At 69.2% G+C, this 51,893-nt stretch carries 74 protein-coding genes and 1 tRNA gene (2 of these 75 running past the window's edge); 4 read left to right on the forward strand and 71 right to left on the reverse strand.

Going from position 1 to position 51,893, the window contains the following annotated elements; genetic code table 11:
• The 20 genes from ACFVR6_RS03635 to ACFVR6_RS03730 all read right to left on the reverse strand — a co-directional run.
• Positions 1–186: the beginning of a hypothetical protein gene (locus ACFVR6_RS03635; RefSeq protein ID WP_386958939.1), read on the reverse strand. Its footprint begins 729 nt before the window's first position; the window shows 186 of its 915 coding nt (coding positions 1–186); the start codon lies at positions 184–186; the stop codon falls past the left edge of the window.
• A gap of 2 nt (positions 187–188) precedes the next feature.
• A complete protein-coding gene (locus ACFVR6_RS03640) occupies positions 189–2,300 on the reverse strand; it encodes a hypothetical protein (RefSeq protein WP_386958941.1) in 2,112 nt (703 codons plus the stop codon).
• Positions 2,301–2,303: 3 nt separating this feature from the next.
• Entirely contained in the window at positions 2,304–2,723 is a 420-nt protein-coding gene (locus tag ACFVR6_RS03645; RefSeq protein ID WP_386958943.1) for a hypothetical protein, read from the reverse strand.
• Positions 2,675–2,935, reverse strand: a complete 261-nt coding sequence (locus ACFVR6_RS03650) for a hypothetical protein (RefSeq protein ID WP_386958945.1) — start codon at positions 2,933–2,935, stop codon at positions 2,675–2,677. The genes ACFVR6_RS03645 and ACFVR6_RS03650 overlap by 49 nt, the downstream gene beginning before the upstream one ends.
• 88 nt (positions 2,936–3,023) lie before the next feature.
• Positions 3,024–3,605, reverse strand: a complete 582-nt coding sequence (locus ACFVR6_RS03655; protein WP_386958947.1) for a phage tail tube protein — start codon at positions 3,603–3,605, stop codon at positions 3,024–3,026.
• A gap of 65 nt (positions 3,606–3,670) precedes the next feature.
• Entirely contained in the window at positions 3,671–4,084 is a 414-nt protein-coding gene (locus ACFVR6_RS03660) for a hypothetical protein (protein ID WP_386958949.1), read from the reverse strand.
• A 2-nt stretch (positions 4,085–4,086) separates the two neighbouring features.
• Positions 4,087–4,344, reverse strand: a complete 258-nt coding sequence (locus ACFVR6_RS03665; protein ID WP_386958951.1) for a hypothetical protein — start codon at positions 4,342–4,344, stop codon at positions 4,087–4,089.
• Positions 4,344–4,688 (reverse strand): hypothetical protein, encoded by a 345-nt coding sequence (locus ACFVR6_RS03670; RefSeq protein ID WP_386958953.1) that lies wholly within the window; start codon positions 4,686–4,688, stop codon positions 4,344–4,346. The genes ACFVR6_RS03665 and ACFVR6_RS03670 overlap by 1 nt, the downstream gene beginning before the upstream one ends.
• Positions 4,685–5,209, reverse strand: a complete 525-nt coding sequence (locus ACFVR6_RS03675) for a hypothetical protein (RefSeq protein WP_386958955.1) — start codon at positions 5,207–5,209, stop codon at positions 4,685–4,687. The genes ACFVR6_RS03670 and ACFVR6_RS03675 overlap by 4 nt, the downstream gene beginning before the upstream one ends.
• 19 nt (positions 5,210–5,228) lie before the next feature.
• Complete coding sequence (locus ACFVR6_RS03680) at positions 5,229–5,498, reverse strand: hypothetical protein (protein ID WP_386958957.1); 270 nt, start codon at positions 5,496–5,498, stop codon at positions 5,229–5,231.
• Between the two features lie 115 nt (positions 5,499–5,613).
• Positions 5,614–6,918, reverse strand: a complete 1,305-nt coding sequence (locus ACFVR6_RS03685) for a phage major capsid protein (RefSeq protein ID WP_386958959.1) — start codon at positions 6,916–6,918, stop codon at positions 5,614–5,616.
• Between the two features lie 16 nt (positions 6,919–6,934).
• On the reverse strand, positions 6,935–7,753 hold the full coding sequence (locus ACFVR6_RS03690) for an HK97 family phage prohead protease (protein ID WP_386958961.1): 819 nt from the start codon (positions 7,751–7,753) through the stop codon (positions 6,935–6,937).
• Positions 7,754–7,761: 8 nt separating this feature from the next.
• On the reverse strand, positions 7,762–9,912 hold the full coding sequence (locus ACFVR6_RS03695) for a phage portal protein (RefSeq protein WP_386958963.1): 2,151 nt from the start codon (positions 9,910–9,912) through the stop codon (positions 7,762–7,764).
• Positions 9,913–9,924: 12 nt separating this feature from the next.
• Positions 9,925–10,134, reverse strand: a complete 210-nt coding sequence (locus tag ACFVR6_RS03700; RefSeq protein ID WP_386958965.1) for a hypothetical protein — start codon at positions 10,132–10,134, stop codon at positions 9,925–9,927.
• Between the two features lie 16 nt (positions 10,135–10,150).
• On the reverse strand, positions 10,151–11,893 hold the full coding sequence (locus tag ACFVR6_RS03705) for a terminase large subunit domain-containing protein (RefSeq protein WP_386958967.1): 1,743 nt from the start codon (positions 11,891–11,893) through the stop codon (positions 10,151–10,153).
• Positions 11,811–12,257 (reverse strand): terminase small subunit, encoded by a 447-nt coding sequence (locus tag ACFVR6_RS03710; protein ID WP_386958970.1) that lies wholly within the window; start codon positions 12,255–12,257, stop codon positions 11,811–11,813. The genes ACFVR6_RS03705 and ACFVR6_RS03710 overlap by 83 nt, the downstream gene beginning before the upstream one ends.
• 297 nt (positions 12,258–12,554) lie before the next feature.
• Positions 12,555–12,902: a YegP family protein gene (locus ACFVR6_RS03715; protein ID WP_386958972.1), complete on the reverse strand. Its 348-nt coding sequence runs from the start codon at positions 12,900–12,902 to the stop codon at positions 12,555–12,557.
• A 3-nt stretch (positions 12,903–12,905) separates the two neighbouring features.
• Positions 12,906–13,202 carry a hypothetical protein gene (locus ACFVR6_RS03720; protein ID WP_386958974.1) on the reverse strand — a complete coding sequence of 99 codons (297 nt, stop codon included), beginning with the start codon at positions 13,200–13,202 and terminating at the stop codon, positions 12,906–12,908.
• 2 nt (positions 13,203–13,204) lie between these two features.
• Complete coding sequence (locus tag ACFVR6_RS03725) at positions 13,205–13,414, reverse strand: hypothetical protein (protein ID WP_386958976.1); 210 nt, start codon at positions 13,412–13,414, stop codon at positions 13,205–13,207.
• Between the two features lie 2 nt (positions 13,415–13,416).
• Positions 13,417–13,710, reverse strand: coding sequence for an HNH endonuclease (locus ACFVR6_RS03730; RefSeq protein WP_386958978.1), 294 nt, complete (start codon positions 13,708–13,710; stop codon positions 13,417–13,419).
• Between the two features lie 26 nt (positions 13,711–13,736).
• Between ACFVR6_RS03730 and ACFVR6_RS03735 the strand changes: the two genes are divergently transcribed.
• The gene (locus tag ACFVR6_RS03735) at positions 13,737–14,045 is read left to right on the forward strand and encodes a DUF4429 domain-containing protein (RefSeq protein WP_386958979.1); all 309 of its coding nucleotides are present in this window, start codon (positions 13,737–13,739) and stop codon (positions 14,043–14,045) included.
• 86 nt (positions 14,046–14,131) lie between these two features.
• On the opposite strand, the gene ACFVR6_RS03740 is transcribed toward ACFVR6_RS03735, so the two are convergent.
• The 34 genes from ACFVR6_RS03740 to dusB form a co-directional block, all read right to left on the reverse strand.
• On the reverse strand, positions 14,132–14,257 hold the full coding sequence (locus tag ACFVR6_RS03740; protein ID WP_386958981.1) for a hypothetical protein: 126 nt from the start codon (positions 14,255–14,257) through the stop codon (positions 14,132–14,134).
• Positions 14,254–14,424, reverse strand: coding sequence for a hypothetical protein (locus tag ACFVR6_RS03745; RefSeq protein WP_386958983.1), 171 nt, complete (start codon positions 14,422–14,424; stop codon positions 14,254–14,256). The genes ACFVR6_RS03740 and ACFVR6_RS03745 overlap by 4 nt, the downstream gene beginning before the upstream one ends.
• Positions 14,425–15,011: 587 nt before the next feature.
• Complete coding sequence (locus ACFVR6_RS03750) at positions 15,012–15,416, reverse strand: hypothetical protein (RefSeq protein WP_386958985.1); 405 nt, start codon at positions 15,414–15,416, stop codon at positions 15,012–15,014.
• 133 nt (positions 15,417–15,549) lie between these two features.
• Entirely contained in the window at positions 15,550–15,954 is a 405-nt protein-coding gene (locus ACFVR6_RS03755) for a hypothetical protein (RefSeq protein WP_386958987.1), read from the reverse strand.
• Positions 15,951–16,292 carry a hypothetical protein gene (locus tag ACFVR6_RS03760; RefSeq protein ID WP_386958988.1) on the reverse strand — a complete coding sequence of 114 codons (342 nt, stop codon included), beginning with the start codon at positions 16,290–16,292 and terminating at the stop codon, positions 15,951–15,953. Before ACFVR6_RS03760 ends, ACFVR6_RS03755 begins: the two co-directional genes overlap by 4 nt.
• A 3-nt stretch (positions 16,293–16,295) precedes the next feature.
• A complete protein-coding gene (locus ACFVR6_RS03765; protein WP_386958990.1) occupies positions 16,296–16,598 on the reverse strand; it encodes a hypothetical protein in 303 nt (100 codons plus the stop codon).
• Positions 16,595–17,215, reverse strand: a complete 621-nt coding sequence (locus ACFVR6_RS03770) for a hypothetical protein (RefSeq protein ID WP_386958992.1) — start codon at positions 17,213–17,215, stop codon at positions 16,595–16,597. Before ACFVR6_RS03770 ends, ACFVR6_RS03765 begins: the two co-directional genes overlap by 4 nt.
• A gap of 4 nt (positions 17,216–17,219) precedes the next feature.
• Positions 17,220–17,690, reverse strand: coding sequence for a DUF4326 domain-containing protein (locus tag ACFVR6_RS03775; protein ID WP_386958994.1), 471 nt, complete (start codon positions 17,688–17,690; stop codon positions 17,220–17,222).
• On the reverse strand, positions 17,687–18,199 hold the full coding sequence (locus ACFVR6_RS03780) for a hypothetical protein (RefSeq protein ID WP_386958996.1): 513 nt from the start codon (positions 18,197–18,199) through the stop codon (positions 17,687–17,689). The genes ACFVR6_RS03775 and ACFVR6_RS03780 overlap by 4 nt, the downstream gene beginning before the upstream one ends.
• Positions 18,196–18,555: a hypothetical protein gene (locus ACFVR6_RS03785; RefSeq protein WP_386958998.1), complete on the reverse strand. Its 360-nt coding sequence runs from the start codon at positions 18,553–18,555 to the stop codon at positions 18,196–18,198. The genes ACFVR6_RS03780 and ACFVR6_RS03785 overlap by 4 nt, the downstream gene beginning before the upstream one ends.
• On the reverse strand, positions 18,552–19,751 hold the full coding sequence (locus ACFVR6_RS03790; protein WP_386959000.1) for an Lsr2 family DNA-binding protein: 1,200 nt from the start codon (positions 19,749–19,751) through the stop codon (positions 18,552–18,554). The genes ACFVR6_RS03785 and ACFVR6_RS03790 overlap by 4 nt, the downstream gene beginning before the upstream one ends.
• 136 nt (positions 19,752–19,887) lie before the next feature.
• On the reverse strand, positions 19,888–20,304 hold the full coding sequence (locus tag ACFVR6_RS03795) for a hypothetical protein (RefSeq protein WP_386959001.1): 417 nt from the start codon (positions 20,302–20,304) through the stop codon (positions 19,888–19,890).
• The gene (locus ACFVR6_RS03800) at positions 20,301–20,537 is read right to left on the reverse strand and encodes a hypothetical protein (protein ID WP_386959003.1); all 237 of its coding nucleotides are present in this window, start codon (positions 20,535–20,537) and stop codon (positions 20,301–20,303) included. Before ACFVR6_RS03800 ends, ACFVR6_RS03795 begins: the two co-directional genes overlap by 4 nt.
• Positions 20,534–20,797, reverse strand: a complete 264-nt coding sequence (locus ACFVR6_RS03805) for a hypothetical protein (RefSeq protein WP_386959005.1) — start codon at positions 20,795–20,797, stop codon at positions 20,534–20,536. The genes ACFVR6_RS03800 and ACFVR6_RS03805 overlap by 4 nt, the downstream gene beginning before the upstream one ends.
• Complete coding sequence (locus ACFVR6_RS03810; protein WP_386959006.1) at positions 20,794–21,018, reverse strand: hypothetical protein; 225 nt, start codon at positions 21,016–21,018, stop codon at positions 20,794–20,796. The genes ACFVR6_RS03805 and ACFVR6_RS03810 overlap by 4 nt, the downstream gene beginning before the upstream one ends.
• A gap of 16 nt (positions 21,019–21,034) precedes the next feature.
• Positions 21,035–22,243: an AAA family ATPase gene (locus ACFVR6_RS03815; RefSeq protein WP_386959008.1), complete on the reverse strand. Its 1,209-nt coding sequence runs from the start codon at positions 22,241–22,243 to the stop codon at positions 21,035–21,037.
• Positions 22,240–23,004 (reverse strand): helix-turn-helix domain-containing protein, encoded by a 765-nt coding sequence (locus ACFVR6_RS03820; RefSeq protein ID WP_386959010.1) that lies wholly within the window; start codon positions 23,002–23,004, stop codon positions 22,240–22,242. Before ACFVR6_RS03820 ends, ACFVR6_RS03815 begins: the two co-directional genes overlap by 4 nt.
• Positions 23,004–23,405 (reverse strand): HNH endonuclease, encoded by a 402-nt coding sequence (locus tag ACFVR6_RS03825; RefSeq protein WP_386959012.1) that lies wholly within the window; start codon positions 23,403–23,405, stop codon positions 23,004–23,006. The genes ACFVR6_RS03820 and ACFVR6_RS03825 overlap by 1 nt, the downstream gene beginning before the upstream one ends.
• Positions 23,405–23,884 (reverse strand): hypothetical protein, encoded by a 480-nt coding sequence (locus ACFVR6_RS03830; protein WP_386959014.1) that lies wholly within the window; start codon positions 23,882–23,884, stop codon positions 23,405–23,407. The genes ACFVR6_RS03825 and ACFVR6_RS03830 overlap by 1 nt, the downstream gene beginning before the upstream one ends.
• Positions 23,881–24,168, reverse strand: a complete 288-nt coding sequence (locus ACFVR6_RS03835) for a hypothetical protein (RefSeq protein ID WP_386959016.1) — start codon at positions 24,166–24,168, stop codon at positions 23,881–23,883. Before ACFVR6_RS03835 ends, ACFVR6_RS03830 begins: the two co-directional genes overlap by 4 nt.
• Positions 24,165–25,112: a phage recombination protein Bet gene (gene bet / locus ACFVR6_RS03840; protein WP_386959018.1), complete on the reverse strand. Its 948-nt coding sequence runs from the start codon at positions 25,110–25,112 to the stop codon at positions 24,165–24,167. The genes ACFVR6_RS03835 and bet overlap by 4 nt, the downstream gene beginning before the upstream one ends.
• Positions 25,109–25,939, reverse strand: a complete 831-nt coding sequence (locus ACFVR6_RS03845) for a hypothetical protein (protein WP_386959020.1) — start codon at positions 25,937–25,939, stop codon at positions 25,109–25,111. The genes bet and ACFVR6_RS03845 overlap by 4 nt, the downstream gene beginning before the upstream one ends.
• Positions 25,936–26,268 carry a hypothetical protein gene (locus ACFVR6_RS03850; protein WP_386959022.1) on the reverse strand — a complete coding sequence of 111 codons (333 nt, stop codon included), beginning with the start codon at positions 26,266–26,268 and terminating at the stop codon, positions 25,936–25,938. Before ACFVR6_RS03850 ends, ACFVR6_RS03845 begins: the two co-directional genes overlap by 4 nt.
• On the reverse strand, positions 26,265–26,570 hold the full coding sequence (locus ACFVR6_RS03855) for a hypothetical protein (RefSeq protein ID WP_386959024.1): 306 nt from the start codon (positions 26,568–26,570) through the stop codon (positions 26,265–26,267). The genes ACFVR6_RS03850 and ACFVR6_RS03855 overlap by 4 nt, the downstream gene beginning before the upstream one ends.
• A 5-nt stretch (positions 26,571–26,575) precedes the next feature.
• Positions 26,576–27,193, reverse strand: a complete 618-nt coding sequence (locus ACFVR6_RS03860; RefSeq protein WP_386959025.1) for a hypothetical protein — start codon at positions 27,191–27,193, stop codon at positions 26,576–26,578.
• On the reverse strand, positions 27,190–27,390 hold the full coding sequence (locus tag ACFVR6_RS03865; RefSeq protein ID WP_386959027.1) for a hypothetical protein: 201 nt from the start codon (positions 27,388–27,390) through the stop codon (positions 27,190–27,192). Before ACFVR6_RS03865 ends, ACFVR6_RS03860 begins: the two co-directional genes overlap by 4 nt.
• On the reverse strand, positions 27,387–27,683 hold the full coding sequence (locus tag ACFVR6_RS03870; protein ID WP_386959029.1) for a hypothetical protein: 297 nt from the start codon (positions 27,681–27,683) through the stop codon (positions 27,387–27,389). The genes ACFVR6_RS03865 and ACFVR6_RS03870 overlap by 4 nt, the downstream gene beginning before the upstream one ends.
• Before the next feature lie 27 nt (positions 27,684–27,710).
• Positions 27,711–27,956: a hypothetical protein gene (locus ACFVR6_RS03875; protein WP_386959031.1), complete on the reverse strand. Its 246-nt coding sequence runs from the start codon at positions 27,954–27,956 to the stop codon at positions 27,711–27,713.
• A complete protein-coding gene (locus ACFVR6_RS03880; protein ID WP_386959033.1) occupies positions 27,953–28,132 on the reverse strand; it encodes a hypothetical protein in 180 nt (59 codons plus the stop codon). The genes ACFVR6_RS03875 and ACFVR6_RS03880 overlap by 4 nt, the downstream gene beginning before the upstream one ends.
• Before the next feature lie 526 nt (positions 28,133–28,658).
• Positions 28,659–28,731: transfer RNA gene (locus ACFVR6_RS03885), tRNA-Asn, on the reverse strand.
• A gap of 62 nt (positions 28,732–28,793) precedes the next feature.
• Positions 28,794–29,573, reverse strand: a complete 780-nt coding sequence (locus ACFVR6_RS03890; protein ID WP_386959035.1) for an ATP-binding cassette domain-containing protein — start codon at positions 29,571–29,573, stop codon at positions 28,794–28,796.
• A gap of 32 nt (positions 29,574–29,605) precedes the next feature.
• Complete coding sequence (gene dnaG, locus ACFVR6_RS03895; RefSeq protein WP_386959036.1) at positions 29,606–31,486, reverse strand: DNA primase; 1,881 nt, start codon at positions 31,484–31,486, stop codon at positions 29,606–29,608.
• Entirely contained in the window at positions 31,486–32,856 is a 1,371-nt protein-coding gene (locus ACFVR6_RS03900) for a deoxyguanosinetriphosphate triphosphohydrolase (RefSeq protein ID WP_386959038.1), read from the reverse strand. The genes dnaG and ACFVR6_RS03900 overlap by 1 nt, the downstream gene beginning before the upstream one ends.
• A complete protein-coding gene (gene dusB, locus ACFVR6_RS03905; RefSeq protein WP_386959040.1) occupies positions 32,849–34,012 on the reverse strand; it encodes a tRNA dihydrouridine synthase DusB in 1,164 nt (387 codons plus the stop codon). The genes ACFVR6_RS03900 and dusB overlap by 8 nt, the downstream gene beginning before the upstream one ends.
• A 63-nt stretch (positions 34,013–34,075) precedes the next feature.
• Between dusB and ACFVR6_RS03910 the strand changes: the two genes are divergently transcribed.
• Positions 34,076–34,579 (forward strand): glutathione peroxidase, encoded by a 504-nt coding sequence (locus ACFVR6_RS03910; RefSeq protein WP_386959042.1) that lies wholly within the window; start codon positions 34,076–34,078, stop codon positions 34,577–34,579.
• Between the two features lie 6 nt (positions 34,580–34,585).
• On the opposite strand, the gene ACFVR6_RS03915 is transcribed toward ACFVR6_RS03910, so the two are convergent.
• The 3 genes from ACFVR6_RS03915 to recO are packed head-to-tail and all read right to left on the reverse strand — an operon-like array spanning position 34,586 to position 36,862.
• On the reverse strand, positions 34,586–35,266 hold the full coding sequence (locus tag ACFVR6_RS03915; protein WP_386959044.1) for a DsbA family oxidoreductase: 681 nt from the start codon (positions 35,264–35,266) through the stop codon (positions 34,586–34,588).
• A gap of 43 nt (positions 35,267–35,309) precedes the next feature.
• Positions 35,310–36,113, reverse strand: a complete 804-nt coding sequence (locus ACFVR6_RS03920; RefSeq protein WP_386959046.1) for an isoprenyl transferase — start codon at positions 36,111–36,113, stop codon at positions 35,310–35,312.
• Positions 36,110–36,862, reverse strand: coding sequence for a DNA repair protein RecO (gene recO, locus ACFVR6_RS03925; RefSeq protein WP_386959048.1), 753 nt, complete (start codon positions 36,860–36,862; stop codon positions 36,110–36,112). Before recO ends, ACFVR6_RS03920 begins: the two co-directional genes overlap by 4 nt.
• 82 nt (positions 36,863–36,944) lie before the next feature.
• On the opposite strand from recO, the gene ACFVR6_RS03930 reads away from it, so the two are divergent.
• Complete coding sequence (locus tag ACFVR6_RS03930) at positions 36,945–37,673, forward strand: trimeric intracellular cation channel family protein (protein WP_386960230.1); 729 nt, start codon at positions 36,945–36,947, stop codon at positions 37,671–37,673.
• Positions 37,674–37,760: 87 nt separating this feature from the next.
• On the opposite strand, the gene leuA is transcribed toward ACFVR6_RS03930, so the two are convergent.
• Positions 37,761–39,527, reverse strand: a complete 1,767-nt coding sequence (gene leuA / locus ACFVR6_RS03935) for a 2-isopropylmalate synthase (protein WP_386959050.1) — start codon at positions 39,525–39,527, stop codon at positions 37,761–37,763.
• A 385-nt stretch (positions 39,528–39,912) separates the two neighbouring features.
• Between leuA and ACFVR6_RS03940 the strand changes: the two genes are divergently transcribed.
• Positions 39,913–40,404: a hypothetical protein gene (locus ACFVR6_RS03940; protein ID WP_386959052.1), complete on the forward strand. Its 492-nt coding sequence runs from the start codon at positions 39,913–39,915 to the stop codon at positions 40,402–40,404.
• Between the two features lie 39 nt (positions 40,405–40,443).
• Here the strand turns inward: ACFVR6_RS03940 and ACFVR6_RS03945 are convergent, their stop codons facing one another.
• From ACFVR6_RS03945 to lepA, 13 genes are all read right to left on the reverse strand, one after another.
• Positions 40,444–40,725: a zinc-binding dehydrogenase gene (locus ACFVR6_RS03945; protein ID WP_386959054.1), complete on the reverse strand. Its 282-nt coding sequence runs from the start codon at positions 40,723–40,725 to the stop codon at positions 40,444–40,446.
• Positions 40,725–41,624, reverse strand: a complete 900-nt coding sequence (gene era / locus ACFVR6_RS03950; protein ID WP_386960233.1) for a GTPase Era — start codon at positions 41,622–41,624, stop codon at positions 40,725–40,727. The genes ACFVR6_RS03945 and era overlap by 1 nt, the downstream gene beginning before the upstream one ends.
• 9 nt (positions 41,625–41,633) lie before the next feature.
• The gene (gene bsh / locus ACFVR6_RS03955) at positions 41,634–42,608 is read right to left on the reverse strand and encodes a choloylglycine hydrolase (RefSeq protein ID WP_386959055.1); all 975 of its coding nucleotides are present in this window, start codon (positions 42,606–42,608) and stop codon (positions 41,634–41,636) included.
• An 88-nt stretch (positions 42,609–42,696) separates the two neighbouring features.
• Positions 42,697–44,016, reverse strand: a complete 1,320-nt coding sequence (locus tag ACFVR6_RS03960) for a hemolysin family protein (RefSeq protein WP_386959057.1) — start codon at positions 44,014–44,016, stop codon at positions 42,697–42,699.
• Positions 44,013–44,483: an rRNA maturation RNase YbeY gene (ybeY, locus tag ACFVR6_RS03965; protein ID WP_386959059.1), complete on the reverse strand. Its 471-nt coding sequence runs from the start codon at positions 44,481–44,483 to the stop codon at positions 44,013–44,015. Before ybeY ends, ACFVR6_RS03960 begins: the two co-directional genes overlap by 4 nt.
• Entirely contained in the window at positions 44,480–45,505 is a 1,026-nt protein-coding gene (locus tag ACFVR6_RS03970) for a PhoH family protein (RefSeq protein ID WP_386960236.1), read from the reverse strand. Before ACFVR6_RS03970 ends, ybeY begins: the two co-directional genes overlap by 4 nt.
• 58 nt (positions 45,506–45,563) lie before the next feature.
• Entirely contained in the window at positions 45,564–45,911 is a 348-nt protein-coding gene (locus ACFVR6_RS03975) for a histidine triad nucleotide-binding protein (protein WP_386959061.1), read from the reverse strand.
• A gap of 53 nt (positions 45,912–45,964) precedes the next feature.
• Positions 45,965–46,699, reverse strand: coding sequence for a 16S rRNA (uracil(1498)-N(3))-methyltransferase (locus ACFVR6_RS03980; RefSeq protein WP_386959063.1), 735 nt, complete (start codon positions 46,697–46,699; stop codon positions 45,965–45,967).
• Between the two features lie 3 nt (positions 46,700–46,702).
• On the reverse strand, positions 46,703–47,818 hold the full coding sequence (gene dnaJ, locus ACFVR6_RS03985) for a molecular chaperone DnaJ (RefSeq protein WP_386959065.1): 1,116 nt from the start codon (positions 47,816–47,818) through the stop codon (positions 46,703–46,705).
• Positions 47,819–47,857: 39 nt separating this feature from the next.
• On the reverse strand, positions 47,858–48,895 hold the full coding sequence (gene hrcA / locus ACFVR6_RS03990) for a heat-inducible transcriptional repressor HrcA (protein ID WP_386959067.1): 1,038 nt from the start codon (positions 48,893–48,895) through the stop codon (positions 47,858–47,860).
• A 68-nt stretch (positions 48,896–48,963) separates the two neighbouring features.
• Entirely contained in the window at positions 48,964–50,181 is a 1,218-nt protein-coding gene (gene hemW, locus ACFVR6_RS03995) for a radical SAM family heme chaperone HemW (protein WP_386959069.1), read from the reverse strand.
• Entirely contained in the window at positions 50,181–50,831 is a 651-nt protein-coding gene (locus ACFVR6_RS04000) for a DUF1990 family protein (protein WP_386959071.1), read from the reverse strand. The genes hemW and ACFVR6_RS04000 overlap by 1 nt, the downstream gene beginning before the upstream one ends.
• Positions 50,832–50,873: 42 nt before the next feature.
• On the reverse strand, positions 50,874–51,893 hold the 3' portion of the coding sequence (lepA, locus tag ACFVR6_RS04005; RefSeq protein WP_386959073.1) for a translation elongation factor 4. 831 nt of this gene lie beyond the right edge of the window; the window shows 1,020 of its 1,851 coding nt (coding positions 832–1,851); the start codon falls outside the window, past its right edge; the stop codon is at positions 50,874–50,876.

Here is a 51,893-nt window from a genome sequence, read left to right on the forward strand (position 1 = left end):
CGTGATGATCGGGTTGTGGAGTCCTTCGACTCCGTCGCCGGTCATCACGATCCCGCCGGCCTGGTCGCGGAGATCCCAGCGCGTACCGTCCGGACCCTCCCACACCAGCGACAGCTGCTCCACCTCGAACGGGGTAACCGGCGCGTCACCGACCGGCGGCGACGCGAGCATCACGGGGAACGACACCGTTACCTCACTTCCGCGAGCCGAAGACCACCCGCACGGGCGACCTTCCTGCGCTTCGTCTTGTCGATCTCGTAGGCGAGCTGCGCCGCCGTCTCGCGCGTCGTCAGGCCATTCAGCACGTACGTCTCGCCGCTACCGGCGCCGTTCCGCGGCTCCAGGCCCTCCTCCAGTGCACGGTTCATCAGGCCGGTGTCGACGACCGTCTCCGGGCGGCCAGCCTCCGCGAGGATCGCAGCGGTGCCACCACGACGCGGCAGGACCGTCGCACCGTCAGCGAGACGAGGCAGCGACACCGTCGGGATGGTGGACAGCTCGATGCCGATCGCACCACCGATCGCGTTCACGCCGTTGATCATCCCGTTGATCAGACCGATCGCACCGTTGATGCCGCTCTGGATGAATCCGATGACGCTGTTCCACACGCCGCGGACGACGCCGGCGAGGCCGTTCCAGATCCCGCTCCAGGTCGCAGAGAGCCAGCTGCCGAACCCGCCGATCGCGCCGACGATCCAGCCCCAGAACCCGTTCCAGACGCCCTGCACACCAGCGACGAACCCGTTCCACACGCCGACGATGAACGCGCCGATCCCAGCCCAGAGCCCGTTCCACCAGCCCGCGATCTGCGCGCCGCCGTTGACGAGCGCGCCGATGAACCCCTGCCAGAGGCCCACGATCCAGCCGATGAACCCGTTCCATACGCCCGTGATCCAGCCTGCGAACCCAGCCCACATGCCGTTCCACCAGGCGACGAACCCGTTCGTCACCTCGGTGATCCACACGACGAACCCGGACCACACCTCGGTGATCCACGCGACGACGGCGTCCCAGTTCATGACCAGAGCGACCACCGCCGCACCGAGCGCGACGATGCCGAGGATGATCCACGTAACCGGGTTCGCGAGCAGCGCGACCGTCGACGCCCAGATCGACGCCGTCCACGCGATGAACGCGGCGACGAGAGTCCCACCGATCACCGCGGCCATGATCCCGATGACCTCGGTGTTCTCCCCCACCCAGGCGCCCAACTCCTGCAGGAACGGCATCGCCCCGGCGAGCCCATCACCCAGGGCCGTGAACACGGCGGATGCCAGCGGCTCGATCGCGACCATCGCCTGGTTCATCGTGAGCTGCCACCGCTCGGCGAAGTCCATCGTCTCCTCGCCGACGCCGAGGATAGTGTCCCCCGTGGCGCCCGTGGCCGCCATCAGGTCATCCATGTTCAGCACGCCCGACTCGAGAGCGCCGACGAACTGCGCAGCACCGCGGGTGCCGAACACCTGCGAAGCGAGGTCTAGCGCGGACGCCTTGTCGCCGGCGTCGACGAAGCTCTGCAGCTCCCCCACGACCCGCGCATACGCGTCGGCCGGCTGCTCGCCTTCCTTCGCGAGCGTGACCATGCCCTTCGACATCGACGCCATGATCGCCGTCGAGTTCAGGCCCGCCTTGTCGAACGAGCCGACCATCGCGACGGTGTCCTCGAACGAGAACCCGAGCGTCTGCATCGCCGGCGCCATGGCCTGCGCACCGGTCGCGAGCTCGTTCATCCCGACGCCCGTGGCCTGCGACACCTGGAACAGGGTGTCCATCGCGCCGACGACCGCGTCGCCCTCGATCTTGAACGCGCTGAACGCCGCCGACGTCGCGTTGATGTCGACCTCGTCGCCGAGGATGCGGCCCGCTTCCAGATACTGCGAGGCGACCGTCTCGAGGGTGGCGCCCGACAGGCCGAGGCGGGTGTTCAGGTCCGAGACGGTCGAGCCGATCGCCTCGAACTCCGCCGGCACCTGCAGGCCGACGTTCTTCGCGACGTCGACCAGGCCGCCCAGAGCGTCGCCCTGCGCGCCCGTCCCGACACGGATGGTGTCGGTGATGTCGTCGAACACCGACCCGATCTCGTACAGGCCCTTGAACGCGCCGACGGTGAGCGCGACGATGCCGGCGCCAGCAAGCCCGGCGGCCAGTCCCTTTCCGAACCGACCGCCGGACTTCTTGCCGGCCTCGTCCGCCTCGTCCTGCGCGGGCAGCAGCGCCTCGGCGATACTCCCCTGCACGCCCTCGATCGACGGGACCAGACGCACCCACGCTGTAGCGAGCTCCACACCTGCACCGGCCACGCGTCACCTCGCTTTCGACTCCCACCAGTCGTCGAACTGGGAGATGGGGATGGGCTCGCTGCCGAGCTGCCGCCCCTTCGACGCCTCCCACGGACGAGGGAGACGCTTGGGCTTGGGCGCGTGCGGCTTGCGCATGCGCTGCCAGTTCGCGAAAGCGAGCGTGTCGACGGCTACCGCGAGCAGCTGCTCCTCGATGGACCAGAGCGCGTGCCCATGAATCGCCTCGCCCACGGCGTTGTGCGGGGTCTTCTGCCACCGACGCAGCAGCACGTACAGGTCGCGCCAGTTCAGCTGCTTCGAGGGGACGTCGCGGAGCCGGTGCCCCGCGCGGAGCAGCTCGTACTCGACGGCCTCCTGATGCTCGTCGACGAGATCTAGGAGGCCGTAGATTCCCCCGGCGTGATCGACGACGTCTCCTGCCACTTCTTCGACAGGTCGTTGAACTCGGCACGGTCGAGCTTGTCGATGTGCTCGAGGTCGGACTCAGACAGGAGTTCCTCGAGGATCGTGAAGATCTGGTCGATGGCGGTCATGCGCCGCGTCTTCCGGACGATCCCCATCGGGACGTTCTCGAACCGCGGGAGCGTGATCTGGTGCCCGTCGGGCAGGGTGTGGTGGAAGCTTTCCATCGTCATGCGGGGAACCTCTTTCAGGATCGGGGAACGGCGGGAACAGCAGTGGCCGGAGGCGGTTCCCCGCACCTCCGGCCACTGGTCGAACCGATCAGGCGGAGAAGACCCCGTCGTCGGTGTAGATGTAGATGTTCTGCCCGGCGGCGTCCGGGTACGTCGCGAGCGTCACAGGGAGGGTGACGGCCGACGTCGCGTTCAGCGGGATCTCGCCGCGCGAAACGACCTGGCCGTGGGGGACGAACACCAGCGCACGGCGGCTACCGTCCTTGATCTTGAAGTACCAGGCCTTCCGGGGCATGACGTTCTTGCCGAGCGCCATGCGCATCTCAGTGCCCTTCGACGCCGATGCGGCGGCCGTGGTGACCTGCTCGTCGCCGAAGTAGTTGCGGGCCGACTGCGGGTTCAGCTCCAGATGGGTCCACCCGATCTCGCCGGTGAACTCGGTGAGGATGCGGCGGATCTCGGCACCCGACCAGTCCTTGATCGACTCGGTCGACTCAGACGGGGAGATGTTCACGCCATCCTCGGAGACGTAGCCCGAGTCCTGCATGCCGGTGAGCACGAAGTCCTTGATCTGCGCAGGGATGGTGTCCGTCTCCGGGCCGGTCAGGATCGCGCCGGTCGTCGCCTGGTCGGGCGCGCCGACGAAGACGTTCTTGCTGTTCACGCTCATGCGTGGTGCCCCTTTCAGGCGTTGTTGAACGCGCCCCGGGTGGGACGCGCTGAAGGTCGGGGAACCTAGACCGTCGTCTTGCGGAGGGCGACGGAGATCGTGGCGGTGTAGCGGTAGCGGTCGGGCACCGACGGCATCGGAAGGTTCGCCGGGAGGGCGACGACGCGCACCCCGTACGCGGTCGCGCCACCGATCCGGCCCTCGCGACCAGCGGCCTGCAGCACCGCGACACCGAACGCGCACAGTCGCTGCGCGCCGCCTTCCGTCGTCGCGAACCCCTCGACCACGTACAGCGGCTCGTCGGTGACGAGATCTCGCTCAGCACCGCCCGTCGCGACCACCCGCAGGAACTCCGCAGGACGGGGCGCCGGGACGCGCGTCCCGGCCTTCGCGTCCGGGAACCCGGCATCCGGCAGCCGGGTATTCAGCTCAGCGACCAGCTCCGGCTCACCGTCTTCGGGCACCAGCAGCTCAGCCACCGTTACCTCCCCGCGTCGATCGCGCTCGTGAGCGCGCGGTCTTCGGCTTCCGCCTGTCGGCCTTTCGGGGACGCCGTGCGCACGAACACGACGGTGCGGTCACGGTTCGTCGTCGCGGTCACCTCGTAGTCCTCAGGATCACCGGCTGCGGACGCGATGCGCCCGCCACGCTCGACGAGATCGGCGGCCAGCTCAGCGGACTGCAGCAACGCGACGATGCCGGCGCGGTTCAGCTCGATCCGCATGCTCTTCATCGCCATCAGCCCGTCCACTTCGTCAGGGTGAGGATCGTGTGCGACGTGCGCGGCGTCGGACCCGGCTGTCGCCGCACGTCCCCGCTCACCTCGTACAGATCCCCGAACAGTTCGATCCGGTCCGTCGAGCGCACGTCGGCGTCGAACGGTCCTCGGGCGGTGTACTCGACCATCGCGCCGTCGCGGTGTGTGGTGTCCTCCACCGTGTTCCCCACGTCCAGCGCCCACCCCTCCGACTCACGCGCAGGTTCCACCTGCGACCAGTCGGCGGCGAGGTTGCCGCGGCCGTCGTCGACGACCGGCGCACGATGCACCTTCAGCGTGTGCCGTGCGACGAGCCCACCGATCACGGCACCCGCCCCAGCCGGTACTGCACCAGGCGGCCCTCGTCGAGCGCGGTCATCGCGCCGCTGCTGCGCGAGTACGTCACCGCGACGCCGCCCGCCTGCTCCCGGCTGATGTTCAGCGCGGTGCCCAGCCCGCCAGCGGCGAGCTCCAGCGTCAGCATCTCGATGTCGGCGGGCACCTCGATGTAGCCGGCGACGTACTCGACCTCGACGCGGCGGCCGCGGAGGTTCGTCCAGCCGGTGCGCCCGTCGAACTCGACGGCGTCCAGATCGGTCCACTCGACACCGTCGAGCGTGACCTTCGTGATCGACGAGATCTCCATCGCCGGCAGCCACACGTCAGCCTCGAATCGACCGGAGCGCTGATACGTGAGCGTCTCGGCCTTCGCGACGTGCCACCGGCAGAAGTTCCGGATCGCGCGGGACGCGGCCTCCAGCTCCTGCACGAGGTACGGGTGGGTGGTGGAAGTGATCTCACCCTGTGTGCGCTGCTGCATGAGCGTCGCGGACGCGAACGGATCCATCGCTACCACCACCTTCCCGCTACTCGGATGCGTCCGGGTCGGACGCCCCGTCGACCACCGGATCCGCGGGTGCCGCGGCCGGCTTCTTCGCCGCCGCGGATCGCGCGGTCGGCTTCTTCGCCGCGGGCTTCGCGGCCTTGTTGCGGGGCGTGCGCGCCTTGTTGGCCGCCGGCTTCCCGCCCTTCTCCTTGAACACACCCATGCGCTTCGCGTCCTCGTCGGACAGCAGCAGGGTGGTGGTGTGCGGGTGCCGTCCTTCGACGGTCACCTCGTATCGGTTCAGACCCACTGTCGTGCTCCTCTGTGTGATGTTGGAGTCAACGGGGGTCACCGTGGTCGTCGGTCCGCACGCCTTGTGAGGCGCCCCGCAGATCCTGCATTTCGCCACGATGACCCCCTCCGACTTACGCGGTCAGGTCGACCGAGACGAACGCCTTCGGACGGGTGACGCCGAACGCAACGCGCTCCTCACCGAGGATCGCCACCAGGTTGCGGATGAAGAAGTCCGCGTGCGAGTCGGTCGCCGTGATCGACGCCTGCTCGCGGTCCCAGAGGACGGCCTTCGTGTAGTCGCCCACGAGGCCGACGCCAGCGGCGATCGCCTCGGACTCGACGTAGGGCATGCCCCACACCGTCTGGATGCCGCTCGACGCGAACGGGCCCGGCCCGTAGAAGTGGTCGTTCGACGTGCCCTTCAGCAGGTCGAGACGCTCCGCATCCTCCGGGTTCAGCAGGATCGCGTTCGGACGGACGCGGCCCACGGTGCGGGCCTTCGTCTTCGCCTTGCGGATCGTGGTGAGCAGGTCCGTGTTCCACGCCTGCGTCTGGATGCCGGAGGTGTTCAGGATGCCGGTCAGGTTCTCACCCGTGCCGGAACCGTTGAGGATCTGGTCCTCCTCCTCCTCCGCCAGGTCGGCGCGGAGCTCGTCGTCGATCAGGCCGCGCAGCTGCGCCGCGTCGGCGAGGCCGCGCTTCGTGGCCGGCACCCACTCCGCGATCGTCTTCACGGTCGCGGTGACCTTCAGGAAGGCGATCGAGCCCTCCGGCTTGTAGCCGCCGCCCGCGTTGTTCACGAGCGCGCCGGCGGTGCCGGGTGCGGTCGGCGCCGCCGACGACGTCGCCTCGGGGACGGGCGCGGCCGACGTCGCCTGCGTGGTCTGCTGCACGAACTCGACCGTGTCCGACTCGGTCTGGCGAACCGAGATCAGGTCGCGCAGCGTCAGCTCACGACGGCCGAGCAGCTCGAGGATGCCCTGCACGTCGTTCTGCACGAACGCGCCACCCGAGGTGTCGGACGCGCCGGTGACGAGCGCCTTCACGCCCATCGGTGCCGACTGCACGCGAGCCTTCTCGTTGATGCGCCCGTCCGCGAACTGGCTCATCATCGACTTGTACTCGGTGGACTCGGCGAACATCTGGCCGATGCTCTTGAGCTTCTTCGGCTGGTGGAACGCGGTCGGTGCCGCCTTCTCGCCCGCCGGCTCCAGACCGAGGTCCATGCCGATCTCCGAGAGCGCCGACTTCAGCTGCTCCGTCGACTGCGTCCGCTCGAAGTCCTTCTTCGCGGCCTTGTAATCGAGGAGAGCCGCCGTGGCCTTCTCGTTCTCTTCGGCGGTGAGATCCCGGCCCTCGCGCTCGGCGAGCTCCGAGATGTCGCGGGCGGTCTTCAGCGCCGCGCCCATCCGCTCCTTGATTGCTGCTGCACTCATGTGCGTTCGTCCCCTTTCAGGACTCGATGGATTCGAGCTCACCCAGCGCGAGCTCGAGCTGCAGACGCGTCAGAGCGGACGATGCACGCGTGGGCTCATCGGCCTTGGCCCCGGAGGGCTCATCGACCTTGGCCGGTTCGTCACCGTTGGCCTTGCTGTCGTCGTCAGATTCGAGGGCGGCGAGCACCTTGCCGATCGAGTCGTACGCGGTGCGCAGCTCGCCCTCGTTCTTGGCCGAGAGAACCCGGCCGGCTTTCACCTCGGATGCCAGTTGGCGGGCGTGATGCCCCGCCGCCTTGACCCCGAGAAGTTCGGTTTCCTGGTTCGCGCCGATCGGCGTCGGGCCGACCTCGTAGAGCTTCACCTTCCGGAGCTCCCAGACCTCGTGGTCGTCCTGCTCGCCCTTGACGATCGCGTAGTCGACGATGTCGTAGGCGAACGAGAACTGCGTGAGCCGGCGCCCCTTCAGCAGCCGGTACACCTGGCGGGCCTTCAGCGCCTCCTGGTGAAGGTCGACCTGCACCTTGACGTAGAGGCCGCCGAGGTCCTTGATCTTCGCGGGCAGCATCGGGTCGCCGGGCGCGAGCTCCTTCGCATCGATGACTTCCCCGATGTTGTAGTCGGGGTCGTCCATCCGGTGCGAGTAGTAGCTCGGGATCGGGTTTCCCGACGCCGCCCACTCGTCGAGCGTGTCCTTGAACGCGCCCTCGATCATCCGGTCGCCGTAGCTGTCGACGTTGCCGAACACCGAGACGATCGCCTCGAACACACCCTCCTCGAGGCCGTCAGCCTCACCGACCGCCTTCACGAAGACGGGCATGGACTTGGTGAACATCGCTTCTCCTACTCGAAGTTGATCTCGATGTCGCACGAGCAACCGGCGACCTCGTCGACGTCCAGCGCCGAGCTGTCGCCCGGCCACTTCGCGCCATTGCTGAACACGGAATCGAGGGGAACCGTCTCCCCCGCCATCGAGGCGTGAGAGGGGCGAGGGTTGCCAGAGGTGACGACCCACGTCTTCGTCGCGGTGCGGGTGCCCTGCACCTGCTTGACCGCTTCCACCGACGCGAAACCGGCGGCCGCCGTCGCGACCGTCAGACCCGCCTGCGCAGCACGAGACGACGTCGCAACATCGAACACGTGCTTCACCGCTTCGACCGGGTCGTCGGGATCGGCGAGAGCTTCCTCCAGTCGGATCCGCGTCGCCGCGTTGATGCTCGACGCGTTCGCGCCGGCCACCGTCTTCAGATACGCGAGCGTCCGGTCGAGATCGAAGTCACCTTCGTCCACGCCGAGCGACGCGAGCTGAGCCCGTGCGACGGAGTCAGTGATCGACGCCGACAGCGCGTAGAGCGCGTTGCCCAGCTCCCGATCCCACCGGTCCCCGTCCCACCACTCAGCGTCGGCCTTCGCGCCCAGCACGGACTTGATGACCTGACCCTGACGGGCGAAGAACCCCGACAGCACCTCCGTCGCCTTCGCGACATAGGTCTTCGGCGGGCGCGCCTTGGAATGCACGTGCCCGATCGACTTCGTGATCTCCTCGACGAGCGTCTCGTCGACATCGCCCTCCGGCGCGACCGGCTTCTGGATCGTCACGGGCAGCAGGCCGAGGTGCTTGATCGGGTCGAGCCCGACCGCGGCGAGCGCCTCGCTCGGATCGAACCCGGCACGGATGAGCGCGGTCACCGCGTTCACCAGCTTCACGACCTCGTCCGGGGTGAACCCATCGACCTCCGGCACCGCTGCGTCGGGCAGCTGGCCGCCGCCCCCACCGGCTGTGACGCCGTCACGCGGCGACGCCTGGCCGCCCACGAGCACGTTGAGCGGCACGACCAGGTCGTCGCCACCCTCGATGCGGGGAAGGTTCGCGCGAGCGCGCGCCTCGTTGCGGGTCAGGAACGGGGCACCCACCGACGTCTGCAGCTGCGCGGCCTGCTCCTCGAACGAGCCCCGCAGCTTCTCCGCCATGTTGAACTCGGAGTACAGATCATCGGTACCGTCGAAGTCGCGGAGCAGCTGCAACGCGATCTCCTGCTGCACGTCCTGCAGGATCGGCCCGAGGGTGTCCTGGTACAGCATCTTGTGCTGCTCCTGGATGTTCCCGAACGTCGCGTGGTCGAGGATCCCGACCATCGGCGGCGGGATGTGGTAAGCCGACGCCGCCTCCTCACGGGACAGCTTCCGCGCCTCGATGTACTGCAGATCCTCAGCCGTGTGCGACGCAGGGACGAACGTCATGCCGTCCTCGAGCACGGGCGTGCCGCCGGCTTCCGTCGCCGACTGCCCCTGGTACTGCGACCGCCAGCCCTGCTGGAACCGGTCGTACGCGGTATCTGACCATGCGGCGCCGGCCGGACGGGTGATGTACCCGCTGACCCGGGCGCCGTTGCGCAGCACCTGCTCGCGCATCTGCCCCGCCGCGTACTCCTCAGAGAGGATGCGCCGCAGCGACTCGATCGGGGACAGCCCGAACCGCTCATCCTCCGGGTTGTACCCCCGGAAGTAGACGACCTGCTCGGCGTCCAGCGACACCTTGCCCTTGCTGCCGTTCAGCACGAACCGCGTCGGCGCGAGCCAGTTGTCGTCGTCGGCGACCGTCCACAGCCGCGGCGGAATCCGCACAAGCTGCATCTCGCCACCGGCGCCCGGCATCTTCACCCAGAGCGCACGGTCGTAGATCCCACGGTCCGCGACCAGCGAGAACATCAGCCGATAGCCGGTCGTGAACTGGTTCGGCTGCCGCATCATCCGCGCGAACGGGTGATCCGTGATGCGCTTCCGATCCGAGTCGCTGGTGCGCTCGAACGTGTGCAGCGCGAGCTGCGCGACGTTCCGCGCCAGGAAGTCGACCACCGTGCGCACCGACTGGTGCTGCCGGTAGATCGCCGCGTAGTCGAGCGTCCGGTCGTCGCTGATCCGCAGCGACGTCGGCGCCTGGTAGGTGGGCTTGTGTACGGCGAGGAGCTTCCCCGCCGAGATACCGATAACCATCCAGCGCCTCCCCTACGGTGCCTGCACGAACAGCACGCGGTCGCGTTCGATCACGGTTTCGCCGTCCAGCTCGATCGGCGCGGAGCCGGCCTCGTGATAGACCGCGTTCTTCAGGACGAGCAGACGCCCCGGGTCCCGGTACAGAACCCCCTCGATCGAGGACCCGTCGGTGAGATTGACGATCACGCGCCGCAGCAGCAGCACCCGCTTGAACACGCCCACGCGCGCCCCCTCTCAGTCAGACGACCATCAGGCCGCGGTCCTCGTAGGCCGAGCGCACAGGCGGCGCCGGGTTCGTCAGCAGCAGACCCACAGCGGCGATCGCAGCGACCACGGGCGCGGCATCCTCCGGCGACTTGTCCCGGTCGACCGCCCACCCGCCGTCACCCAGCGCACGGATCTGCGCCGTCGTCGCGGCGATGTCGAGCACCGGCTGCACACCGTGGCTGAACCGCACGCGCTCGCGCCGCTCCTCCTCCGACTCACCCTCGGGCGACTCATCGGGAGCAGCGACCCGCACGAGGTCGTAGAACAGTCCGTGCCAGCCGGCGAGCTCCGACCCCTCCCATGGGGTCACGTTGATGCCGGCGTCGGTGAACGCCCGGTGCATCGATGAGATCGTCGCGCCGCGGGTCTGGAACGCCAGGTGGTGCGGCTTCACCTTGCGCGCCGGGTCCTTCAGCCACGGGATCACCCAGTCGGGCCCCGCACGTCGAGCGACGATCTCCACCCGAATCCGGCCCTCGGTGTCCCAGAACGCCATCGCGACGTAGATCATCTTCCGGTCGTGCGACATGTCCACGCCGTAGCAGGCAGGCCGGTCGACGTCGCGAACGACGCCGCGCGCCGCCCGCGCTTCCTTCGAATCCAGCGTCCGATGCCACGCCCCGTTCGGGAACGGACCAGACCCGGCCATGTTCACGAACTGGCACATCACCTCGGTGCGGAACTCCCACTCCGGGTCGCTCGCGGCCGCCGCGGCGATCGCGCGCTCGTCGAGCTCGGTGTACCCCATCGACGGGTTCGCCTGCGCCCAACCCTCCCGATCCCAGATGCCCCGCGGCTGCCCGTCCTCGGAGCCGTCGACCGTGCCGGCGGACCACTCGAACAGCCCGATCGTGTCGAGGTCGAGATCCTTCGCCAACTCAGCGGGGATCCCGTCAGGCACCCTGCCCTGGATGTTCGCGATCGCGACCTTCCGCAGATGCCGCAGCACCACGCTCGTCAGATCGCCGGCGTTCGACACGCCCCACACCTGCGCACGCCGCCGCGCCATCGTCGTCTTCGACGTCGCCGACCACGCCCGCCAGTCCTGGTGCTCACGCAGCTCGTCGAAGATCACCAGATCCCCGCGGAACCCGCGACCACCACGACGGTTCGCCGTCGCGATCTTGAACTTCTCGCCCTTGTCCAGCAGCAGCAGCTCGGAGTTCTTACCCTCCTGCACCTTCGCGATGTCGTCGGCGAGGTCCGGGATCGCCTCCGCGATCGCGACGGCTTCCTCCCACGCCTGCCGCGCGTGCTCCGTCGTCGCGTGCGTCTCCAGCACCATGCGCGCGTGGTCCTGGAACATGCGCCACAGGATCAGCACGGTCAGCAGAACCGACTTGCCGTTCTGCCGGGCCACGAGCAGCAGCACCGTGCGGAACCGGAACACACACCCCGGACCCTCGAGCAGCTCCAGCGCGTGGATCAGAAGCCACCGCTGCCACTCGAGCGCGCGAGGCAGAAGGTCGAGATACTCGATGTCGTCGTCGGGCGACCGCTTCGCATCCAGCTCCTCGAGCCGGTCCCGCATCCAGTCCCAGAACTCGATGACCTCGAAGCCCAGCGACGTCTCCGGCGTCAGCTCACGCTTCGGCGGGGTGAAGATCCGCGGCGTCTGGCAGCCGAAGATCTTACGCGCGGGCGCGCGGCGTCGGCCGCCGGAGCTGGGTGACGTTGCCCGGCTCCTTCGCTCCTTCGCCCGACTCCCGCTCATCCTCGTCGCCCTCCTCCGGCGCAGCGCGACGCGACCGCAGCTCGTACTGCATGCGCTTCGTCGCCGTCGCGCCGAGATCGTTCAGCACCTGCGACAGCGCCCGGTGCGCCGACAGCGCACGATTCGTGTCGTCCTGGTGCTCCAGTACGTCGATGCGGTGAGCCAGCGTCCGAGCCTGCGCGATCGACGCGGCATCCGCTCCCGTGAGCCACCTCGCCGCCGTGATCGCAGCCTCCACCGCATCCCGCATCGTCGTCGGCGCAGCAGCGTCACGCGCGTCACGCGCAGCCGCGTCCTCGGCTTCCTGCTCCTGGCGCTTCCTGTCCCGGTAATCCCGGGCACGCTCCGCCGCAGTCTTCGCCATGACGGCTCCTCTCGCCCGTGACGCGTTCGCGCCGCTCCGAGCAACCACCGACCCCGGTGGGGGAAACGACTGCCGGAGAAGTCTTCCTGGCGCTCAGGCTGTAGAGATTGGGACGCCCCTACCCCTGGATGGTGCGCATGGTGCGGATACGGTGTGCGATGGCACCGTCTGCCTCGTTCCGTGCCCACTGTGTGCCGTTGAGCCACCATTGGCTGCCGTCTCCGAGTGTGGCGATGTCGCCTTGTCGGTGGATGATGCCGCCGTGTGCTCGTTCCTGTGCGCGGTCGCGGGAGAGGCTCATCGCTCACCCTGCCCGAACAGCGGGGTGTGCGTCTCGATGTAGAACGTGAAGGTGTTGCGGTGCAGGTACTGGTTGGGTGTCTGCTCCGCTTCCTGGTCTGCGGCTTGCTTCAGTCGCTGGTACTCGGGGTCGTCGGCGAGGCGGGCGTGTGTGGCCGCGTATGCGGCGTCGACGGTCGACATGGGTGCGTAGACCCCCGCGGCGATGGCGTGTGCGATGAGTTCGCAGTCGTGCTTGTTCTCGTACCCTTGCCCGCCGTCGGTGGCGATGATGTTTCCGTTCGGTGCGGTGAGGCGCCAGGCCCAGAGGCCGTCGGTGCGCTGGTAGATGTCGAGGGTGGACATTGGTCACTCCTCCTTGCCTGCGAGGCGGGAGACGGATGTCTCGTAGTTCGCGTCGAGCCCGCATGCGTTGCACCACGGTGCCTTGCCGTCTCGGTGTTGCACGGGCTTGTGGCGGTGCAAGGTCGGCGGGGGACGGAAGGGCGGCACGTCCTCGGCGGGGATCGCCGTGTCCGCACCCGACGTGCGCAGCGTGGAGACGTCGGCGTGGATCGGGATCTCGATTGTGCCGACCTCGACGGGGTCCATGCCCTCCACCTGGATGAGCACCTTCCCGGTGAGGGTCGTGAGGATCGCGGCCATGGTCAGTCGGTGACCACGGCCGCCGGGGTGGGTGTGGTGTCGTCGGCGACGGTGGCCGCACGCTTGGGTGTGGTGGCCTGCCACGTCGCGGTCTTCTCGTTCACCTTGTAGTACCCGTTCGGGTCCGCGTGGTGGGTGAACGCGGTCGCGTCGTCGGGCACCTGCTGGGTGGTGCCGTGCAGCGGTCCGTTCTTCACGTCGATGGTCTTCATCGTCACCATTCCTCGGTCGTCTCCCCGATGGCGGGGGTTGCTGTGCCGGCGCCCTTCGAGCGGTTGCACCGGCAGTGGGAGGGTTGCGCGTTCGACGGGTCGAGCGCGAGGTCGGGGCGTCGCTTGCGGCTGATCTTGTGGTCGAGCTCGAACGACTCGGGTGCGTTGCGGGGGCCGTCCCAGTCGATCGTCGCTTGCCCGCACAACGCGCACGCCGCGTTGATCGGCTGCCACTGCGCCTTCATCTCCGCGCGCATCCGCTGGTAGGCGGCTGACGTGATAACGCTGGTGGGCATGCTCTCTCCCCGCTACGATCTGCGCCATGAGCGAGAGCGTGAAGGCCGAGTCGATGAACGGGTCCGTCGAGTTCCTCGGGAACGGCGTCATCATCAAGACGAAGGGTGGGTCGAAGACGATCCCCCTCGACCGCATCCAGGGCGTCGAGTTCAAGAAGGCCGGGCTGATGGCCGGGCACCTGCGGTTGAACTTGGCCGGGTCGGCGGACGTGAAGGCGCGGAACAAGACTCAGCAGCTGCAGCGCGACACCGACGCTGTGCAGTTCTCGAAGTCAGCGAAGAACGCGGAGTTCGAGGCCGTCGCCGACGCGATCAACCGGGCTCTGCTCGGGTGACTCGTCGGGCAGGTCGTTGCTGACCGGGTCGCAGCAGAACGCGACCAGGGCGGCGAGGACGCGCCCGCCGCAGTACGGGCAGGTGGTCATGGTCGGTCGCCCCGGGACAGGATGGTCCAGATGATGCGGGCCGCGTACCGGTGCCAGAGCACCATGCTCGCGATCCCGATGGTGAGGCCGCCGGCGCCGCTGCCGAGCGCGACCCAGATCATCGCTGCAGCGCGAGGCGCGCGGTGGCGAGGTCGACGTCGACCTCCAGGTCGGGGCATCGGCGGACGAGGCGGGTGAGCGCGTCGAGCGCTGCCTGCCGTTCACGGTCGCGGCGGCTGATCTCGTCGAGTGCGGCGTCGATCGTGCGGGCGTAGGTGATCCCGAGCATGACAGCCTCCCGTCGTTGGGAAGTGTGAGGGGCGCCGAGCGCAACACGCGGCGCCCCTCTGGTGCGGGTGCAGGTGCCCCTAGGCCTCGGAGTCAGTCGGCCCTTGAGGGTCCTTCACCGTTTGGCGACGGTGTGCACACCCGGTCTGTGGTGCCTCGGCCGGGAGGAGCGTCGTCTCGCGCCGCGATCCAGAGGTCGTTGTGTGTGCGCGGCGGCTCGACCCCCGGCCGAGGGGTATGGCAAAGGCCCCGCACCTTTGGTGGTCGGGGCCCTTGCGATAACTGTCTGATTCAAATGTGTGGGATGCAAGTACTCGGGGTCAAGCATGTTCATCCCGGCGTGTCGGGTCCTGTGCGCCCGTCTGCGCGGCTTTCAGCCTTCGGAGGCGGTACTGGTGCGCTGGCCAGTTGTTGAGCCTGTCGCGCCACCATTTGAGGAGTACGCGTTCTTCGACGACGCGGACCTGTTTGCCGTCTCGTTCCTCCCAGGTCATGGGCATGCCGCGGGCTCGCCAGTACTGGATGGCGCGGCGTGACCGGTGTACGCGTTTCGCGGCTTCCCGGTAGGTGAGGGTGGGCATGGTCCGGTCAGGCCTCTCCGAGCGACAGCATTCCGTCTGCAGCTGCTGAGACTGCGCCGGAGCCGGGGAAGATGTCGTCGAGAGTGTCGGTGGCGGGGTCGTACCCGAGGGCGTCGAGCACCCATCGTGTCCATGCTGCTGGCTTCGATCCGACGAAGCTGCGGCGGCCATTGCGAGCGGACGGGGCGCTGGCGGTGAGTACGTTCGAGACGCGCGCGCGGTCGCGGTTCCGTCGATCCTCGGGGACGTACACGATGACGGCCTCCCACCGCTCGACGAGGCGACCGCCTCCCGGCATTGCGTTGGGACGGTGCCAGACCGCGAACACGGTGACCATCCCGGCGACGGCAATCGGGGACATGTCGCCAGCAGCGTCACGGAGATCCCGCACCCACGCCTTCAGCGCGCTCATCGCCCCCCCTCGCGGTGCGCGGTGCGCTCGTGCAGCCACACGTGGAGGCGGGGCAGCCACCAGCCCATCCACGTCGGGACCATCACCGAGTCCCACCAGGGGTGCTTCAGACACCCGAACCCCATGCGTCCGCTCACCGCTCCCCCTCTCCGACCGGCACCCATGGGCCAGCGGGAACGGCCTTCGTCCGCATCTGCACCCGGGGGTTGTCCACGACTGCCGCCCACTGCTCTGCGGCGTCGAGGGTCGGCAGGATCCCCGACGAGCAGCGGAGGCGATATCCGTCAATCGACGGCGCCTGCGGCGACGAGTAGGTCACCTCGTACTCGACCTCGGGTTCCGGGTGCTTCCGGTAGCCGGCAGCGACGAGCGCATCCGCGTCACCGAGGTACGTGGCCTTGTGGGGGCACTCCTCCCATGAATGCGGGGCGATCATCATCGTCGCGAGCTCTATGACGGCACTCGGACCGTCGTGGATGGTGCGAGCGATATCGTTCCGCAGCGCCTCGCGCTCGTCTCGTGCTTCCTGGTCGGTCACGTCAGCCCCTCCATGATTCGGTCCACGTCCCGGCGGCGCGATCGCACTGCCTCGTCGTCAATGGGCAGCGTGCCGCGGCCCGGTCCTACCCATCCGTCCAGCCCGGTCGCATTGCCCTGGTCCCACGCTGTCTCCAGCGCGGTCCGCACTCGCTCGGGTTCCGGGTGCTTCCGGTAGCCGTTCTCAGCCATCCACGCGAGGATCGGGTCTGCCTGCCGTCTGCGCAACTCGCGCAGATACTCGCCGGATTCGCCCGCGAGGCGAGTCCAATCCGTCCGCCCCGTCTCCAACTCAAAGAGGTGCGCCCCCAGCTCGTCTCGTGCTTCCTGGTCGGTCATCGGTCAGCCCTCCTCAGGGTGCTCGCGGAGAATTGGCGGAGCGGGCGGCGGTGTCTCTGTCCAGCCAGCTGAGCCAGGATGCGGCCACGCCTCGAGCGGGAGTTCGTCCCAACCCTCCTCATCCCGCCCCGCGCCCTTCTCGTCCATGCAGTCCACGCACACGACGAACTGGGTTGACGGGCAGGTGTCGACCGCGGTGTCCGTGGTACCCGCCTCGTCCGGGTCGACGTGCTCGCACTCACCCTCAATGCAGTCGCGCATCCATGCCTCTACGGTGACGTGCTCAGCGTGCTTGGTTTCGGTCATCGGTCCTGCTCCTTCTTCTCGGTTCCCATCTGCACGTCGCCGCACTCACGGCACGTCCTCGCGAGCGTCGCCCGCCCATCCCCACCCGTCACCCAGTCGACCGCCACACCCTGCACCCCGCAGACCATGCACAGCTCCGCAGGCTGCCGACGCACGACCGGGGTGCCATGTTGGGTGCGTGCCCGCCGGATCAGCCGGAACAGCTGATCCTCGAGCGGTGCGAGGTCCTGGTGGTCGAGGATCACGTGCACTCGGTCAGCGAGCCACTCGTTCGCCGCGAACGCCCACCAGCGGGCGGCGGCGACGTCATCAGGGAGCATTGGGGGCAGGTTGGGGGCTTCCACCCCGATCCGTGACGAAGCGGCGGTCAGGTAGGCGCGGAGCGTGTCCCACACGGCCCGGGCATTCCTCGACTCGGGGCCGTCGACCACGGGGATGTTGTCGATGTACCCGCCACCCGACACCCGCTCCTTCAGCTGGGCTGCCTTCAGCCCGTGGGTGGCGAGGGCGACGGTCCCGCTCGCTTCCACCACGTTCGGGAGCTGGTCGATGTGCCAGAGGTACTGCTCCACCCACGCCCGGTAGCCGGCTTCCGGGTCGATCGCGTCGAGGGGCATCAGGCTAGGCATTCGCAACCTCCAGCAGCACGTCGCAGTGGCACGGCTCGTCGAGGCCGCACCAGCATCCGAGGGTCCGGCCCCTCAGCTCGCGGCGCACCTCGGCGACGGTGAACTGCAGTCGTCCGTCGAACAGCGCCTCCCGGAACATCGACACCGACTGCTCGCGGGTGATGTTGCCGCCGTTCTCCGGCGTGCCGATGATGAACGGGTTCCCGTACCGATGGGGGCGGGCGCACGAGATTGCGCCGGCCGGGAGCCGCCAGCCGCGCTTGCGTGACAGCTGGATGCGCGTCGGCACGTCGACGAGCGTTGGCCGGACCGTCTCAGGCAGCAGCGGAGTGACCCGCACGCCCTCGTCGAACAGGTACCGAGCCATCGACGTCAGGGACAGGTTCGTGGGGGGCGTCGTCGCGGCGTGCAGCGCCCGGTAGAGCCGGTCGAACTCGGGGCCGCGTTCCTGATCGATCGTCATGCGATCGCCTCCCACACGGCGATGCACGTCGCCTCATCGAGCGTCCGCAGCCCGAGCGCGCCCTGGTACGGGATCGGATCGGCGATCGGCCGCGGTTTCGCCATCGTCAGGTGGTAGACGTTCGCATCCTCTGCCCAGGCCGAGCAGTAGGTGACCTCCTGCGAGACGAAGTTCCCGTCGAAGTCCTCGACCGCGCTGCCGACGTAGACGCACTCCGCCGCATGGTGCACGTCGACGAGGTCGACCACGCCGATGATCACGCCGCGTGCGAAGTAAGCATCAGCCGTCTCGCGCCGCCATTTGTTCGTCGCAGCCAAAGCGTCCGACAGCGTCCGAAACCGCAGGTCGCGGTGGATTGCCTCGTCAGCCGAGGTGTCGACGGCCTGAGCCGCGTGGATCGCGACCGGGCCCCGGTACGCCCCGGCGATGTTGCGGACCCGGTTCTCGACGTCCTTCCCGCCGTGGATGATCGCCCACGCCCACGGCTGCCGAACGGTCAGGACCCTCATGCTGCTACCGCCGCTCGTGCGAGGTACGCGGCGCGACGCTTCGCCTGCTTCGCGACGAGCGCGTCATGCTCATCCGCCCGGTGGGATTCACCCCAGTGGGATACGTGCCAGCCGGGGCCGCGGTCGTGCTGCCGAGTCAGGCACCGGTCGAGGCTGGCGCAGTCGTCGCAGACCATGAACGAGCCGGTCCGGTCCGCACCGCCCTGGTTGTAGCCCGCCTTCCGCCCGCAGTCCCGACAGATCACGTCCGCGTTGACGAGACGAACGAGCTGCGGCTGATCCCACCGGCAGTAAATCGGCTCCCACTCGGTTCGAGTCTCCTCGAAGTCCTCAAGCTCGAACAGCGCGGTGCTCATGACATCCGCCTCTGCCACCACGGGGTGCGCAGCTGCTCCACCTCGGCCGTCAGGTCCGCCACCATCCGGTCCATCGACGCGATGAGCTCGGCGTCAGCATCCGCCGCGACCTGGTAGGACGTCAGCATCCGCGCGAACGCGCCGAGCCGTTCCCGTTCGTCGTCGAGTGCCCGCTGCAGCGCGTCGGCGCGGTCCTTCTCGCCCGCCCACTTGCGGAGCACCAACTCGAGCGCCGCGTAGGCGGCGGCGTCCGCCTCGGGTGCCGGGGCGAGTTCCGCGCCCGCGATGGTGATGTCCTTCACCTGTCGTGCAAAGTCTTCGGCGGTCCGCATGTAGTTCCCGAGGATCGTCGGCAGCTCCGCACGCTTGAACCAGGAGCCCTCGACCAGGACCTCGTCGAACCTCAGCGCGTGTCGGATCCGGCACGGCCAGCAGTACCCGGTCGCACCATACGGCGAGACAGGCGACCGTCCCGACCCCTCGTCGGCGCAGCTACCCTGCGTGAGGTTTTCGCACGGCACGTCTGCGAACTCAGCCAGCGTCACGGGTGCCTGTTCGGGTGGGGACGTGAACTCCCGCCGCATCCCGAGATCCTCGACGGGCACCTCGTCGGCATCGACCGTGATCGCGGCGAGAACGGCGGTGCGCAACTTCCGCCACGTCGGAGAGGGTGCGTCCTTCCCCTTGGAGAGGATGGGGGCGTGCGCGGCCAGGTACGCCCGCACGACGTCCGCCCGCACCTGCCCGCGGGGATTCACGTCCAGGCCGTTCTCACGCGCCCACGCGCGCACCACGGACTGCGACGGGCCGGTCTGCGGCTTCCGGTTTCGCTTCACCTTCGCGGCGACGTCGGCGGGGGTCGGGGTGGGAGTAGGTTCGGGCATCGGTGCCTCCTGGGGTTTGTGGTCGACCTCGACGGGGAGGTCCGGTTTCTTCGCCGGCTTCTTCGGGCGGCGGTCCGGGTGAGTCCCGGTCGGCGCCGGGTGCAACCCGAGCGCCTCCGCGATCTCGGCCGGGGACGCACCCCGGCGGACGAGCTTCTGGTACTGGTAGTCACCAGCGGTGAGCTGCTTCGCCCGCTGGCACGACAGCCCGTGCTCGACGGCGGCCGGGCAGATCACGCCGCGGCATCCGGCGTCGTACCCATCGGCCGTGCCGTGCGGGAACGAGTCCTCGAGGCGGTCCGCGGCGCTCATGCTGCGGCCTCATCAGCTCGGCGCGCGGCGTGGCAGTCGACGCACGTGACCTTCCGCCAGTCGGCGGCGGTCGCCGTGGCCTTCCGGCCGCACGCGCCCCTCACGGCGTGCGGTGCCTTGAAACAGACCCGGTCGCTCATCGCCGCACCTTCCCGAGATCGCCCGCGAAAGCCCGCATCGCGAGGACCGTGAGATCGCCGCAGAACTCGGCGACGTCGTTCGCTTCCTGCACCGCGCCGAGCACGCCCTGCGCGGCCGCCCGGTCGTTGTTCGCGACCATGACGACCATCTGCATCGCGAGACGCTTACGGTGCGTCGAACCGACCGACCACTTCGGAGTGATCAGCGGCTTCGAGATCCCCGCCGCGGCCGCCTTGAGTTGGACGCTCGCCGCGGCCAGCGACGCCAGCGCGTCCGCGAAGTCCAGCCAGGCATCGTCGTCGGTGCCGACGTGCTCCACGATCCACGCGGTCAGCGCGGCGCGATTGTTGAACGCGAGGCTGGCTGAGAGGGCCAGCAGGCAGGTGGAGTCCCACCGCTCCCGGGCGCTCACGGCCGCACCTCGCCAACGATCGGGTCGGCAGCGTAGAACCCGAACCATGCCTCGTCCTCCGATGCCGCCTCGTCCGCGATCACGAAGTGGCCGACGACGTCGCCGCCGCCCGGGCGCAGCACCTCGATGCGGCCGATCAGCGGGTTGCGCACGATGGCCGGGAGAAGCTCGATCGGTTCGAGCGCTTTGCCGATCTCGATCAGATCGGATGCCGACAGCGGCGTCGCGCTCATCCGTTCATCTCCCCTGCAACGAGCCCGCCGAGATCCAGGTCGATATCGAACCCGTGCGTCGCGACGTCCCGGTCCTCCCGGATCATCCGTTCCGCCCCCAGCAGCGCCACCGCGATCTGCCGCGCCAGCTCCCGTGCTTCGCCGTGGTCGAGCGACACCGTCGCCGTCACGCCCTTCACCAGGTCCACGACCGTGACCTCGATGCTGTAGTCGTCGCCGACCTCAGCCCGCGCGACCTCGACCTCCCGCATGATGCTCATGACTCCCCCTCGAATCCGAGGCCAGCACGGATCTCCGCACGGACCTTGTTCAACCGCTCCTGCCGGCGGCGCGTGCTCGGCGTCTTCAGCACCGACACGTCCACCTCGTCCAGCGCCGACGTGCCCAACGCGAGCACCGCCAGCCGGTTCGCGAGGCGGAGCTCCGCGACCACCTCGTCGACCGCGTCCACCAGACGCCGGCCCTTCACTGCTGTTGCCATGTCCTCACTCCCTCTCTCAGACCTGCACTGGTTCCCACGGCCACAGGTGACCGCGTGCGAGCTTCGTCGGCCACGCACGCCGGTCACGGTCACCTCTCCACCGCACGAGGCTGAAGCGCACCTGCCCGCCCGCCCCGACCTGCTTGTCGCGCCGCAACCCCAGACCGAACTCCGGCCACCCGAGGAGCGCCGACGACCCACGCGGCCGCAGATCGCGATCGCCGCCGGCAGACACCGAGTGCCCCGCGTGCGCCTCGATGAGCATCGCGACGTCGCGCTCACGCAGACTGTCGAGCGCGGCGAGCACCGGTGCGGCGTCGTCGTCGTTGTTGATCGACCCCGGGAGCAGCCGGTACAGCGGACCGATCAGCAGCAGATCCGGCCGCGTCTCGTCGATCCGCCGGTGCAGCTGCCCGAGGTCACCCGCCCGCGTGATGTCCATCCGCGGCACGAACTCAAGCGCCAGATGGTCGTGCGGGGCCCGCTGCCCGCGCATCTCGACCTCCTCCGCCATCGCACGCACCGCGCGCCGCCACTGCCGTTCGCTGTTCTCCGCGTCGACGACCAATACCCGGATCGGGTCGATCGGTGAGAACCGGAACGGATGGATCCCGCCGGCCGCGAGCACCGCGATCTGCCGGAGGAACGTCGACTTCCCGCCACCCTCCGACCCCGTCAGCATCAGCCGGTCGCGACGTTCGAGGACGTCAGGCACGACCCACTGGTACGCGTCCTCCTCCTCCGGAACGTCGAGCACCTGCCGCAGCGTGCGCGCGCTCGTCGTCGACGCAGCGTCCCGGTCCCGCAGAGCCCGCAGATCCTCGAGAGCCGTCGACAGGGCGACGCCCGTGTCAGGGGCGGACTGCAGCCGCGACCCGATCACCGTGAGCTGCCTGCGGATCGCGGCATCCCGCACGAGGCTCGCGTAGTACGGCGCCGACGACGTCGACGGGACCGCCGTCGCCCACTCCGACAGCTGCGGGAGGTCCACACCGCGGACGTCCCACGCGGCGAGCTGATCCCACACGGTCAGGTAGTCGACCGGCATCCGCTCAGCGACCATCCGGATGATGCCCGCGTAGATCGCGCCGAGACGCTGATCCTCGAAGTCGCGCGGCACGACCTGCTCCTGCACTGACCGCAGCACCCGAGTGTCCGCCATGATCGCACCCAGCACGAACCGCTCGGCCAGCGCCGACGACGTCGTCTCCAGCGTCCCGTTCATCGGTTGAACGCCATCCACTCGTCGCCCTCAGCGAAGTCATCGGTCGACGGGCCAGCGGGCGTCGCACCCGTGCGTCGCGCCTCCGGCTCGTCATCCCACCGGCCAGCGTTCAACCACGACGCCGGATGCGGGATGAACTGCTTCTCCGGGAGGTTCGGGTCCGCCGCATACCGGCGAGCGCCATCGACGACCAGTGCCGGATCGACCGTCCGCGCGACCCTCTCGAACGCCCGACGAGCAGCCTCCTTGCCCACCTTCCGCGGGTACGCCATGTAGAACTCGGCGAACGTCGCCGCCATCGGCTGGTCCACATCGCCCGGAGCGAGCAAACCTTCTGACAGATGTTCTTCTGAAGAGATGTTCTTCTTTGTGGCGGATTCACCGGACACGGCAAAACCGGACACGGTAAACCCGGACGCGGTCTGACCAGGGCTTTGCTCACCGCGTCCGGAAAACCCGGACACGGTGGGCGGATCGCACAGCTCGTACTCGATCTCACCGAACTTCCCCGCCGAACGACTCTGCGACCGCACCACGTAGCCATGGGTCACCAGTTCGTTCAGCGCCGACTGGATCGCGTCGCGACCCTCTTTGCCGACGGCCGCGAGCGACCGGATCGTGACATGCCACCCCACACGGTGCGACATGACCTCGACCAGCAGGCCCCGTGCCCGGCGCGAGAGCCGAGCATCCCGGGCCCACTCGTTCGGGACCGCGGTGAAGTGCTCGTCGATCGCGAGCCTTGCGCGTGTGATTCCCATCAGCTGGGGATCCCTTCCTCAACCTCGACCGCGCGGCCGCTCTCCGTGAGCAGCCACCACGTCTTGTCCATCCGACGCACCCGCACAGCTGCGGGCGCAAAATCCTCTGTTGTCGCGTTCTTCGGGATCAGCAGTCCCACCGCGAGCGCGACGCCGCGGTTCCGTTCGATGCGGCCGTGGCACCCCGTCGTGCCCGACCCGCACACGATCAGGCAGTTCGCGATCGACCCGATCCGGGGATCCGACGTGCCACCCATCCCCCGCGGCTTCCGGTGATGCGCCGACCACCCGATCCCCCGCGCCTCCCACTGCAGCTGCTTCCGGCAGAGGAAGCACCGCCCCTGCTCACGCTCGTAGAACGCCTTCCGCACGACCGCGGGAGTGAAGTCACCGGCGCCCATCACAGCCCCCTGCCCGCGTCGCGGTACACCAGCTCGACCTGCTTCCCGATCGACTGCACCCGCCCCGTGTAGTCCGACAGCAGGTTCCCGATCCGGCGGGCGTACTCGAACGCGACCACCGCGTCGTCGTACGCCCGCTTCTCCTCGAGCACCGCGAGCACGATCCGTGCCGTCTGCTGCGCCGGCGGCATGCCAGCGTGCTCGACACGTGCCCGCGCACGGGCCCGCTCCAGCTCGGTCGCGGCGCGACGCTTGAACGCCTCCGCCTGGTGGATCACGAGGACCATCCGCGCGGCATGCCGGGACACGTTCGCCAGCTCACCCATCACCCAGTCGGGAGTCCGGATCACACCGTCCTCCAGCGGCGACGTCGCGACGATCCGCGCGTCCTCCGCATACCCCTCGATGGACTCGACGTCGACGAGTTCCCCGTTCGGCCAGGTCAGCAGATCCGAGTCCACGTTCACCACGTCGCTCATCGCTCAAACGCCCCCACACCAGACACGTGCACCAGCTCGCCAGCGGCACGCTCGAACACGATCTGCCCGCCCTTGTCGGTCCGCGTGAACAGCCGCACGACGTCGCCCTTCTGCACCTGGTGCACGACCGCCTCGACGCCGGCGATCGACACGCGGTCACCGGGGAACACCACCCGCGCCGGCACCTGACCAGGCACCCGCAACCCGATCGGCACCAGCCCCGTCCGCCGGAAGTCGATCCCGAGGATCGCGCCGTGCTCGTTCCGCACCACCGGCTCGTTCATGACTGCCCCCCAGCGATCTCCCGCTCGACCTCGATCTCGCACGCCTCGCAGATCGCGCCCGGCTCGTCGACATGCGCAATGCCACACCGCGCGCACATCACCCCGGGATCCATCGCCAGCGGCTCCACGCGCCCATCTGCCGCGTCCTCCACCAGTTCCGCCTCCACCGGGGCTTCCTCGGGTTCCTTACCCGGCAGAGGGTCACGCTGCGCCGACCGGGTTCCAGGCGCCAGCGTCGGCTCAGCAGCCCCCCGAGGCGCACGAGGCGCGGGATCGGCGCCCAGCGCCTGATCCATCTCCTCCTCCGTGTACAGACCCGACAACTCCTGCGGGAACGCCTTCCGGAGCGCCAGCGCCTCCGCGACCTTCGCGATCATGACCTCAGGCATCCGAGCCCACATATCGCCGGGGACCTTCCGGCCCGTCTTCCGCCGGTTCGGGTAGTCGCCCTCGTACTCGTCGTTCAGCACGACGTACGACGAGAACCGCGCCACCGCGACCAGCGGCTCAGCGAAGTCGCGACGCAGCACCGCGACCCGGGCAGCGGCCGGCGGCTCGTTCGCCACCCACACGTCCACCCACGTCTTCCCGTCGGCGGTCCACTGCACCGGCTTCTGCCCGGCGTACTGCCGCGACCGCTCAGCGACCAGCCGGAGCCCGTCGATCGACACCTGGATGCCCCACTTGCCGCCCCGCTCGATCGCGTAGATCTGCCGAGCGATCGGGTCCAGTCCTGTACGCCGGCAGTGCGCGAGGAACGCGACCACGGTCGGACGAGGAGCAGGGACCGGGTCCTTACCCTTCTTGTGGATCACGAGCCCGGCAGCGTCCAGCAGCGCCTTCTGATCCGGTGTCCACTGCGACGGGTCGCCCGTCGTGGGCAGCTCGATCGACTGCGGCCGCGGCTGGATGGTGACCGTGGCCGACGCCACCTCCGCGCTCACAGCCAACCCTCCCCGGGCCGGTACAGCTCGCCGACGATCATCGAGTCCAACTCGGTTTCACCACGCGGGCCGTCCATCGCCTTCGCGACGCCGATGATCGACTGGAACACCTCCCACACCTCGTCGCCGCGAGACATCTCCACGACGTTGTACTTGTCCTCCTCGAGGTGGATCACCACGTGATCCGTGATGCCCAGGTCCGCCATCGGAACCTCGCCCTCGCCGTCGTCGACGTAGAAGTCGCCGCGGGCGTACCCCTCGAGCTGCAGGGCGTTGTCGCCGTAGACCGCCTTCGCCGTCTTGATGTCCGCGAGGAACACCCGCCCCGGGAACAGCGGCGTCGTGAAGACCAGGTCGAACGTCCCGCCGTACGGGATGCCCAGGTTGCAGATCGCCCGCTCCACCGCGACCGGCACGACCTGCCACTCGTTCAGGAACCGCACGTACTGGTCGACCTTCTTCGCGACCTCGTCGGGGATACCCTCGACCCGCTCACCGGTGACGAGCTTCTGCCCGTACCCGTGCACCGCGGTGCCCTTCACAGCCGCCGTGTTCCGCTTCCGCTCGTGCGCCTTCGCAACCGTCAGGATGAAGTCGGAGTAGCCGGCCTTCGCCAGCTCGTCACGCTTCTCCCACGCGAGCTGCGCGGCCTCGTTCGCCGCCCAGTTGATCAGCGCCGGCTTCGGCATCCCGAGGCTCAGGATCTTCGTGACCGAGATGATCTTCTGCCCGTCGAGCAGGTAGCCGTGGTTGCGGCCATAGTTGCGGCGACGGAACCGGCCAGCGCTCACACCCGCGAGCGTCGTCGCGGACCGCGACGGGGTCACGACTCCACCGCCTTGCGTGCGGCCGACTCCGCCACGACCAGCACATCTGCGACCGCGTAGCCAGCATTGCTGAGCGCCGCTTCGTGATCCATGTCGCCCTGGAACGAGCCCGGAAGCTCGCCCCAACCGGCGATCCCACCGTTCACGCTCGACGGGAAGATGTACGTCTCAGGGCGCCCGGTATCGAATGCCGCCGCGACAGCCGAGACGACCACGAACTCCCACCCGGCGAGAGGCGGGGAGAGGCGGTAGAGGCGCATCTCACCTCGGGCCCCGTTCTGCTTCGTGACGTCGCGCACCAGCGTCGCCGTCATGGCCTGGTCGCTCATTCGTCCACCTCCGGCAGGTCGAGCGCGTTCTCACCCGTGCGCTTCTTGTACGCCGCGTCCCGCAGCTTCAACGCCGCGGCGACCGCCTTCTCGTCGTGCAGCACCTCGATGTGCGTCGCCTTCACGACCGGGTACTGCTCCCCCGCGATCGCCTTCGACACCACCTCGTCGACCGAGTACGTCACGACCGCGACGAGCTGCTGCCCACCAGCACCCGCGATCAGGTCGTCCTCGATCCCGTAGAACCCGTTCCGCTCCTCAGCGGGCACACCCCGCGCGAACGACGTCGGCTTCGTTTCCATGACCCCTACTCCTTCCCGGCGGTCGACTCCCGACCACCGACAACCGGCCACGCGACCTTCGCGTGAGCCGAAACCTGCTTCGCGCTCATGGGCACCGGCCACGGCATCCCGAGCGCATGCGCGCCAGCAGCAGCCAGCACCACCGCATCCGCGACGTTGTGGTCAGGCACGTGAGCGCCCGGGAACGTCGCCCGCACCGCGTCGGTCACCAGACGCTTCCGAGCCGTCGGCGTCGTGCCGCGCGGGATCTTCCCCGAGAACCCCAGCGACTGCCGTGTCATCGGCGACACCAGCACCACCGGGCCACGAGCGAGCAGCTGGTCGACGAGCATCCACCGCAGACCCGCACGCTCATCAGCGAGCGGCGTGTACTTCGCCCCCATCGCGGGACCCTCGACGACCGCCAGGTCGAACGACACCGGCACCAGCGCGAGGATCTCGCGAAGCATCACCCGGATGCGGCGCCGGGTGCTCGCGACCGTCTCCACCTCCGCAGCGGCCGCGCGTCCCCGCCACGTCTCCCACCAGACCGCTTTGAGCGTCCCGTCAGCCCCGATCCCGAGGTCCGCCCGAGCACACCCGGAGATCGTCAACGACGTGTCGAATCCGAGAACGGTGCTCACAGCGTCACCGCCAGCACGGCGGCCGCGACGGCGCCAGCACACACCAGCCCGGCGAGCACCGCCCGCACCATCGGCCACGGGCTACGCGCCGGGATCTCCACCAGACCCTCGAGCCCGACAGCCCGAGACGCCGGCACCGGCTCCGGAAGGATGACCTCGACCGACTCCGTCGTCACCCGGATGCTGCGCTCAGTCACGACCGTGCCGCCAGACGCTGCGCCGCGTCGACCGCGATCTGCATGCCCTCCGGGTGGTGCCGCAGCATCCGCACCCAGTAGCCCTGCGCAGGGAACGACGACGCCAGCAGCGCGAAGTTCCCCAGGTCGGCGTTCACGAACGCCGTGAGCAGCGCGACCGTGAAGTGCCCGGGCTCCAGACCCCAGACCGGATCGCCGTAGAACCAGAGCACGTGCTGGATGACCTGCAGATCCAGCACTTCAGCCGGCGGGTTCGACGAGTCGGTTGCGGCGACCTCGTTGTGAATGTCCATGTTCTGTCTCGACTCCGTTGTGCGTGATCAGTGGTCGTGGGAGCCCGCCGGGGGCGCGGCGGCACTGGGGGATGCCGCGGCTCGGGGATTGCCCCCGGCGGGAGTCATGTTCGGGTCGTCCTCGAACCAGAACTCGTGCGTGAAGACGCCGAAGAGGTAGGCGGCGGCGGCCAGGAAAACCGCACCGAGCACCGCGACGCCCGTGACCTCGAAGTCGGCGCAGTCGAACCCGAGGAGCAGCAGGCCCAGCACGGCCAGCACGCGGGCGGTCATGCCGCCACCTCCGCGGATGCCAGCTCGACCGACGCCGCCGAGGACTCCGAGAAGAACGCCCCGACCGGGACGTCCAGCACCTTGCTCAGCGTGATCAGTTCCTCGCCCGTGAGGGGCGTCTCCCCTGTGATCCGCCGCCACATCGCCATGCGGGACAGGTGGAGAGCGGAGCTCAACGCAATCTGCTGGACTCGCTTCTCGGCTGCGATGCCGCGAACCCGTCGCGCCACGTCAGCGTTAGTTTCTATCGCCATGCGTTAGAAGGTAGCGCGAGAGGTGAGATTGTCCAAGTACCCGTGCAACGTTAGGCGTGGATGAGTAACGTCTAACGTGATTTCTGTATCGCTCTATGGTGCGGACGTATCGGGATGCGTTACACTTTTGCGCATGTCCAACACCTCGAACCTCGCAGCGCTTCACCCCGCGCCCCGCTCGGACGGGAACCGCCTCGTCGCAGCGAACATCCGCGCCGAGCTCGGATACGCAGACGTGAATCAGGGCGCGCTAGCCGCGGCCCTCGGCCTCAGCGAGATGGCACTCAGCCGCCGACTCAGCGACAAGTACAGCGCCGAGTTCAGCGCGAGCGAGATCTCCGCGGCCGCCGACTTCTTCGGCGTCGACCCGGGCGCGCTGTTCAACCGCCGCCGGCCCCTGCCCCTGGACACGAAAAAGGCCCCCACCCGTGAGGGTGAGGGCCAGAAGCTCCCCGGCTTGGACTCGAACCAAGAACCTATCGGTTAACAGCCGATTGCTCTGCCAATTGAGCTACCGAGGATCATGACCACCTTGCGGCGGGCAACTCGTCAATCCTAGCAAACCTGAAAGGGTGCTCGTGACTCACGACACGACGAGTTTCTGGTTCCCGTCATCTCCCGGGGTCCACAGCAGATCGCTCGTGCCGTGGCCGGCCGCCACGACGTGCCCGCCCCGCAGGACGAGCACATCCGCCTCGAGCTCGTCGACCGCGGCGGCGTCGTTGGTCACGATGAGCGCGGCCATGCCGTACTCCTGACGGCGGCGCAGGATCGCGTCGCGGGCGGCATGGCGCACCTCGACGTCGAGGTTGGCGTACGGCTCGTCCGCGACGAGCAGACGCGGTCGCAGCACGAGAGCCTTCGCGAGGGCGACGCGCTGACGCATGCCGGCGCTGAGCTCGTACGGGTACTTCTGCGCCGCCCCGAGCGGAAGGTGGAGCTCGTCCAGGAGTGCGGCGACGCGCACCTCGAGGGCGCGCTGGTTGACGCGCCGGTCCCGGCTCGTGATGGGCTCCCCCACGACCTCCGAGACCGTCATGCGTGCCGGCAGGTCGGCACCGGCGCGCTGCGGCAGGTACCCGGTGACGTAGGTGTGCACGCGGTGGGCGCGCCCGCGCTTTCCGACGCGCACACCCTCGACCACGGCGCTGCCGCCGACGAGGCTGAGGCCCGTGCCCCCGCGTCCGGCGAGCACCGAGGCGAGCGTGGACTTTCCCGAGCCCGTCGGACCCATGAGCGCGAGTGTCCCCGCGCGCGGCAGGGTGAAGGTGACTCCGTCGACCACACGCTCCGCAGACCCGGCGTGCGCGATCGAGAGGTCGTCGCACCGGATGGAGATGTCGGCATCGGCGCTCGTCGTCATCCCATCATCCTGCCTGGTCGCCCGCGTGCAGGCTACTCGGCGGCGAGCCGGGCGCGTTCCATGTCGAGTTCGCGCAGCCGCAGGCGCACCGAGCGGCCGCCGTCGGAGTCGGCTGCGACGCGCTGGATGTGCCGCAGCAGCTCGGACTTCTCCCGCTCGATCACCCGCAGTCGCAGCCGCCGCGCCAGGTCGGCGGTCGAGGCGATCGCACCGGCCTCCGTGCGCGCGGGGAAGTCGGCGGTGAGCAGTTCCGCGGCCAGCTGCTGGTAAGGCTCCCGTACGGCCTCGACGGCCGCGCCGGACCACCCGATACGGGTGCGGTCGGGCTGCTCCACGACGGCGCGGCGCACGGCCTCCAGGGCCGGGTGCTCGAACGGCAGGGCCAGCGCAGGGTCCAGCACCGCGGCATCCACCGCGTGACCGTACTGCAGCACGCCCATGATCGCGTCGCGCTCCAGCGCCACATCGGCGGTGCGCGGGAGCGAGGCCAGTGTCACGCGCGGCGCAGCCGGCTCGGCGGCGGCGCCGTCGCCGGCGGGCGCGGCGGACGCGGGGGCGACGGGAGTGGCCGGAGCCGACGGATGCCGCGACCCGCTGCTGCGCGCGGCGCGCTCCACCGCAGAGCTGACCTCGCCGAGCTCCAGCCCGAGTTTGCGGGCGAGCACGCGGGTGTAGCCGGGGCGGAGCGCGGGGTCGCGGATGTCGGCGACGATGGGGGCCGCGGCCCGCAGCGCACCCACGCGCCCTTCGACGGTGGCGAGGTCGTAGCCGGCGAGCCGCTGGTCGATGACGAACTCGAACATCGGAGCCTTCGCGTCGAGCAGGGCGCGCACGGCCCCGTCACCGCGCTGCACCCGCAGGTCGCAGGGGTCGAGCCCGCCGGGGGCGACGGCCACGTAGGTCTGCGCCGCGAACCGCTTCTCCTCGGAGAACGCGCGCAGTGCCGCCTTCTGACCGGCGGCATCCGGGTCGAAGGTGAAGACCACTTCGCCCGAGACGTCGCTGTCGCCCATCACGCGGCGCAGCACCGTGATGTGCTCGGAGCCGAACGCCGTGCCGCACGTGGCGATCGCGGTGGTGACGCCGGCGAGGTGGCAGGCCATGACGTCGGTGTACCCCTCGACGACGACGACGCGATGCTGCCGAGAGACATCGCGCTTGGCGAGGTCGAGGCCGTACAGCACCTGCGACTTCTTGTAGATGATCGTCTCGGGGGTGTTGAGATATTTGGGGCCCTGGTCGTCGTCGTAGAGCTTGCGGGCACCGAACCCGATGACCTGGCCGGTGACGTCGCGGATGGGCCAGATGAGACGACCGCGGAACCGGTCGTAGACGCCGCGCTGACCCTGCGACAGCAGGCCTGCCGCGACCATCTCGTCGTCGGTGAAGCCCTTGGCCTTCAGCGCGTCGCGCAGGTTCGACCACCCCTTGGGCGCGTACCCGACACCGAAGTGCGCGGCGGCTGCGGCGTCGAAACCGCGTCCGCCCAGGAAGCTGCGGGCGGCCTCGGCTTCGGGGATCGACAGCTGCGCGCGGAACCACTCGGCGGCGGCGGCATTCGCGGCGTACAGGCGCGCGCGCCCGGAGGTCTCGGGCGCCGCGGCGCCGTCTTCGTAGTGCAGCGCGTAGCCGAGGCGGCCGGCGAGCCGCTCGACGGCCTCGGTGAAGGACACGTGGTCCATCTGCCGCAGGAACGTATACACGTCTCCCGATTCCCCGCAGCCGAAGCAGTGGTAGAAACCGGCCTGCGCGCGCACGTTGAAGCTCGGGCTGCGTTCGTCGTGGAAGGGGCACAGACCCTTCAGTGACCCGACGCCGGCGGGCTTGAGCGCCACTCGCTCGCCGATGATGTCCGCGATGTTGGTGCGGGCCTTGACCTCGTCGACGTCGGCCTGCCGGATGCGTCCCGCCATCAGAGCCCCTCGAGGGGCTCCGGCAGCGCGAACGCGTGCGAAGCGGTGACGCGTGAGTCGGGTGCCCAGATCCCCAGGCTCGAGAGGTCCACCTGGCCGACGAGTCGCGAGTGCCACGAGATCGCGAAGCGGTCGGTGAGGCTGGCCACCTGGTCGACGACGACGCGGCGCCGCGCGGCATCCGTGTCGGCGCGTGCGAAGTCCTCGGCGTGCAGCATGTCGAGGTGCTCGGGGCGTTCCCACAGCACGGTCGCGAGGCGCTTGAGGAGGCGCCGCTGCTCCTTGTAGAGACCCTTGCGCCCCTCGATCGACACGACGAACGCGCCGATCGTGCCCTTGAGCACGGCCATCTCGGCCTCGATCACGCGCGGCACGATGACGTGGCCGCGGTAGCGGGTGAGCACGGGGGTCTCGTAATGCTCGCGCGTGGCCGACGTGGCGGCGCGGGCGAAGCGGCCGATGAGGTCGGAGGTGAGGTTCTTCAGCCCCGCCATGGCGGCGCGGGAGCCGTCGAACGACGTGATCCACTCCGGCATCCGCATGAGGCGGAAGAGGGCATCGTCCAGCTCGTCACGGGCGAAGTCGTAGCCGACCCAGGTCTGGATGGCGGTGAGGATCGCCTCGTGCTCGCGCGGGTCCGCCAGCCGGCGCGGGTCGAGGTAGCCGTTGACCACGGCGTCTTCGAAGTCGTGCACCGAGTAGGCGATGTCGTCGGAGAGGTCCATGACCTCGGCCTCGATGCAGCGCACGCGGCCCGGAGCGCCGGCGCGCATCCAGCGGAACACCTCTTCGTCCTCGGGGTACACCCCGAACTTCAGCCGCCCGCCCGGGTCGGGCACCGGCTGGTCGGCCGTCCAGGGGTACTTGCACGTGGCATCCAGGCTCGCCCGCGTGAGGTTGAGTCCGAAGCTCCGCCCCGTCTCGTCGATGACCTTCGGCTCCAACCGCGACAGGATGCGCAGCGTCTGCGCATTGCCCTCGAACCCGCCGATGTCCGCTGCCCAGTCGTTGAGCGCGCGTTCGCCGTTGTGCCCGAACGGCGGGTGGCCGATGTCGTGGCTGAGGCACGCGGTGTCGACGACGTCCGGCGACAGCTGCAGCGCGATCGCCAGTTCCCGGCCGACCTGCGCGACCTCGAGCGAATGGGTGAGGCGGTTGCGCGCGAAGTCGATGGGGCTCGCCGGGCTCAGCACCTGGGTCTTGGATGCCAGCCGTCGCAGCGCCGCCGAGTGCAGCACCCGGGCGCGGTCGCGTGCGAAGCTGTCGCGCTGTGAACGGTGCTGCTCGGGATGCAGTCGCGCGGCATCCTCGTGGTCGTATCCCGCGGGCCGTCCGGGCGCGACCCCGACCCCGCTCGCCTGCTCAGCCACCACTGTGGTCGAGCTCCGCTTCGGCGAGGACAGAGGATGCCTCGGGGGCGAGATCGCGCGAGGCGAGCCAGCCGTCGGGCAGGGCAGGACGCTTCGGGGTGCCGGCGCGACCGCGCTGGCCCTCCGCTGCGGCTCCCGGGTAGGGCGCGTCGAGGTCGAGGGTGGCGATGAGCTCGTCGATCTCGGCGATGCTCGACACCGTCGCGAAGCGCGCGCGCGTGTCGCCGCCCACGGGATAGCCCTTGAAGTACCAGGCGACGTGCTTGCGGATGTCGCGGCATCCGCGGTCTTCGTCTTCGAAGAACTCCACGAGCAGCTCGGCGTGGCGGCGGAACGCGGCCGCGACGAACCCGAGGGTCGCGTCGACCGTGGGGCCGCGCCGGCCGGTCGCGGAGAAGGCGGCGGCGAGGTCGCCGAAGAGCCAGGGGCGGCCGAGACAGCCGCGGCCCACCACAACACCGTCGCAGCCGGTCTCGGACATCATGCGCACGGCGTCGTCGGCCGACCAGATGTCGCCGTTGCCGAGCACGGGGATGCTCGTGACGGCCTCCTTCAGCTGGGCGATGGCCGACCAGTCGGCCTGGCCGGAGTAGAACTCCGCCGCGGTGCGGGCGTGGAGGGCGACCGCGGCGACGCCGGCGTCCTCGGCAATGCGCCCCGCATCGAGGTAGGTCAGGTGGTCGGTGTCGATGCCCTTGCGCATCTTGACCGTCAACGGGATGTCGCCGGCCGCGCGTGCCGCGCGGGTGACGATGTCGCGGAAGAGGTCGAGCTTCCAGGGCAGCGCCGCTCCCCCGCCCTTGCGCGTGACCTTCGGCACCGGGCAGCCGAAGTTGAGGTCGATGTGGTCGGCGTGGTCCTCCTCGACGAGGATGCGCACGGCGGCCTCGACGGTGGCGGGGTCCACGCCGTAGAGCTGGATCGACCGCGGCGTCTCGGACTCGTGGTGGCGGATGAGACGCAGCGTCGTGGCGTTGCGCTCGACGAGGGCGCGGGTCGTGATCATCTCGCTGACATAGAGACCGGCACCGTACTCGCGGCACAGCCGACGGAACGCGGTGTTGGTGATTCCCGCCATGGGCGCGAGCACGACCGGCGCATCGAGCGCGATCGGCCCGATGCGCAGCGCGGGTGCGGGTGCGACGGTGGAAGACATCCTGTCCATTCTCCCAGACTCGAGGCGTACCGAAGGTGATGCCGCCGCCCTATCGTGGACAACATGGCCGATGAGCAGACGCAGGACATCCGTGAGATCCCGTTCCGCACCGCCGAGGGCGAGGAGAAGACGCTGGCCGACCTCGGCGAGGGGCCGTTCCTCGTCGTCAACGTCGCCTCCAAGTGCGGGCTGGCACCGCAGTACGAGCAGCTCGAACAGCTCCAGCGCACGTACGGCGAGCGGGGGCTGACGGTCGTCGGCTTCCCCAGCAACCAGTTCATGGGTCAGGAGCCGGGCTCGATGGAGGAGATCCTCGAGTACTGCTCCACCACGTGGGGCGTCACCTTCCCCGTCGAGGAGAAGGTGCACGTCAACGGCCGTCACGCTGCGCCCCTGTACAAGGCGCTCAAGCGGGCGAAGAACCCCGAGGGCGCCCGCGGACCGGTCATGTGGAACTTCGAGAAGTTCCTCGTCACCACCGACGGCACCGTGCACCGGTTCCGTCCGCAGACCAAGCCCGACGCCCCCGAGGTGATCGAGGCGATCGAAGCGGCGCTGCCGCGCTGAGCCGGCTCAGGACGCGGTGGGAACCGCGTCCTGACGCTCCGCCCACACCTGACGGGCGATCTGCGCGAACGCCTCCGCGGGCTGAGCGCCGCTCACGCCGTACTTGCCGTCGATGACGAAGAACGGCACCCCGGTGATGCCGTAGGCCTGCGCCTGCTGCTGGTCCGCGCGGACGTCGGGGAGGTGACGCTCGGACTCGAGCGCCTCCCGCACGGCATCGCGGTCGAGGCCGACCTCCGCTGCGAGATCGACGAGGTTCTCGACACGGCCGACGTGGCGGCCCTCGGTGAAGTAGGCGGCCATCAGGCGCTCGGCCATCTCGTGCTGTCGCCCGGCGGCTTTGGCGACGTGCAGCAGTTCGTGGGCCTTGACGGTGTTGGTGTGCTTGAGCAGGTCGAACCGGTACTCCAGCCCCGCCTCGGCGGCGACAGCCGTCACGCGCTCCAGCATCTGCTGAACCTGTTCGCGCGGCATCCCCTTGTGGTCGGCGAGGAACTGCAGCTCGTCGCCCTCGAAGTCCACGGGGGTGTCGGGTGAGAGCTCGTACGAGTGGTAGGTCACCTCGACCTGGGGTGCATCGTCATCGGCGGATGCCGCGGCCAACCCGTTCTCCAGGTTTCGCTTGCCGATGTAGCACCACGGGCAGGCGATGTCGCTCCATACGTCGATCTTGATGGCATCCGTCATATCCGGCACAACGCCCGGACCCGACGCATCTATTCCCGCGCGGTCATACAGTCGGGGCGTCGATCGCGCCGCCGAACCGGCGCTCGCGGTCCAGGTAGATGCCGATCGCGCGCCACAGCTCGGCGCGGCTGAAGTCGGGCCAGAGCGTGTCGAGGAACACCATCTCGGCGTACGCCGACTCCCACAGCAGGAAGTTCGAGGTGCGCTGCTCGCCGCTGGAGCGCAGGAACAGGTCGACGTCGGGCATGTCGGGCACGTAGAGGTGACGACGGATGAGCTTCTCCGACACGGCGGACGGCTTGATCCGCTTGGCGGCGACGTCATCGGCGATGGCGCGCACCGCGTCGACGATCTCGACGCGTCCGCCGTAGTTGACGCACATGGTGAGGGTGAGCACGTCGTTGCCCGCGGTCAGCTTCTCGGCGTACTGCAGCTCCTTGATGACCGACCCCCACAGGCGGGGCTTGCGGCCGGCCCACCGCACCCGGACGCCCCACTCGTTGAGCTGGTCGCGGCGGCGGTGCAGCACGTCGCGGTTGTAGCCCATGAGGAAGCGCACTTCCTCGGGTGAGCGTGCCCAGTTCTCGGTGGAGAATGCGTACACCGAGAGGTGCTTCACCCCGGCCTGGATCGCTCCCGCCACGACGTCGAGCAGCACTTCCTCGCCCGCCTTGTGACCCTCGATGCGCGTGAGCCCGCGGCGATTGGCCCAGCGCCCGTTGCCGTCCATGACGATCGCGACGTGCCCCGGCACGGAGCCCTGGGGGAAAGCCGGCGGCTGCAGCCCCGTCCAGTCCAGCGGGCGGTAGGGCACGGCGTCACGATGCGTGTAGGGCTTGGGGGTCATCGGGAGCTTTCCGGTCGGGGCGACTGCGTGGTCGACACGTGCGAGAGCGAGCGGATGCCGCGCTCCAGATGCCACTGGGCGTAGGCGGCCACGAGGCCCGACGCCGCGCCGGAGGATGCGGGGGTCGCGGCATCCACCACATCCCACTCCCCCGCGATGAGCGCGCGCAACTGCACGCCGGTCTCGGGATGCACCCGTGCCGATCCGGCCGGCGCGCACGAACCGCACACCATGCCGCCCAGCTGGGCGACGAACCACTCGTGGGGGCCGGCCGCCGCGCACCGCGCGCACTCGTACAGTCCCGGCGCCCAGCCGGAGAGGGCCATGACGCGCAGCAGGTACGAATCCAGGACCGCCCGTGACGCGTGCTCGCCGCGCGAGAGCGCGCGCAGGCCGCCGACCAGCAGCAGGTACTGCTGCGGTGTGGTCTCGGACTCGTTGAGGCGATCGGCGGTCTCGACCATCGCGCTGGCGGCCGTGTAGCGGTCGTAGTCCGCGGCGATCTCGGCGCCGTAGGTGCCCAGCGACTCCGCCTGCTGCACGATGTCGAGGGAACGGCCCTGGTAGAGCTGGACATCGGCCACCATGAACGGCTCGAGCCGCGCCCCGAACCGCGACGAGGTGCGGCGCACGCCCTTCGCGACGGCGCGGAGCTTGCCGTGGCGCCGGCTCAGCATCGTGACGATGCGGTCGGCTTCACCCAGCTTGTGGGTGCGCAGGACCACGACTTCGTCGCGATAGGTGGGCACCTGTCCATTATCGACCGATGACGGCGCTGTCGCGTCGCAGTGCGTGGCCAGACACAATGATCAGGTGGATGAATCGACCTTCATGATCCCGCTGTGGGCGGATCTGCTCGCCGTCGGCCTCGGCGGTGTCCAGGGGGCGCTGTTCGCGTCGGGGTTCACCGGTCGCCGGCTGGACTTCCTCGGTGTCGCCATCATCGGCATCCTCATGGGGATGGGCGGTGGTCTCATCCGCGATCTGCTGCTGAACGCGCCGCTGGCGACCCTGCAGAGCAACTGGTATCTGCTCACCGCGATCGCCGCGTCGCTGGTGGGCATGCTGCTGGCGGGCATCTTCCAGCGTCTGAACAGCGTGATCATCGCGCTGGACGCGGTCGTCATCGGCCTGTTCGGCGCCTTCGGCACGAGCAAGGCGATCGCCTACGGGCTGCCGCCGGTGCCCGCAGTGTTCATCGGCGTGTGCGCGGCGGTGGGAGGCGGCATCCTGCGCGACGTCATCATGGGGCTGCCGGTCGCCATCATGCACGTCGGGTCGCTCTACGCCGTCGCCGCCGCTGCCGGCTGCGTGGTGCTCGCGGGGCTGCACGCTTTCGGCATCCCGCTGGCGGCGGCTGCGGTCACCGGCGTGATCGTGACGACGGTCATCCGGCTGCTGGCGGTGATCTTCGACATCTCCCTGCCGGAGCAGAGGCGCCTCCATCGGCGCAAGGTGGCCGTGGAGACCGCCGCGATCCCGACGATCAAGCCCGACCCGCCGCGCCGCTTCCGCCTGCGCCCGTCGCCGCGTCGCCCCCGCCCTCGCCCTCGCCACTGAAACGACAACCGGCGGCCGAGACAGTGGGTAGTACCCGTTGTCTCGGCCGCCGGCTGTCGTCTCACCGATCGGTGGGGACCCGGTGGGCTAGACGGCGGTCAGCTCGGGCTCGGGGGTCTGGGTGCGGGCGCGGATGGCGCGGTTCACGCAGGAGACGACGGCCTTGAGGCTCGCGGTCGAGATGTCGCCGTCGATCCCGACACCCCACAGCCGCTCGCCGTCGACCTGCAGCTCGACGTAGGCGGCCGCCTGAGCGTCGCCGCCGGCGCTGAGGGTGTGCTCGACGTAGTCGTACAGCGAGATGTCGAAGCCGCGGGCGTGCAGGATCGACAGGAACGCCGCGATCGGGCCGTTGCCGACTCCCGCGACGTCCTCACGCTCGTCCCCGTCGCGCAGCGCCACCTCGAGGGTCACCTCGCCGGACAGGTCGCTCTGGGTGCGGGTGCCGAGCAGCTCGAACCGGCCCCACTTGGCCTCATCGGCCGAAGAAGGCAGGTACTCGTCGGTGAAGATCTCCCAGATCTGGTCGCTGGTAACTTCGCCGCCCTCGGCATCCGTCTTGGCCTGCACGACGCCGGAGAACTCGATCTGGAGCTTGCGGGGCAGGTCCAGCGAGTGGTCCGAGCGCAGCAGGTACGCGACGCCGCCCTTGCCGGACTGGGAGTTCACGCGGATGACCGCCTCGTACGACCGGCCGAGATCTTTCGGGTCGATCGGCAGGTAGGGCACGGCCCACTCGATCTCGTCGACCGAGACCCCGGATGCCGCGGCGCGGGCTTCCATCGCCTCGAAGCCCTTCTTGATGGCGTCCTGGTGCGACCCGCTGAACGCGGTGAACACGAGGTCGCCCGCCCACGGGCTGCGCTCGGGCACCGGCAGCTGGTTGCAGTACTCCGCGGTGCGCTTGATCTGGTCGATGTCGCTGAAGTCGATCTGCGGGTCGATGCCCTGCGTCAGCATGTTGATGCCGAGGGCGACGAGGTCGACGTTGCCGGTGCGCTCACCGTTGCCGAACAGGCATCCCTCGATGCGATCGGCACCGGCCATGTAGCCGAGCTCCGCCGCCGCGATGGCCGTGCCACGGTCGTTGTGCGGGTGCAGCGACAGGATGACGTTCTCGCGGTGCGCGAGGTGACGGCTCATCCATTCGATCGAGTCGGCGTAGACGTTGGGGCTGGCCATCTCCACCGTCGCCGGGAGGTTGATGATGACCTTGCGCTCGGGGGTCGGCTCGAAGACCTCGATGACCTGGTTGCAGATGTCCACGGCGAACTCGAGCTCCGTGCCGGTGTAGCTCTCCGGCGAGTACTCGTAGAAGACCTGGGTCTCGGGGATGCGCTTCTCGAACTCGCGGCACAGGCGCGCACCCTCGAGGGCGATGTCGATGACACCCTGCTTGTCGGTGCGGAACACGACCTCGCGCTGTAGCACGCTCGTGGAGTTGTACAGGTGCACGATCGCGCGCTTCGCGCCGGCGATGGACTCATAGGTGCGCTCGATGAGGTGCTCGCGCGCCTGGGTCAGCACCTGGATCGTGACGTCCTCGGGGATGAGGTCCTCTTCGATCAGCTGGCGCACGAAGTCGAAGTCGGTCTGGCTCGCCGAGGGGAATCCGACCTCGATCTCCTTGTAGCCCATGCCGACGAGGAGCTCGAACATGATGCGCTTGCGTTCGGGGCTCATCGGGTCGATGAGCGCCTGATTGCCGTCGCGGAGGTCCACGGCGCACCAGCGCGGCGCGGTCGTGATGCGGGCGTCGGGCCAGGTGCGGTCGGGCAGATCGACCTGCAGCTGCTGGTGGTAGGGCCGGTACTTGTGGATCGGCATACCGGAGGGCTTCTGGGTGTTGTCCATGATGAGGGCTTCTTCTCTCGCCGCGGACGGCGGTTTCTCAGATGATGCGGGCCGACGACGAGCTCCGCGGCGAGAAGGGCCCTAGAACGAGGACTCGCCGCGGCAGCTAAGAAGGAGAAGCGTGCCAACGCGCATGGGTCGATGTTAGCAGGATGCCGTGTCGCTGGTGCCGCGCGGACCAGATCGCCCCGAGGCTCGGGTGATGACCCGACCGAAACCCAGCAGATTGCTTAGCGTCGTCGGCATCCTCGTGACTTCCGTCGCGGTCGGCACAGCGTGCGCGCCTGAGACTTCCGGTACCGCCGGCCCGGACCCTGCGTCATCCTCCGCGTCTCCATCGCCGGATCCCGCGACGCCCGACACCACGGCCGCGCCGCTGGGCGCGGTGTGGCCCGAACCGCCCGAGGGTGAGGTCGTCGCGGAGGGGACCGTGCTCGACGCCAACGGGGTGGTGGTGATCTGCCTGGGGGCCGTGGCCGAGTCCGCTCCGCCGCAGTGCAGCGGGACACCGCTCGAGGGGTGGAGCTGGGACGGGATCGGCGGCGCGGGGGCGTTGGATGCCATGTGGGGCGATTACACGGTGCAGGGGACATACGACGGCGAGCGGATCGCCGTGACGCAGACCCCGTCGCCTGCGGCTCACCCGGACCCGGCGCCCGAGGTCACCGTCACCGACGACGCCGAGCGCAAGCGACTGACCGACGTCTGGGAGCAGATCGTCGACCGCATCGGAACCCGAACCATCTCGACGCACATCGACCCCGATCGGGTGGAGGTGCACGTCGTCTGGGACGACGGCACGCTGCAGGATGCCGCCGACGCCGAGTTCGGCGAGGGCGTGGTCTATATCCGATCGGCCCTGCGCCCCGCGGACTGAACCTCGGCGCTGCGTCGGGATCAGCGCACCGGGGTCCGGTCAGGGAGCGAGGGCCAGCTTGCCGCCGGGGTGGCCCGTCATCAGAACGCGCAAGGCGTCGTGCAGTCGCTCGAGCGGGAAGACGCCCGCGATCGGCACCTCGAGCTCTCCTGCCCCGGCGAGGGCGATGAGTTCGGCCCGCACACTGTCACGGTAGGCGGCGCTCGCGCGCATGCCGCCGGCGATGCGACGGATGCCGAGGCGCTCGGCCGTGTCGGTCGCGGCGACGGTCACGCTGCGCGACGGATCGGCGACCACCTCGAGCGACACGCGCAGGGCCATCAGAACCCGAGGCGGCCCAGCTGCTTCGGGTCGCGCTGCCACTCTTTGGCCACGCGCACGTGCAGCTTCAGGAACACGCGCGTGCCCACGAGCGGCTCGATCTGCGCGCGCGCCCGCGCCCCCACGTCGGCCAGCCGCGAGCCGCGGTGACCGATGATGATGGCCTTCTGGCTGTCGCGCTCCACGACGACGCTCGCGAAGATGTCGGTGAGATCGCTGTCTTCGCGGCGGGCGATGTCGTCGACGGTCACCGCAATGGAGTGCGGCAGCTCGTCGCGCACGCCCTCGAGGGCCGCTTCGCGGATGATCTCGGCGATGCGGTCCTCGAGCGACTCGTCGGTGACGACGCCCTCTTCATAGAGCGCCGGGCCCTTCGGCATGAGCGAGAGCAGCTCGTCGGCGAGCACGTCGAGCTGCTCGTGGGTGACCGCGGAGAGCGGGATGACGGCATGCCAGTCCTCGCGCAGTGCGTCGACCTCGATCAGACGCTCGGTGATCTGCTCGCGGCTGCCGGCGTCCGTCTTGGTGACGAGCGCCACCTTCTTGGCGCGGGGGTAGTTCGACAGCGACTCCGCGATGCGGCGGTCACCGGGGCCGACCTTCTCCGTGGCGGGCACGCAGAACGCGATGACGTCGACGTCGCCGAGCACCTGCTCGACGAGGTCGTTGAGACGCTCACCGAGCAGGGTGCGCGGGCGATGGATGCCGGGGGTGTCGACGATCACGAGCTGACCGCCTGGACGGTTCAGGATGCCGCGGATCGCGCGCCGCGTCGTCTGCGGCTTGTCGCTGGTGATCGCGACCTTCTCGCCGACAAGGGCGTTGGTGAGCGTCGACTTGCCCACGTTGGGGCGTCCCACGAAGGTGACGAAGCCGGAGCGCTGGACGTTCTCGTCGATGTGAAGCTCTCAATTCTGCATATGGATCTGCTGCCCCTTGATCAGGGGGTAATCCACCAGTGTAGTTGCGTCGAGATCCTCCTTGTGCATGTCGACGCCCGTGACCTGGCTGTTCTCGTAGGTCGTGTAGTAGTAGATCCCCTTGTCGGTGTTGCAGCACGACGAGTAGATCGTGATCTCGAACTTGCCCGGCTCCACCTGCACCAGGCCGCGCTGCTGCGCGACGGATCCGAGGATCTGGAAGAACTGGCTGATCGATTCCGATTCGGAGTCCCCCGACAGCGAGTTCAGCTTCGTGAATGCCGCCTTGACGAAACGCGAGGCCGACGACAGGTCTCCGGGAAGGCCGATGGCACCCATGCCGCGGCTGTAGACATCGAAGTCCAGGCCGTCCGAGAAGTTCTTCTCGGGCGGATTCTTCGACAGGTGCATGTAGTTGTTCAGATTGAACAACTGGATGTCGAAGGTGGGATTGTTGGTGAGCACGCCGACGGGGTTGTCGTAGACCTTGAGCCCTTCCTTGACGCTCTCGACCGTGATGGATCGGTTCCTGTCGGAGATGATCCAGTGCAGCGGGGAGAGCGGGAAGGACTCGCTGAAGGAGATGTTCACGAGGCTCAGCGTGGCCAGTTCCGCCTTGACCTGTTCGACTGTTTCGAACTGACCGAGGATCCAGGGGATGAACTCGAACGGCGTGATGTTCTTCTTGTCCTGGGACTCAGGCTTGTAGTCGGCGTTCTCGGGGAAGTTGAGCCCCGCCATGCTGAGACCCTTTTCGTTGGTCGCGTCGTAGTACAGCGGGTAGCCGTCGGCAATAGTGGCCATGCCGATGATCGCGTGGTGCGTGGCGAGCGTCTGCTCCTTGCGGAACTCGAAAGGGAAATTCCGGGGGGTGATGGTGACGGTCTCGTGGTACGAGAACTCGAGGTCGAGATTCCGTCCGAAATAGTGATCCCGCGTGGTGTAGTTCGCGCCTGTGCACATATGACGACCTCCGATGTCGCGTTGTCCGGCTGATCCGGTACGGGCAACATTAGGTGGGCGTCAGGCCGACCGCCAGAGGGTGGGCGGCTCAGGAGGGGCGTGTGATCTCACCCGTGCGGGGAGCGCGCGAGAACGCCTCCTCCGCCGCATCGAAGGCCTCGCTGCGCTCGACGAAGACCGTGGCAAGACCCCGCCCGCGTCCGCGGGAGGCACCGCCGGTGATCTCGAGTCCGTGGGTCTGTGCGGTCGCTCCCGGCATCGGCACCCGGCCCAGCGCCTTGCCGAGGAGGCCGCCGATCGAGTCGACCTCGTCGTCTTCGAGCTCGAGCCCGAACAGCTCGCCGACTTCGTCGAGTCCGAGGCGTGCGCTCACGCGGTAGCGACCGTCGCCGAGGTCCACGACCTCTGCTGCGCGAGCGTCGTACTCGTCGGAGATCTCCCCCACCAGCTCTTCGATGAGGTCCTCGAGGGTCACCAGGCCCGACACGCCGCCGTATTCATCGACGACCAGGCACACGTGCACCGCATCGCGCTTCATCTGCTGCAACAGGGTCTCGGCCTTCATCGACTCCGGCACGAACACCGCCTTGCGGGCGATGGTGCTCACCGAGACGTTGCGCCACGCGCTCTCGTCGCGGAAGGCGAACTGCACGAGGTCCTTCAGGTAGAGCACTCCCACGACGTCGTCGGCGTCGTCGTCGACGACAGGCAGACGCGAGACGCCGCGGTCGAGGAACAGCGACATCGCCTCGTCGGTCGTCGCGGCGGCATCCACCGACACCATGTCGGTGCGCGGCACCATCACGGCGCGGACGAACGTGTCGGTGAAGTCGAACACGGAGTGGATGAGGTCGCGGTCGTCCTCCTCGATGAGGTCCTGCGAGGCGGCCTCGTCGACCATGCTCAGCAGCTGCTCCTCCGAGGCGAACGAGGCGTTGCGGGAGACGCCCGGGGTGAACCGGTTGCCGAGGATCACCAGCAGGTGCGCCAGCGGGCCGAGCACGATGCGGGCGCCGCGCACGATGGGGGCGGCGGTGCGCAGCAGCCCGGCGGCGTGCTGCCGACCCGCGGAACGTGGGCTCGCACCGACCAGCACGAAGGAGACCACGGTCATCAGGAGCGCGGCCGCCAGCATGGCCCACCAGATGTTGTCGAACGCCAGCATGAAGGCTGCGGTGACGAGCACGGCGGCCGTCGTCTCGGCGAGGATGCGGATGAAGACGACGGCGTTGCCGTGGGCTTCGGGGTCGTCGGCGATCTTGCGCAGCGCCGCGGGCGAGCGCGACGTCGAGGCGAGCTCGGCCAGACCGGCGCGGCCCGTGACGGCCAGGGCCGCGTCGAGCGCGGCCATCAGTCCACCGAGCGCGACGAGGAGCACCGCGGCGATGAGGAGGAGGATCTCTGTCATGCGCGGGGGCGGCGTCGCTCGGAGGCCGCGAAGTCGAGGATCAGCTGCTTCTGCAGGCCGAACATCTCGCGCTCCTCTTCGGGCTCGGCGTGGTCGAACCCGAGCAGGTGCAGCAGGCCGTGCGTGGTCAGCAGCACCAGCTCATCCAGCGTGGAGTGGTGCGCGGCCAGCGCCTGGGCCTCGGCGACCTGCGGGCACAGCACGATGTCGCCGAGCAGCCCCGGGGGCGTCGGCATGTCCTCGGTGCCGGGGCGGAGTTCGTCCATGGGGAAGCTCAGCACGTCAGTGGGTCCGGGCTCGTCCATCCACTGCACGTGCAGCGCCTCCATGGCGCCTTCGTCGACCAGCAGGATCGCGACATCCGCGTCGGGGCTGACGTGGAGCTCGGCGAGGTTGTGCTCCATGAGCCGCAGCAGCACGGTCTCGTCGACGGGCACTCCCGATTCGTTGCTGATCTCGATGGTCATGAGTGTCCTCGCTTGGGCAGGTGGTCCCGCGGGCCGGCCGGGCGGTGTCCACCCCGGCGGTCGACGCGGTTGGCGAATTCGGATGCCTCGTCGCGCTCACGGCGGTGTGCCAGGCGCTGCTCGTCGTACTCGGTGTACGCGTCGACGATGCGCCCCACCAGCGTGTGGCGCACGACGTCGTCGCTCGTGAGCCGGGCGAAGTGGATGTCGTCGATGTCGTTGAGCACGCGGGTGACCAGTCGCAGCCCCGAGGTGCCCTGCGGCAGGTCGACCTGGGTGATGTCGCCTGTGACGACCATGCGGGTGCCGAAGCCGAGCCGGGTGAGGAACATCTTCATCTGCTCGGGCGTGGTGTTCTGCGCCTCGTCGAGCACCACGAACGAGTCGTTGAGGGTGCGCCCGCGCATGTACGCCAGCGGGGCGACCTCGATCGTGCCGCTGGCCATCAGCTTGGGCACGAGTTCGGGATCGAGCATCTCGTTGAGCGCGTCGTAGAGCGGCCGCAGGTAGGGGTCGATCTTGTCGGTCAGCGAACCGGGGAGGAACCCCAGCCGCTCCCCCGCCTCGACGGCGGGCCGGGTCAGGATGATGCGGTTGACCTCTTTGCGCTGCAGCGCCTGCACGGCCTTCGCCATGGCGAGGTAGGTCTTACCGGTACCGGCGGGACCGATGCCGAAGACGATCGTGTTCTCGTCGATCGCATCGACGTAGGCCTTCTGCCCGGCGGTCTTGGGGCGGATGATCTTGCCGCGCGACGACAGGATCGCCTCGCCCATCACCTCGGAGGGCCGCAGGCCCTCATCGCGCAGCATGCGGTTGGAACTGGTCACATCGACCGGGTCCAGACCCTGGCCGGCACGGGTCATGGCGATGAGCTCGTCCACGAGCGCGCGGGCAGCGGCCACCGCGGTGGCCTCGCCCGACAGCGTGATCTCGTTGCCGCGCACGTGCACGTCGACGTCGGGGTGCTCGCGCTCCACGACGCGCAGCAGCCGGTCCTGCGGGCCGAGCAGCTGCACCATCGCCACGCCGTCGGCCCAGATGCGCTCGACGGCGCCGTCTGCGGGGGTGTCCTGCGCGTCAGCCACCGACACTCGATTCCTGCAGTCCACCGGCGAGCACATGCGCGTGCACATGGAAGACGGTCTGTCCGGCATCCGGGCCGGTGTTGAACACCAGGCGGAAGTCGCCGTCGCCGTGCTCGGCGGCCAGGCTCGAGGCCAGGCCGACGAGCTCGGCGAGCAGCGCGGGGTCTCCCGCGGCGAGCTCGGCCACGTTGCGGTACTCCTGTGTCTTGGGGATCACGAGAAGATGCACGGGTGCCTGCGGCGCGATGTCGCGGATCGCGAACGCGTGCTCGGTCTCGGCGATGATCTCCGAGGGGATCTCGCCGTTGAGGATGCGCGTGAACACGCTCGGTTCGGTCATTGCTCCAGTCTACCGAGCCGTGGTGTTCCGGCCCCGGGTGCGCGTGGAGCGGGTCACCAGCGGCCGAGCGCCGTATTGACCAGCGCCAGCGCGGCGGGTCCGGCGGTGGAGGTGCGCAGCACGGTGTCGCCCAGGCGCACGAGGGTCGCGCCCGCGGCATCCAGCTGCTGCAGCTCTTCCGCCGAGATGCCGCCTTCGGGGCCGACGACCAGCAGCACGTCGCGGTCGTCGCCGTGGAGGTCGAGCGTGGTGAGGGCGATGGATGCCGTGGGCTCGAGCACCAGCAGGTGCGCCGTCCGGGCGCGCTGCACCAGGTCCCGCGTCGAGACGACGCCGGTGACCTCCGGCAGCCACGAGCGATGGGCCTGCTTGCCGGCTTCGCGGGCGATCGTCGCCCAGCGGGCGCGGCCCTTCTCGGCCTTCGCGGCATCCCACCGCGAGACGCTGCGCGCAGCCTGCCACGGCACGACCTCGTCGACACCGAGCTCGGTGGCCGCCTGCACCGCGAGCTCGTCCCGGTCGCCCTTGGCCAGAGCCTGCACGAGTGCCACGCGGCGCGACGGCGCGGGGTCATCGCGCCGTTCGGTCACCTCGACGACGACTTCACGCGGGGCGACCGAGGCGCACACACCGCTCAGCCAGGTCCCGCGGCCGTCGCCGAGCGTCACCGCCTCGCCGACCCGCACCCGCCGCACCGCGGCGGCGTGGTGTGCTTCCGCCCCGGTGAGGGTCACGAGATCACCGGGACGGGCGGACCCGGCGGCGTCGTCGACGAAGTGCAGTGCCATGGCTCAGCCGCGGAAGCGGTCGCGCAGCTTGGAGAAGAGGCCCTGGTGGAACTCGGCCAGCCGCGGCCCCGGCGCTTTGGTCTTCTTGGCGAAGTCCTCGATGAGGGCGCGTTCCTTCGCGTCCAGACGCGTCGGGGTGACGACGTGGACGCCGACGCGCAGGTCACCGCGCTGCGAACCGCGCAGCGGCGTGATGCCCCGGCCCTTGATCGTGAGCACGTCGCCGGACTGCACGCCCGGGCGCACCTCGAGGTCGACGGGGCCGTCGAGGGACTCGATGGTGGTCGAGGTGCCGAGGATGGCATCGGGCATGGACACCTCGAGGGTGGCCAGCAGGTCGTCGCCGTCGCGGCTGAAGACCTCGTGCGCCGACACGGTCACCTCGATGTAGAGGTCGCCGTTGGGGCCGCCGGCGGGGCCGACCTCGCCGGATCCGGGCAGCTGGAGGCGCAGCCCCGTCTCGACACCGGCGGGGATGTCGAGGGAGACCGTGCGGCGGGCGCGCACCCGGCCCTGACCCTGGCACGTGGTGCAGGGGAACGGGATGGTCGTGCCGTAGCCCTGGCACACGTTGCAGGGCTGCGAGGTGACGACGTTGCCGAGGAGGCTGCGCACCGTGCGCTGCACGTGCCCGGTGCCATGGCAGATGTCGCAGGTCGCGGGCTGGGTGCCCGGCTGGCAGCACGAGCCGTCGCACGTCTCGCACAGCACGGCGGTGTCGACCTCGATGTCGCGGTGCACTCCGAAGACGACGTCGCCGAGTTCGAGGGTCACCCGCACCAGGGCGTCCTGACCCCGCTCGCGACGCGACCGCGGACGGCCGCCGCGTGGGCCGCCGCCGCCGGCGGCGCCGAAGAAGGTCTCGAAGATGTCTCCGAAGTTGCTGAAGTTGCCGCCGCCGCCACCGAAGGCGCTGTCGCCGCCCATGTCGTACCGCGCGCGCTGGTCGGGGTCGCTCAGCACGTCGTAGGCGTGCGTGACGAGCTTGAATCGCTCGGACGCCTCTTCCCCGGGGTTGACGTCGGGGTGCAGTTGACGTGCCAGACGTCGGTACGCCTTCTTGATCTCCTCGGGGGTCGCATCGCGCGACACACCGAGAACGTCGTAGTGGTCAGCCACATTCGCCTTTCGTGCCGCGCGGTGGCGGCGTAGGAATCGTCAGCGGGAGCTCTCGTCTTCTTCGAGCATCCGACTGAGGTAGTGCGCGACGGCGCGGACGGCCGCCAGGTTCGTCGGGTAGTCCATGCGAGTGGGACCGAGCAGCCCGACCCGGGCGCGGGACCCGGTCGCGTCGTAGTCGCCGGTGATGACGGATGCCTCGGCGAGCCCGAACGGCTCGTTCTCGCGCCCGATGCTCGCCGCCAGCCCCTGGTCGTCGGGCACCATCTCGGTCATGAGCTTGAGGAGGGTCACCTGCTCCTCGATGGCCTCCAGGAGCGGCGAGATACTGCCGCGGAAGTCCTGTTCGCGCCGCGCGAGGGTGGCGCTGCCGGCGAGCACCATGCGGTCCTGGCGGAACTCCTCCAGCTCTTCGGCGACGACGGCGGCGATCGAGCGCACCGCGGCGTCGAAGCTGCCCGGCTGCGTCGGAGCCGCCAGCAGATCGGCGATCGCCTGCGCGCCGCTCTGCACGCTGCTGCCTGTGAGCATGCTCGCCAGGCGCGCACGCACGCGGGTCATGCCCTCTTCGCCGAGGTCGGGCGGCACCATCGCGATGCGCTGCGAGACGCGGCCGATGTCGGTCACGACGATGACGATGATGCGGCCGGAGCCGAGATCGACGAGCTCGAGGTGGGTGACGTTGGCTCGCGAGAACGAGGGGTACTGCACGATCGCGACCTGTCCGGTGAGCTGGGTCAGGGCGCGCACCGTGCGCGAGAGCAGGTCGTCGAGGTCGCCCGAGCCGTCGAGGAACGACGCGATGGCGGAGCGCTGGGCCGGCGTCAGGGGGCGCAGTTGCGCGAGGTGGTCGACGAAGACGCGGTAGCCCTTGTCGGTGGGGACGCGCCCCGATGACGTGTGCGGGGCGACGATGAGTTCTTCGTCCTCGAGCAGCGCCATGTCGTTGCGGATCGTCGCGGCCGACACTCCGAAGGCGTGTCGCTCGACGATGGCCTTGCTGCCGACGGGCTCGTGGGTGTCGACATAGTCCTGCACGATGGCTCGCAGTACCTGCAGTCCACGTTCGCTGACCATGTCACTCCCCTCTGTTGGCACTCGTCATCCGTGAGTGCCAATTCTATCGCGGACGGCCGACCGCCGCGTCACGAGGTGAGGGCGCGGACCACAGCGTCGGCCAGCAGACGTCCGCGCAGGGTCAGCACGATACGGCCACGCAGCGCCGCGGCGCCCTCGACGAGGCCGTCGGCGATGAGACCCGCCACCGTGGCGCGGCCGTCGTCGGACAGCCCCGCGATCTCGATGCCGTCGCGGATGCGCGAGCGCAGCAGCACGTCCTCGAGCTCGCGCGACGCGGCATCCGGTCGCTCACGCCCGGCGGCGGGCGACTGGCCGGAGCCCACGCGCTGCGCGTACGCGGCGGGATGCTTGACGTTCCACCAGCGGAGCCCCGCGACGTGGCTGTGGGCGCCGGGCCCGAATCCCCACCAGTCGGTGCCGCGCCAGTAGGCGAGGTTGTGCCGGGAGCGGTGATGGTCGCCTCGCGCCCAGTTCGACACCTCGTACCAGTGGAAACCGGCGGCGGCGAGTGTGCCGTCCGCCAGCTCGTACATGTCGGCCTGCAGGTCGTCGTCGGGGGCCGGCACCTCGCCGCGGCGGATCTGGCGGTGCAGCTTCGTGCCCTCTTCGATGATGAGGGCATACGCGGAGATGTGGTCGGGCTCCAGTGCCACCGCGGTCTGCAGCGACTGCCGCCAGTCGTCGAGGGTCTCCCCCGGCGCCCCGTAGATGAGGTCGACGCTCACGTCGAGCCCGGCGCGACGGGCCGATGCGACGGCCGTGGCGACGTTGTCGGGGTCGTGCGTGCGGTCGAGAGCCGCGAGCACGCGCGGCACGGCCGACTGCATGCCGATCGACAGGCGCGTGACGCCGGAGGCGGCGAGCTCGGCGGCGACCGCGTCGGTGACGGTGTCGGGGTTCGCCTCCACCGTCACTTCGGCGCCGGGGACGAGACCGAACGTGCTCTGGATGCCCGCGAGCATGCGGCCGAGGTCACCCGCAGGCAGCAGGGTCGGCGTGCCGCCGCCGAAGAACACCGTCGTTGCCGGACGCAGCGCGCCGACGTCGGCCAGCACGCCGCGCGCGAGGGCCACTTCGCGCAGCAGCGTGTCGGCGTACTGGTCCTGGCGGGCACCCTCGAGTTCGCTCGAGGTGTAGGTGTTGAAATCGCAGTAGCCGCAGCGCACGCGGCAGAACGGCACGTGCAGGTACACGCCGAAATCCACCGCGGGATCGATGGTCAGGTCGGCGGGCAGGCTGCCGTCCGCGGGTGCCGGCTCGCCGATGGGGAGGGCGGAGGCCATCAGGGCGACGTCGTGTACAGCGGCGAGATGGCGCGCAGGTACCCGCGGAAGAGCTCGCGCCGACGGCGGCGCACGAGCGGGGGCAGCAGCCGGTACAGCGGTGAGGTGGGCGCGTCGAACGCCCGCACCGTGAACCACACCTCGTCGTTGTCGCGCCACTCGATCATGAACGACTCTTCGCCGCTGACGACGGAGCCGCCGACGGTGCCGAGTGCGTAGCCGATGCGGCGAGTCTCCTCCACGCAGAAGATCACGCGCAGTTCGGCATCGGCGCGGTGTCCCTTGACGCGCCCGTGCACGTGCACCGTGGTGCCGGCGCCGACGTACGGGGTGCCTTCGGCGTCGTAGCGCTGCTCGGTCTCGTGACGGCTGGGCGCCACGGCGTTGCCCTCGGCGTCGAACGCGACGCCGGAGTACATCGGGCCGGATGCCGGGCGCACGTCGGTCAGCTGCAGGCCGGCACCGCGCAGCGCGCCCCACGACAGCAGGGCGTCGCCGGCGGTGCGGAAGCGGGCTTCCCCGCTGCCGATGCGCCAGGCCTCCGCGGCGGGGATGCTGCGCTCGGGCGGGTACTGCAGCAGATCGGACGCCTGCGTCGCCCCGACGGCGGCGTAGTCGACCGTCTCGTCTCTGAAAGTCCCGCGGCGCATGGCGTCCAGCCTACTTCCTGGGTGTTCGTTGACGGAGTGCAGTTACTTCTTCTCCTTGCCCTCGACATCGCCGGACAGCGCGGCGATGAACGCCTCCTGGGGGACTTCGACGCGACCGACCATCTTCATGCGCTTCTTGCCCTCCTTCTGCTTCTCGAGCAGCTTGCGCTTGCGGGTGATGTCGCCGCCGTAGCACTTGGCGAGCACGTCCTTGCGGATGGCGCGGATGTTCTCGCGCGCGATGATGCGCGCGCCGATCGCAGCCTGGATGGGCACCTCGAACTGCTGGCGCGGGATGAGCTTGCGCAGCCGCTCGGTCATCATCAGGCCGTACGCGTAGGCCTTGTCGCGGTGCACGATCGAGCTGAACGCGTCGACCGCCTCGCCCTGCAGCAGGATGTCGACCTTCACGAGGTCGGCCGTCTGCGAGCCGGCCGGCTCGTAGTCGAGGCTGGCGTAGCCCTGCGTGCGGCTCTTCAGGTGGTCGAAGAAGTCGAACACGATCTCCCCGAGCGGCATCGTGTAGCGCAGCTCGACGCGGTCCTCACTGAGGTACTCCATCCCCTGCAGGGTGCCGCGGCGGCCCTGGCACAGCTCCATCACCGTGCCGACGAAGTCCTTCGGCAGCAGGATGCCGACCTTGACGATCGGCTCGGACACCTCGGCCACGCGGCCGTCGGGGTACTCGCTCGGGTTCGTGACGGTGACCGTCTCCCCCGCGTCGGTGGTGACCTCGTACGGCACGGACGGGGCGGTGGTGATGAGGTCCAGTCCGAACTCGCGCGAGAGACGCTCGGTGATGATCTCCAGGTGCAGCAGGCCCAGGAACCCGCAGCGGAAGCCGAAGCCGAGCGCGACGGAGGTCTCGGGCTCGTACTGCAGCGACGCGTCCGAGAGCTTGAGCTTGTCCAGTGCCTCACGCAGGTCGCCGTAGTCGCTGCCGTCGATCGGGTAGATCCCCGAGAAGACCATGGGCTTGGGGTCGGTGTAGCCGGGGAGCGGATCGGATGCCGGCTTGCGCGCGGTCGTGATTGTGTCGCCGACCTTGGACAGCCGCACGTC

It is taken from the genome of Microbacterium sp. NPDC058021 (genome assembly GCF_042885955.1).
Taxonomy (GTDB): Bacteria; Actinomycetota; Actinomycetes; order Actinomycetales; family Microbacteriaceae; genus Microbacterium.

What these genes read in the sequence shown, in the direction of transcription:
- ACFVR6_RS03650 (WP_386958945.1), bottom strand. Translation starts at nt 2,935, where the DNA reads ATGACGATGGAAAGCTTCCACCACACCCTGCCCGACGGGCACCAGATC.
- ACFVR6_RS03655 (WP_386958947.1), bottom strand. Translation starts at nt 3,605, where the DNA reads ATGAGCGTGAACAGCAAGAACGTCTTCGTCGGCGCGCCCGACCAGGCG.
- ACFVR6_RS03665 (WP_386958951.1), bottom strand. Translation starts at nt 4,344, where the DNA reads ATGGCGATGAAGAGCATGCGGATCGAGCTGAACCGCGCCGGCATCGTC.
- ACFVR6_RS03675 (WP_386958955.1), bottom strand. Translation starts at nt 5,209, where the DNA reads ATGGATCCGTTCGCGTCCGCGACGCTCATGCAGCAGCGCACACAGGGT.
- ACFVR6_RS03685 (WP_386958959.1), bottom strand. Translation starts at nt 6,918, where the DNA reads ATGAGTGCAGCAGCAATCAAGGAGCGGATGGGCGCGGCGCTGAAGACC.
- ACFVR6_RS03690 (WP_386958961.1), bottom strand. Translation starts at nt 7,753, where the DNA reads ATGTTCACCAAGTCCATGCCCGTCTTCGTGAAGGCGGTCGGTGAGGCT.
- ACFVR6_RS03695 (WP_386958963.1), bottom strand. Translation starts at nt 9,912, where the DNA reads ATGGTTATCGGTATCTCGGCGGGGAAGCTCCTCGCCGTACACAAGCCC.
- ACFVR6_RS03705 (WP_386958967.1), bottom strand. Translation starts at nt 11,893, where the DNA reads ATGAGCGGGAGTCGGGCGAAGGAGCGAAGGAGCCGGGCAACGTCACCC.
- ACFVR6_RS03710 (WP_386958970.1), bottom strand. Translation starts at nt 12,257, where the DNA reads ATGGCGAAGACTGCGGCGGAGCGTGCCCGGGATTACCGGGACAGGAAG.
- ACFVR6_RS03715 (WP_386958972.1), bottom strand. Translation starts at nt 12,902, where the DNA reads ATGTCCACCCTCGACATCTACCAGCGCACCGACGGCCTCTGGGCCTGG.
- ACFVR6_RS03720 (WP_386958974.1), bottom strand. Translation starts at nt 13,202, where the DNA reads ATGGCCGCGATCCTCACGACCCTCACCGGGAAGGTGCTCATCCAGGTG.
- ACFVR6_RS03725 (WP_386958976.1), bottom strand. Translation starts at nt 13,414, where the DNA reads ATGAAGACCATCGACGTGAAGAACGGACCGCTGCACGGCACCACCCAG.
- ACFVR6_RS03730 (WP_386958978.1), bottom strand. Translation starts at nt 13,710, where the DNA reads ATGCCCACCAGCGTTATCACGTCAGCCGCCTACCAGCGGATGCGCGCG.
- ACFVR6_RS03735 (WP_386958979.1), top strand. Translation starts at nt 13,737, where the DNA reads ATGAGCGAGAGCGTGAAGGCCGAGTCGATGAACGGGTCCGTCGAGTTC.
- ACFVR6_RS03740 (WP_386958981.1), bottom strand. Translation starts at nt 14,257, where the DNA reads ATGATCTGGGTCGCGCTCGGCAGCGGCGCCGGCGGCCTCACCATCGGG.
- ACFVR6_RS03745 (WP_386958983.1), bottom strand. Translation starts at nt 14,424, where the DNA reads ATGCTCGGGATCACCTACGCCCGCACGATCGACGCCGCACTCGACGAG.
- ACFVR6_RS03750 (WP_386958985.1), bottom strand. Translation starts at nt 15,416, where the DNA reads ATGAGCGCGCTGAAGGCGTGGGTGCGGGATCTCCGTGACGCTGCTGGC.
- ACFVR6_RS03760 (WP_386958988.1), bottom strand. Translation starts at nt 16,292, where the DNA reads ATGACCGACCAGGAAGCACGAGACGAGCTGGGGGCGCACCTCTTTGAG.
- ACFVR6_RS03765 (WP_386958990.1), bottom strand. Translation starts at nt 16,598, where the DNA reads ATGACCGAAACCAAGCACGCTGAGCACGTCACCGTAGAGGCATGGATG.
- ACFVR6_RS03770 (WP_386958992.1), bottom strand. Translation starts at nt 17,215, where the DNA reads ATGCCCCTCGACGCGATCGACCCGGAAGCCGGCTACCGGGCGTGGGTG.
- ACFVR6_RS03775 (WP_386958994.1), bottom strand. Translation starts at nt 17,690, where the DNA reads ATGACGATCGATCAGGAACGCGGCCCCGAGTTCGACCGGCTCTACCGG.
- ACFVR6_RS03780 (WP_386958996.1), bottom strand. Translation starts at nt 18,199, where the DNA reads ATGAGGGTCCTGACCGTTCGGCAGCCGTGGGCGTGGGCGATCATCCAC.
- ACFVR6_RS03785 (WP_386958998.1), bottom strand. Translation starts at nt 18,555, where the DNA reads ATGAGCACCGCGCTGTTCGAGCTTGAGGACTTCGAGGAGACTCGAACC.
- ACFVR6_RS03790 (WP_386959000.1), bottom strand. Translation starts at nt 19,751, where the DNA reads ATGAGCGCCGCGGACCGCCTCGAGGACTCGTTCCCGCACGGCACGGCC.
- ACFVR6_RS03800 (WP_386959003.1), bottom strand. Translation starts at nt 20,537, where the DNA reads ATGAGCGCGACGCCGCTGTCGGCATCCGATCTGATCGAGATCGGCAAA.
- ACFVR6_RS03805 (WP_386959005.1), bottom strand. Translation starts at nt 20,797, where the DNA reads ATGAGCATCATGCGGGAGGTCGAGGTCGCGCGGGCTGAGGTCGGCGAC.
- ACFVR6_RS03810 (WP_386959006.1), bottom strand. Translation starts at nt 21,018, where the DNA reads ATGGCAACAGCAGTGAAGGGCCGGCGTCTGGTGGACGCGGTCGACGAG.
- ACFVR6_RS03815 (WP_386959008.1), bottom strand. Translation starts at nt 22,243, where the DNA reads ATGAACGGGACGCTGGAGACGACGTCGTCGGCGCTGGCCGAGCGGTTC.
- ACFVR6_RS03820 (WP_386959010.1), bottom strand. Translation starts at nt 23,004, where the DNA reads ATGGGAATCACACGCGCAAGGCTCGCGATCGACGAGCACTTCACCGCG.
- ACFVR6_RS03825 (WP_386959012.1), bottom strand. Translation starts at nt 23,405, where the DNA reads ATGGGCGCCGGTGACTTCACTCCCGCGGTCGTGCGGAAGGCGTTCTAC.
- ACFVR6_RS03830 (WP_386959014.1), bottom strand. Translation starts at nt 23,884, where the DNA reads ATGAGCGACGTGGTGAACGTGGACTCGGATCTGCTGACCTGGCCGAAC.
- ACFVR6_RS03835 (WP_386959016.1), bottom strand. Translation starts at nt 24,168, where the DNA reads ATGAACGAGCCGGTGGTGCGGAACGAGCACGGCGCGATCCTCGGGATC.
- ACFVR6_RS03850 (WP_386959022.1), bottom strand. Translation starts at nt 26,268, where the DNA reads ATGAGCGACCAGGCCATGACGGCGACGCTGGTGCGCGACGTCACGAAG.
- ACFVR6_RS03855 (WP_386959024.1), bottom strand. Translation starts at nt 26,570, where the DNA reads ATGGAAACGAAGCCGACGTCGTTCGCGCGGGGTGTGCCCGCTGAGGAG.
- ACFVR6_RS03870 (WP_386959029.1), bottom strand. Translation starts at nt 27,683, where the DNA reads ATGGACATTCACAACGAGGTCGCCGCAACCGACTCGTCGAACCCGCCG.
- ACFVR6_RS03875 (WP_386959031.1), bottom strand. Translation starts at nt 27,956, where the DNA reads ATGACCGCCCGCGTGCTGGCCGTGCTGGGCCTGCTGCTCCTCGGGTTC.
- ACFVR6_RS03890 (WP_386959035.1), bottom strand. Translation starts at nt 29,573, where the DNA reads ATGACGACGAGCGCCGATGCCGACATCTCCATCCGGTGCGACGACCTC.
- dnaG (WP_386959036.1), bottom strand. Translation starts at nt 31,486, where the DNA reads ATGGCGGGACGCATCCGGCAGGCCGACGTCGACGAGGTCAAGGCCCGC.
- dusB (WP_386959040.1), bottom strand. Translation starts at nt 34,012, where the DNA reads ATGTCTTCCACCGTCGCACCCGCACCCGCGCTGCGCATCGGGCCGATC.
- ACFVR6_RS03910 (WP_386959042.1), top strand. Translation starts at nt 34,076, where the DNA reads ATGGCCGATGAGCAGACGCAGGACATCCGTGAGATCCCGTTCCGCACC.
- ACFVR6_RS03915 (WP_386959044.1), bottom strand. Translation starts at nt 35,266, where the DNA reads ATGACGGATGCCATCAAGATCGACGTATGGAGCGACATCGCCTGCCCG.
- ACFVR6_RS03920 (WP_386959046.1), bottom strand. Translation starts at nt 36,113, where the DNA reads ATGACCCCCAAGCCCTACACGCATCGTGACGCCGTGCCCTACCGCCCG.
- ACFVR6_RS03930 (WP_386960230.1), top strand. Translation starts at nt 36,945, where the DNA reads ATGATCCCGCTGTGGGCGGATCTGCTCGCCGTCGGCCTCGGCGGTGTC.
- leuA (WP_386959050.1), bottom strand. Translation starts at nt 39,527, where the DNA reads ATGGACAACACCCAGAAGCCCTCCGGTATGCCGATCCACAAGTACCGG.
- ACFVR6_RS03945 (WP_386959054.1), bottom strand. Translation starts at nt 40,725, where the DNA reads ATGGCCCTGCGCGTGTCGCTCGAGGTGGTCGCCGATCCGTCGCGCAGC.
- bsh (WP_386959055.1), bottom strand. Translation starts at nt 42,608, where the DNA reads ATGTGCACAGGCGCGAACTACACCACGCGGGATCACTATTTCGGACGG.
- ACFVR6_RS03960 (WP_386959057.1), bottom strand. Translation starts at nt 44,016, where the DNA reads ATGACAGAGATCCTCCTCCTCATCGCCGCGGTGCTCCTCGTCGCGCTC.
- ybeY (WP_386959059.1), bottom strand. Translation starts at nt 44,483, where the DNA reads ATGACCATCGAGATCAGCAACGAATCGGGAGTGCCCGTCGACGAGACC.
- ACFVR6_RS03970 (WP_386960236.1), bottom strand. Translation starts at nt 45,505, where the DNA reads ATGGTGCAGCTGCTCGGCCCGCAGGACCGGCTGCTGCGCGTCGTGGAG.
- ACFVR6_RS03975 (WP_386959061.1), bottom strand. Translation starts at nt 45,911, where the DNA reads ATGACCGAACCGAGCGTGTTCACGCGCATCCTCAACGGCGAGATCCCC.
- ACFVR6_RS03980 (WP_386959063.1), bottom strand. Translation starts at nt 46,699, where the DNA reads ATGGCACTGCACTTCGTCGACGACGCCGCCGGGTCCGCCCGTCCCGGT.
- hrcA (WP_386959067.1), bottom strand. Translation starts at nt 48,895, where the DNA reads ATGGTCAGCGAACGTGGACTGCAGGTACTGCGAGCCATCGTGCAGGAC.
- hemW (WP_386959069.1), bottom strand. Translation starts at nt 50,181, where the DNA reads ATGGCCTCCGCCCTCCCCATCGGCGAGCCGGCACCCGCGGACGGCAGC.
- ACFVR6_RS04000 (WP_386959071.1), bottom strand. Translation starts at nt 50,831, where the DNA reads ATGCGCCGCGGGACTTTCAGAGACGAGACGGTCGACTACGCCGCCGTC.